We start from the raw sequence: 55,048 nt of genomic DNA, 5'->3' as shown, positions 1-55,048 counted from the left end.
TGAGCCGCCCATTCTACATCGCTTTTCCTCTCCGTCAACACCCTCGTGAAAGCTTTTTTCGAGATTGTTTGAAGCAGGAACCTTCGCAGCAGGACGTCTCGTCGAAGGGGCGAGAATCATAGCGCCCGGCAACCGATCTTGGAAGGGGGTCGCGCAACTTTTTCGCTACTTTGTTTCCTCACGGCGGGCTTTCCATGCCGCACTACACTGGCCTGCAACCTTCCACACCGGATGAGTACGTGATGAAACGATGGCTGACCACGATCCCGTTCCTGCTGGCTGTCTGCTCCTGCAGCGCGAGGACACATGAAGCTGCGACCACGGTTGAACTGGACGGCCATCGGTTCTCGGTCGAACTGGCCACCGACGATGCTAGTCGCCAGCGTGGCCTGATGATGCGCACCACGCTGGCGGCCGATCACGGCATGCTGTTTGCGTTTCCAGCGATCGGCCCGCAGGCCTTCTGGATGAAGAACACGCTCATTCCGCTGGACATCCTGTACTTCGACGAGCAAAAGCGGCTGGTTTCGGTGCAGCAGGATGTACCACCCTGCAAGGCCGATCCCTGCCCGGTCTATCCGAGCGCCGCGCCGGCAATCTACGTGCTGGAACTGCCGGCAGGCACCTCGCAGCGAATGGGCTTCAAGGCGGGCGACGTGCTGAAGATCGACGGCGAGCTAGGTTCGGTGCGCTGAACCGCCGCACGGGGCGTGTCGAGCATGCCGATGCGATAGGGAACCAGATCTTCGGGACGCAGGTTCTCCAGTGCGTCCCAGTCGTCTTCAAAGGGAATGAACTGCTGCATGAGATGTTCCCGCATGGCGCGCCGCGGACCGGGCGCAGGAACATCAGAGCAGGCGGCCCGGCCAGTGCGCTGACGGAATCGGGCCGTTTGCTGGCGGGAATCGGCGCTCAGTCGAGCTCGATCATCTCGAAGTCGTCCTTGGTGGTGCCGCAATCCGGACACGTCCAGGTATCGGGCACGTCTTCCCAACGGGTGCCGGCAGGAATGCCCTCATCGGGCACGCCGATGGCTTCGTCGTAAATGTAACCACACACAACGCACATCCATTTGCGGACGGCGGTCTCGCTGGAACTCTGGCTCATGATCGGATTTCTTCGAATCGCAGGATAATTGCCCATTCTCGCAACTCGACCGCGAATACGAAAGCGCGGGTCGGACGCACCCACCTGACTTGCCGACATGAGGTCGCCACTTGAATACACGCGGAATGCCGACCCGGCGCGGACTGTATGCCATCACGAACGGGCCACGGGCAGACTTGCTCGAAGCCACCGCGCTGGCGCTGGAAGGTGGTGCCCGGATGCTGCAATACCGGGATCTCGGCCGTGACGCGCAACGTCGCCATGCCGAGGCCAGCGCGCTTGCGGCGCTTTGTCGGGCGCACCATGTTCCGCTGATCATCGACCACGACATCGCCCTGGCCATGGAAGTCGGTGCAGACGGCGTGCACCTCGGTCGCGACGACGACGACCCGGCGGCGGTACGCGAGGCCCTGGGGCCGCAGGCGATCATCGGTGTCTCCTGCTACGACTCGCTGCCGCGGGCGGAAGCGGCGGCCCGCGCCGGCGCAAGCTACGTCTCGTTCGGTGCGTTCTTTCCGTCGTCGACCAAGCCGTTGGCGTCACTGGCGCCGATCGACCTGCTGAGGCAAAGCGCCGCGCTGGGCATAGCGCGGGTGGCGATCGGCGGCATCACGCCGGACAATGGGCGGCCACTGGTTGAAGCGGGTGCGGACTACCTGGCCGCCGTGGCGTCGGTGCTTGCCGCCACCGACGTTCGCGCCGCCGCACGACGCTTCGACGACCTGTACTCCTCCGATCGGGAATCCGCATGACGACCAACCACGAACTCTTCCAGCGCGCCCGGCAATTGATGCCCGGCGGCGTGAACTCGCCCGTGCGCGCATTCAAATCCGTGGGCGGCGAACCGTTCTTCACGGAGCGTGCGGATGGCGCGTACCTGTGGGACGTCGAAGGCCATCGCTACATCGACTACGTGGGTTCCTGGGGCCCGATGATCGTCGGCCACAACCATCCGGCGGTGCGCGAGTCGGTGGAACGGGCGATCCGGCACGGCCTGTCGTTCGGCACGCCATGCCCGGCCGAAGTCGTGATGGCCGAAACGATCACGCGCCTGATCCCTTCCATCGACATGGTGCGCATGGTCAACTCCGGCACCGAGGCGACCATGTCGGCGATCCGCCTCGCCCGCGGCGCCACCGGCCGCAGCAAGATCGTGAAGTTCGAAGGCTGCTACCACGGCCATGGCGACAGTTTCCTGGTCAAGGCCGGTTCCGGTGCGCTGACCTTCGGCGTGCCGACCTCGCCGGGCGTGCCCAAGGCCAATGCCGACCTCACGCTGACCCTCCCCTACAACGATCTGGATGCTGCCAGGGCGCTGTTCGCCGAGCAGGGACACGAGATCGCGGGCCTGATCATCGAGCCCGTCGCAGGCAACATGAACTGCATCGCGCCGCTCGACGGTTACCTGCAGGGTCTGCGCGAGCTGTGCACGCAATCCGGTGCGCTGCTGATCTTCGACGAGGTGATGACCGGTTTCCGCGTGGCGCTCGGCGGCGCGCAGGCGCATTACGGCGTGACGCCCGACCTGACCACCTTCGGCAAGATCATCGGCGGCGGCATGCCGGTGGGCGCCTATGGCGGCAAGCGCGAACTGATGGAGCAGATCGCACCGGCCGGGCCGATCTACCAGGCTGGAACGCTGAGCGGAAATCCCGTGGCGATGGCTGCGGGCCTGGCCATGCTCGAGCTGATCCAGGTGCCCGGCTTCCATGACAAGCTGGCCGCACGCACGCGCCTGCTGACCGACGGTTTCCAGTCGGTCGCCGATGGCGAAGGCGTGGCCTTCAGCACCAATCGCGTCGGCGGCATGTTCGGCCTGTTCTTCACCGCGGAGAAAGTGACGACTTACGAGCAGGCCACCGCAGCGGACAGCGCCCTGTTCAACCGCTTCTTCCACGGCATGCTGAAGCGTGGCGTGTACCTCGCCCCTTCCGCGTTCGAGGCCGGCTTCATGTCCAGCGCGCACAGCGACCAGGACATCGCCGACACGCTGGAAGCCGCCCGCGGCGCCCTGCGCGAGGCGAAGGGCTGATTCACCAGCTGCCGGTATTCGGCATCGAGGCCCACGGCTCACGCGGCGGCAACTGGCCTTCCTGCAGCAGCTCGACCGAGATCAGGTCGGGCGAACGCACGAAGGCCATGTGGCCGTCGCGCGGCGGGCGATGGATGGTGTAGCCCATGTCCTGCAGGCGCTGGCAGGTGGCGTAGATGTCATCGACGCGAAACGCGAGATGGCCGAAGTTGCGCGCCGAACCGTAGTCTTCCTGCGAACCCCAGTTGTGGGTCAGCTCGATCTCGGCCTCCGGGCTCTCCGCCGCGGACAGGAACACCAGGGTGAACTTGCCCTCGGGCACTTCCTTGCGGCGCACTTCGCGCAGCCCCAGCCCCTCGCAGTAGAAACGCAGCGACGCATCGAGGTCGCGCACGCGCACCATGCTGTGCAGATATTTCATTGCCGGCTCCGGATGTTCAGGTGTTTCAGCTTGCCGCGAAATCGCTCAAGGCCGCGTGCAGACGGGCCAGGCCATCGGCCAGTTCCTCGTCGGCAATCGTCAGCGGTGGCACGAAGCGCAGCACGTCGGCCCCGGCCTGCAACAGCAGCAGGCCATGCGCCGCGGCATGATCGAGGATCGCCGCCGCCTTGCCCCGATGCGCCTCGGCCAGCACTGCACCGATCATCAGGCCGCGTCCGCGCACTTCGTCGAACAGGTTCAACTCGTGATTGATCCGGGCGAGGCCGGCGCGCAGGTCGTTCGCCTGCCGCTCCACATTGGCCAGCACCGCGGGCGAACCCAGCTTGGCCAGCGCGACGCGGGCGACCGCCGCCGCCATCGGGTTGCCGCCGAAGGTGGTGCCGTGCGCGCCGTACTGCATCACCTCGGCCACCCTGGGGCCGGCCAGCATCGCGCCGATCGGAAATCCGCTGCCCAGCGCCTTGGCCAGGGTCACGATGTCCGGCGTGACGCCGTCATGGGCATGGGCGAAGAGTGAGCCGGTGCGGCCCATGCCGCACTGGATCTCGTCCAGCACCAGCAAGGCGTCGTGCGCATCGCACAATTCGCGGACGCGCCGCAGGAAGCCGGGCGCCGCAGGCAGCACGCCGCCTTCGCCCTGGATCGGCTCCAGCATCACCGCCGTGATGTCGTGGTCGGCGAAGGCTGCCTCCAGCGCATCGACGTCGTTGAACGCGGCGTGCACGAAGCCCGCCGGCAGGGGTTCGTAGCCCTCCTGGTATTTCGGTTGCGCGGTGGCGGTGACGGTAGCCAGCGTGCGTCCGTGGAACGAACCGAAGAACGTGAGGATGTTCCGCCGCTCCGGCGCGCGCCCGTTCGCTGCCGCCCACTTGCGCACCAGCTTGATCGCCGCCTCGTTCGCTTCCGCACCCGAATTGCACAGGAACACCCGCTCGGCGAAGCCGGAGGCTTCCACCAGTTCCGCGGCCAAGCGCAGCGGCGGTTCGGTGTAGAACACGTTGCTGCTGTGCCACAGCTTGTGCGCCTGCGCGGTCAACGCGGCCAGCAGGTCAGGGTCCTGATGGCCGAGCGCATTCACCGCGATGCCGGCGCCGAAGTCCACGTAGTCGCGGCCCTCCGTATCCCACACCCGCGCCCCCTTGCCGTGATCGAGCACCAGTTCGCGCGGCTTGTAGACCGGCAGCCAGTAACGCTTGCCCAGTTCGATCAGGTCGGAGGCTTGTTCGTGCATGTCGTTCTCGAAAAAGTTGATGTCGGTGCGAACCGGGTGAAAAACGCGACGTGGCATCGTGGAGCCTGGCCGCGATCGGCGCCGCGGCGGGGCAGCCGACGCAGCGCGCCACGGGTTCAGTCCAGGAACAGGTCCGGCAGCAGGGGCGCCCCGGGCTGCACGGCGTAGCCGGACAGATCGCTGATCCCGGCCTCGCGCAGGACATCCTCGTCGATCGCGAAATGGCCGGTGTATTCCGTCGAGCGCCGCGTCAGCATGGCGTGGGCCGCATCGGCGACGATCTCGGGCTTACGGCAATGCTCGACCTTCACGCCATCGATCATGCCGATCGCCGCCGTGGCGATCACCGTGCGCGGCCACAGCGCGTTCACTGCAATGCCCATCGGGGCAAACTCCGGGCTCATGCCCAGCACGCACAGGCTCATGCCGTACTTGGCGATGGTGTAGGCGGTATGCGGCGCAAACCATTTCGGATCGAGGTTCGGCGGCGGCGACAGCATCAGCACGTGCGGATTGGCCGCCTGTTTCAGGTACGGCAGGCAACTGCGGGTCACAAGGAAGGTGCCGCGGGTATTGACCTGCTGCATCAGGTCGAAGCGCTTCATCGGCGTCTCGGCGGTGCCGGCCAGCCAGATCGCGCTGGCGTTGTTCACCACGATGTCGATGCCGCCGAAATGTTCGGCGGCCCGTGCGGCGGCCGCGACCACCTGCTCTTCCTCGCGGATGTCCACCTGCAACGCCAGCGCCTTGCCACCGGCCGCCTCGATCTCCGCGGCCGCGGTGTGGATGGTACCCGGCAGTTTCGGGTTGGCCACGTTGCTCTTCGCCGCGATCACGATGTTGGCGCCGTCGCGCGCAGCGCGCAGCGCGATCGCCAGACCGATGCCCCGCGACGCGCCGCTGATGAACAAGGTCTTGCCGGCCAGCGTATCCATGATGTGTCGAATCCTCGAAAGAGAAAGTGCAGGCAGGCAGTCTAGCGGGTGACGACTATGCCTTCTGGAAACGCGGCAGGATGTCGCGCAATTCGGCCAGGCGCAGCAGGGGGTCGGTCAGCTCCAGCATGCATTGCTGCTCGGCGACATCCAGCGGCAGCAGTTCGGCCAGGCGCAGGCCGAGCCAGCTGGCGTCCTCGTAGGCGCCGCGTGGCGCATCGCGCCAGTGAGGCGCCATGGTTTCGATCAGGCGCTCCAGGATGCTCTGCAGCAGAGCGAACTCCACCGGCACTTCCACGGCCGGTTCGTCCGGCCAGATTTCCACTTCGCCGCGCAGCAGGCCGTCCGATCTTGCCCGACTTCGCGCCACCCGAAAGCGCCGGCCGCCGGTGGCCATGATGCCGAGGAGGCCGCTTTCATCGGTGTTGAAGTCATGGATGTGCGCCATCGTGCCGATCGCCGCAGGCACCGCCGGCGCGCCGGTTTCCTGTCCCTGCAGGATCAGGCAGACGCCAAAGCCGGTGCCGTAACGCGTGCACTCGCGCACCAGATCGATGTAGCGCGGCTCGAAGATGCGCAATTGCAGCTTGCCGGCCGGAAACAGCACGGCAGGCAGCGGGAACAGCGGCATCTCGATCAGCGGCGACTGGGACTGGGCAACCATGTCCAGAGTGTAACGACAGCGATGGGCAGGGTCACCGCCGGCCGCTCAGGCCTGGCGCAGGCTTTCCACGAAGCGACGCGGTGCCGCCTCGAAGCCGCCGTTGGACATGAACACGACCTGGTCGCCCGGTCGGGTCTGCCCGCGCAGATGGGCGATCAGTGCATCGACCGTCGCGACCGTGGCACCGCGACCGTCCAGCGCGTCAGTCACCCGGTGCGCATCCCAGGGCAATTCCGGGCGCTGCAGAAAGACCACGGCATCGGCATCGGCAAGCGACGGCGCCAGCGCCTCGGCATGCGCGCCCTGGCGCATCGAATTGGAGCGTGGCTCCAGCGCGACCAGGATGCGCGCCGTTCCCACGCTGGCGCGCAGGCCGGCCAGGGTGGTGGCGATCGCGGTGGGATGATGGGCGAAGTCGTCGTAGACGCGTATGCCGTCCACCTCGCCGACCAGTTCCATCCGGCGCTTGACGCTCTCGAAGCTGGCGAAGGCGGACAACAACGCTTGCGGATCGGCACCCGCGGCAGCCGCCGCGGCCAGCGCCGCCAGCGCGTTCATCACGCTGTGATGGCCGAGCAGGGTCCAGCGTATTTCGCCCAGCCGCACGCCACGATGATGCACGGCAAAGGCCGAGCCATCCGCCTCGATCAGGCTGGCCTGCCAGTCGCCGCGGCCGATGCCGAAGGTTTCTACCGGCGTCCAGCAACCCATCGCCAACACTTCGGCCAGGCGCTCGTCGTGCGCGTTGACGATCAGCCGGCCGTTGCCGGGCACCGTGCGCACCAGATGATGAAACTGGCGCTGGATCGCGGCCACGTCGGGAAAGATGTCCGCATGGTCGTATTCGAGGTTGTTGAGGATGGCGATGCGCGGACGGTAGTGCACGAACTTCGAGCGCTTGTCGAAGAACGCGGTGTCGTATTCGTCCGCCTCAATCACGAAAGGCGCCGCCGCAGGCGGCACAACACTCCCTTCTCCCCTCGGGAGAAGGTGGCGCGCAGCGCCGGATGAGGGTTCGGGGCCCGCGTATGCCTGCTTGCCCCCCAGCCGTGCCGACACCCCGAAATTCCCCGGCACTCCGCCGATCAGGAAACCCGGCGCCAGCCCCGCGCTCTCCAGCAGATGCGCCAGCAGGCTGGTGGTGGTGGTCTTGCCGTGGGTGCCGGCCACCGCCAGCACGTCGCGCCGGGCCAGCACCGTCTCGCCCAGCCACTGCGGGCCGGAGATGTAGTTCAAACGCGCGTCGAGCATGTACTCGACGGCGGGATTGCCGCGCACCATCGCATTGCCGACCACCACCAGATCCGGCGCCGGCTGCAGGTGCTGCGCGGTGTAGCCGCTCATCAGGCCGATACCCAGCGCTTCCAGCTGGGTGCTCATCGGCGGATACACGTTGGCGTCGGAACCTTCGACCGTGTGGCCGAGTTCACGCGCGAGCGCGGCGACGCCACCCATGAAGGTGCCGCAGATACCGAGGATGTGCAGGCGCATGCCGAACGACTCCGTGAAGTCCGCTCCGCCGGAGCGGGAAGTGCTCAGCCGTTCGCGGCAGCGGGCTCGCGGTGCAGGGCCTGTTCGACCCGCGCGGTGACTTCGCCGAGCTCGCCGACGCCATCGACCACCTGCAGCTTGCCGCGGCTGGCGTAGAAATCGGCGACCGGCGCGGTCTGCTCGGCATACACGCCCAGGCGCTTGCGCACGGTGTCGGGATTGTCGTCGGCGCGGGCTTCGGCCTTGAAGCGGATTTCGCAGCGACCGATGATCGCGTCGTTCGGCACGTCCAGCTTGATCACTGCATCCAGCGGCTGGCCGAGCTTGGCCAACAGGTGGTCGAGTGCATCGGCCTGGGCCAGGTTGCGCGGATAGCCGTCGAGGATGAAACCGGCTTTCGCGTCAGGCTGGGCCAGGCGCTCTTCCAGCATGCCGAGCAGGATGTCGTCGGAGACCAGCTGGCCGGCATCCATCACCGCCTTGGCCTTGAGTCCCATCGCGGTACCCGCGGCCACCGCGGCGCGCAGCATGTCGCCGGTCGAGATATGCGGTACGCCCAGCGCCGTCTTCAATCGGGCTGCCTGCGTACCTTTGCCCGAGCCGGGCGCACCAAGTAGGACGAGTCGCATAATGCTCCACAAGTTCGACGTACTGCCGCACACTGCAACAGTCCGTCCGATATCCCGGATATTGTGCGCCAAATTAGCCGCTGCACCCCAAGTCGTCAAACGGCGGCAACCCCCAGGCACGCGCAAGTATCTGTCGCCAAAACCTTTGTTGCCGACCATGCGCAACACTTCATCGCCCGTATCGAGGAACCCATGAGCCCGAGTCGCCGTTCGCCCGTCCCTGCCGGAAACATCCTGTATGCCCAGTCCGGCGGCGTCACCGCCGTCATCAACGCCACCGCGGCGGGGGTGATCGAAGCGGCCCGCGGCAAGGGAGTGAAGGTGTACGCCGCCCGCAACGGCATCCTTGGCGCACTGCGCGAAGAGCTGATCGACACCTCGAAGGAATCGGCCAGCGCGATTGCCATGCTGCGCCACACGCCCGGCGGCGCGTTCGGTTCGTGCCGCTACAAGCTGAAATCGCTGGACGACAACCGCGCCGAGTACGAGCGGCTGATCGAGGTGTTCCGGGCGCACGACATTCGCTGGTTCCTCTACAACGGCGGCAACGACTCGGCCGACACCGCGCTGAAGATCTCGCAGCTGGGCAAGGCCATGGACTACGACATCCGCTGCATCGGCGTGCCGAAGACGGTGGACAACGACCTGGCCGTCACCGACTGCTGTCCCGGTTTCGGCTCGGTGGCGAAGTACACCGCCATCTCCACCCTGGAAGCCAGCCTCGACGTGGCCTCGATGGCCGAGACTTCGACCAAGGTGTTCATCCTCGAAGTGATGGGCCGCCACGCCGGCTGGATCGCTGCCGCCGCTGGCCTGGCCGGCGAGGGCGCCGATGCGCCGCCGCACATCATCCTGTTCCCCGAGAACGCCTTCGACGAGACAGCCTTCCTGGCCAAGGTGAAGGCCACCGTCGAGCGCGTGGGCTGGTGCACCGTGGTCGCCTCCGAAGGCGTGCGCAACGCGGCCGGCCAGTTCCTCGCCGAAGCGGGCACGCGCGACGCGTTCGGCCATGCGCAACTGGGCGGCGTGGCGCCCGTGCTGGCCGCGCTGGTGAAGGAAAAGCTCGGTTACAAATACCACTGGGCGCTGCCCGACTACCTGCAGCGCTCGGCGCGCCACGCCGCGTCGAAGGTCGATGCCGAACAGGCGCATGCCGTGGGCCGGGCCGCCGTGGAATACGCGCTGGCCGGGATGAACGCAGTGATGCCGGTGATCGTGCGCACGTCCGATGCGCCTTACCGCTGGAAGATCGAACCGGCGCCGCTGGCGAAGATCGCCAACCGCGAGAAGAAGATGCCGAAGGGTTTCATCAGCCGCGACGGCTTCGGCATCACCGCCGCCGCACGGCGCTATCTGGCGCCGCTGATCCGGGGCGAGGCGCCCTTGCCCTACGGCAGAGACGGCCTGCCGCGCTACGTGAGCCTGAAGAACGCCGCGGTGCCACGCAAGCTGGCCCCGTTCCAGCGCTGAGCCGGGCGGAGTCTGTGACCTTGTTCGCGATGCTGAGCGCCACCTGAAACCGCCCTGCCGGAATCGGCTGGCGTTCAGCCGCAGCTTCCTACGATCCATCCTGCCCCGGTCGAACGCCGCATTGTCGCGGCCATTGCCGAGGGGAGGAGACCCGAAGATGAAAATCATCGCCCGCCTGTTCGTCGCCGTCGCCCTGCTCAGCGCCGGCAGTTTCGCCGTGGCCGCGCCCGGTCCCGGTGACCATGGCCGTCATGGCCACGACCGCGGCAATGATCGTCATCACGACAGTCGGCGTCATGACGAGCGGCGCTACGACCATCGGCGCTACGACAGCCGCCGCGACTACCGTCGCCACGATGATCGACGCTACGTCAATCGCGGCTACGTCGGCCCGCGCTACTACGGTCATCCGCATCGCTGGGAGCGCGGCCATCGTTACTACGGCCCGACTTACGTCGTGCGCGACTACGGCCACTACCACCTGCGCCACCCGCCACGTGGCTACCACTGGGTACGCGCGGACAATGATTACCTGCTGGTCGCCATCGCCACCGGCGTCATCCTGGACTTGGCGCTGCGCTAAGTCCGCCGCCTGCTGAACCTTCAGGGCCATGCATTCGTGCATGGCCCTTTTCTTTGCCGGACAGCGCTGCGCCGCACAACAGCCCGCGCCGCAACGTCTGCCTATACTCCCCGGGACCGCCCGTTCCGGCGGCCGCATACAACCCATGGGGAGGCTCCGATGCTGCAGCAGTATGGCTGGTGGATCGTTGTTGCATGTGCGTTAGTGGCGGTTTTGTATGGCGCGTTCTCCGCGCGCTGGATCCTGGCGCAATCGCCGGGCAACGAACGGATGCAGGAGATCGCCGCAGCGATCCAGGAAGGCGCCCGCGCCTACCTCAACCGCCAATACACCACCATCGGCCTGGTCGGCGTGGTGCTGCTGCTGTTGATCGGTTTCTTTCTGAGCTGGCCGACCGCGATCGGCTTCCTGCTGGGCGCGCTGCTGTCGGGCGCGGCCGGCTATATCGGCATGAACGTGTCGGTACGCGCCAACGTGCGCACCGCCGAAGCAGCCCGCGGCGGCCTGGGCAAGGCGATGGATGTCGCCTTCCGGGGCGGCGCGATCACCGGCATGCTGGTGGTCGGCCTGGCCCTGCTCGGCGTGGCCGGTTACTGGCTGCTGTTGAACCGCATGGGCATCAGCGGTGAACCCGCCTTGCACGCACTGGTCGGTTTCGCCTTCGGCAGCTCGCTGATCTCGATCTTCGCGCGACTGGGCGGCGGCATCTTCACCAAGGGCGCCGATGTAGGTGCCGACCTGGTCGGCAAGGTCGAGGCCGGCATTCCCGAGGATGACCCGCGCAACCCGGCGGTGATCGCCGACAACGTGGGCGACAACGTGGGCGACTGCGCCGGCATGGCCGCCGACCTGTTCGAGACCTATGCGGTGACGGTGATCGCCACCATGCTGCTGGGCAGCCTGATGATCAGCGAGGTGGGGGCCAACGCAGTGCTGTATCCGCTGTTGCTGGGCGGCGTGTCGATCATCGCCTCGATCATCGGCACCCTGTTCGTCAAGGTGAAACAGGGGGGCTCGATCATGGGCGCGCTGTACAAGGGCGTGGTCGTCTCGGCGGTGCTGGCCGCCGCCGCGTTCTATCCGATCACCATGCAGCTGATGCCGGACTTCAGCCACGGCGCGATGAACCTGTGGGGCTGCACCCTGATCGGGCTGGCCCTGACCGGCGGCATCGTGTGGATCACCGAGTACTACACCGGCACGCAGTACAAACCGGTGCAGCACATCGCGGCGGCCTCCACCACCGGTCACGGCACCAACATCATCGCCGGCCTGGGCGTGTCGATGAAGTCCACCGCGTGGCCGGTGCTGGCCGTATGCGCCGCGATCTGGGGCGCGTTCGCCCTGGGCGGTCTGTACGGCATCGCGGTCGCCGCCACGGCAATGCTGTCGATGGCCGGCATGATCGTGGCGCTGGACGCCTACGGCCCGATCACCGACAACGCCGGCGGCATCGCCGAGATGGCCGACCTGCCACCGGAAGTGCGTGGCGTCACCGATCCGCTGGACGCGGTGGGCAACACCACCAAGGCGGTGACCAAGGGTTATGCGATCGGTTCGGCGGCACTGGCGGCGCTGGTGCTGTTCGCCGACTACACGCACAACCTCAGCCAGCACTTCAGTGGCTCCCTGGTCAGCTTCGACCTGTCGAACCATTACGTGATCATCGGCCTGCTGATCGGCGGCCTGATCCCGTACCTGTTCGGCGCGATGGCGATGGAAGCGGTCGGTCGGGCCGCCGGTGCGGTGGTGGTGGAAGTACGCCGCCAGTTCCGTGACATCCCGGGCATCATGGCCGGCACCGCCAAGCCGGAATACTCGCGCGCGGTGGACATGCTGACCAAGTCCGCCATCCGCGAGATGATCGTGCCGTCGCTGCTGCCGGTGCTGGTGCCGGTGCTGGTGATCTTCGGCTTCAAGTGGCTCGGTGGCCCCGAGGCCGGCGCGCAGGCGCTGGGCGGCGTGCTGATCGGCACCATCGTCACCGGCCTGTTCGTGGCCATCTCGATGACCACCGGCGGCGGCGCGTGGGACAACGCCAAGAAGTACATCGAGGATGGCCACCACGGCGGCAAGGGCTCGGAGGCGCACAAGGCCGCCGTGACCGGCGACACCGTCGGCGATCCGTACAAGGACACCGCCGGCCCGGCGGTCAACCCCTTGATCAAGATCATCAACATCGTGGCACTGCTGATGATCCCCCTGTTGTAATCGAAGCGACTCCCGCACGGCACCTTCGCCCCCTCTCCCGCAACGCGGGAAAGGGGGCGAAGCCGGCGCGGATCAAGACGACAGAATCCCGCCCCCGTGGCGGGATTCCTGTTCCAGCCTGGCACTCCTGACTTTGGTCGGCAGCGGCCGTATGATCGAATGGTCGCGCTTCGACTGACCGTGAGCCGCACTAGCCACGTCCATCCCGCTCTTCGCGCACCTGGGGACACACCATGAAATCACTCTGGTTGATGCTGGCGCTTGGCGTCACACTGACAGGCATGACCGATATCCACGCCCGCGACACCACGCCCCCCGGGGCTGCCCCTGCAGCCGGCCACGACGATCCGTTCCTGTGGCTGGAAGATATCCACGGCAGCCGCGCCATGGATTGGGTGAAGCAGCAGAACGCCACGACGGCGATGCGCTTCGTCGACAACGACGAGTTCACCCGCACCCGCGACAGCATCCTCGAAGTGCTCGACTCCGACGCGCGCATCCCCTACGTCAGCCGGATGGGCAACCATCTCTACAACTTCTGGCGCGACAAGTCGCACCCGCGCGGCATCTGGCGGCGGACCACGCTGACCGAATACCGCAAGGCCGAGCCGGCGTGGGAGGTGCTGCTGGACATCGACGCGCTGAACAAGGCCGAGGACAAGCGCTGGGTGTTCAAGGGCGTGCAATGCCTGAAGCCGGCGTTCGAGCGCTGCCTGGTGTCGCTGTCGCCGGATGGCGGCGACGCCATCGCCGTGCGCGAGTTCGACATACCGCACAAGCGCTTCGTGAAGAACGGTTTCGAGCTGCCGGTGGCAAAGACCCAGGTCGGCTGGATCGACGAGGATTCGGTCTACGTCGGCACCGATTTCGGACCCGGCACGATGACCGAGTCGAGCTACCCGCGCATCGTCAAGCAATGGCAGCGCGGCACGCCGTTGGCAAACGCCGCCGTCGTGTACGAAGGCAAACCGAGCGACCTCGCCATCAGCGCGTACCACGATCGCACACCAGGCTACGAGCGCGACTTCGTATCGATCGCCAGGGACTTCTTCCACAGCGAGCTGTATCAGCGCATCCATGGCAGCCTGGCCCGCGTCGAGGTGCCCGACGATGCCGAGGCCGATGCCCACCAGGCATGGCTGCTGGTACGCACGCGCTCGCCGTGGACCGTGAACGGCACGACCTATCCGGCCGGCGCGCTGCTGGCCACGCAGTTCGACCGCTTCATGGCCGGCAAGCGCGAGTTCACCGTGCTGTTCAAGCCCGATGCGCATACCTCGCTGGACTCCTACGCGTGGACCCGGCACCACCTGATCCTCAACCTGATGGACGACGTGAAGAGCCGCCTCGACGTGCTGACGCCGCCGCAGATGGCCACGCCGGACGGCGACTGGAAGCGCGCGGCGATGCCGGGTGCACCGGCGATGAGCTCGATCAGCGTGGTCGATACCGACCCTGACCACAGCGACGAGTACTGGCTCGACGTCACCGGCTTCCTGACCCCGTCGTCGCTGCAGCGCGGCGTGCTCGACAGCACGCCGGCCGTGACGATCAAGCAGGCGCCGACGTTCTTCGACGCCACGAAGTTCACGGTGAGCCAGCACTTCGTGAAGTCGAAGGACGGCACCAGCGTGCCCTATTTCGAAATCGCCCCGAAGGACCTCAAGCTGGACGGCTCCAACCGCACCCTGCTGTACGGCTACGGCGGTTTCGAAGTCTCGCTGCAGCCCTACTACAGCGGCAGCGTCGGTCGCGCCTGGCTGGAACGTGGCGGCGTCTACGTGATCGCCAACATCCGCGGCGGCGGCGAATACGGCCCGCAATGGCACCAGGCCGCACTGAAGGCCAATCGCCCCCGCGCCTACGAGGATTTCGCGGCGGTGGCCGAAGACCTGATCAAGCGCAAGGTGACCTCGCCGAAGCATCTCGGCGCCGAAGGCGGGAGCAACGGCGGCCTGCTGATGGGCAACATGCTGACGACCTATCCGCAGTTGTTCGGCGCGATCGCCTGCGAAGTTCCGCTGCTGGACATGAAGCGCTATATCCACCTCTCCGCCGGCGCCTCGTGGATGGCCGAGTACGGCAACCCGGACAGCGCCGACTGGAACTTCATCAAGACCTTCTCGCCCTACCAGAACGTGAAGAAGGACGGCCATTACCCACCGGTGCTGTTCTACACCGCCACCAGTGACGATCGCGTCGGCCCGGTGCAGGCACGCAAGATGGCCGCGGAGATGCAGGCACAAGGCCATCCGAACGTGTGGTTCTACGAGAACCTCGAAGGCGGCCACGGCGCAGGCGCAGACAACCAGCAGTCCGCGCACATGCATGCGATGGCGTACGACTTCCTGTGGGATCAGCTGAAGTAAGCAGGTACTGCTACTGCACCCGCTGCACGCGATGATCCGCGCAGCGGGTGCATTTGCGCCTCGGTCGCTCTTCGCTACAGCCTCAACAAGCGCAGATCTGCGAACCTTGCTTGATGCCCGCCACTCATCACATGCCCCGTTCACGCTGCCGGCATGTCTCGCGATGTGCCGAGCAGGCCACGATCAGGCCAAAGACGATCATCGCGCCCAGATTTTCGATCAGCTCCAGCGGCTTGAAGTGAGGGAAGGCTCCGCCGCCAATCGCGGATAAAGGCACGACGACGTAGTTCATCACGACAAATATCACTACTCCATACGCGATGCCGCTGGTTACCCAGCGACGCAGCAAACCGGGCAGTCGGCGCGCTGCGATCACGAAGATCGCCGCGATGATGATCGACATTGCCCACTGCAGCACCAGTCCCAGCAACGCAACGGTGGCATCGCCGGCAAACGCCGAGCGTCCGAGCACACCACCTGCGATAGATTTCAGCACTTTGATCGGGCTGACCCCATAGATCATGGCTGCTGCAGCGATATCGATAGTTCCGGCAACCAAGCCACCGCAAAGGATCGCGGCACGAGAGGTACGCCAAGCGCTGTTCAAGATTGGCATCGACGATCCGGTGATCTCATCCGGTGATCATGATTGGCGCTGTGGATCTTTCACACCAGTACCACTTTTCTCCAATGCGGCGATGCCAATTCACTGGCGATGCGAACACCCCCGGACTTCGCAACGAATTCCGAAAGCGATGCGCCCGTTTTCACATCCGGAACACAACGTTGATATCGCGATCGCCGATGGGCTCGGTTCGTGATCGGCTCAGTCCTCCCTGCATGAGCACCATGCATCGCGCGCGCAATCGCGTCGATGCAGTCCACGCACAAGCATTCGGCAACTGATGGCGCGCGCCATCTTGCCCAACGATGGATCGCTTCGCGAATTTGGCTTTATCGAATTCGCAGGAATTGGTCATTGATCGGTTGCGTGCCGGTGCCTAGCTTTACTCAAGGTTTTTCTAACGAATCTTTGACGAACTTCCCTTTCCCCGGTCTCGCCTGAACGCATCCATCACTCTCCCCAGCTTCAGGCGAGGCTGTTTTTCCGCTCATGGAGTACCCGTCCATGTCGACGATGGCACCCAGCTTCGAGACGCACCAGCCACCACGTTTTGAACATGACAGTCATGTCGCCGGCTTTGGTGGCGAAAGTCTGCCCACGCATCACAATTTTTTCGAGCCGTCGCCTTCCCGACCGATCGTGATGCGAATGGCGCGTGAGTCAAGCACACATGCCGCGTCCGGCGTGGACGACGCGCAGGATCTGGCCAGGCGCATTCAGTTGCTGATCGCGCGCGAAGGTGGCGCCTCTGCGCTGGGGCGACGTTGCGGCTTTTCCGAAGGCGCCGTGCGCAATTGGCGCGATGGCCATAGCGACCCTTCCCGCGCGCGCTGCATCACGTTGGCTCGCGCCCTGAATATCTCGCTGCAGTGGCTGATAACCGGCGAAGGTCCGATGCATCCAGAGCACAACGAACACCACGAAAAAGCCTCGGTCGACTCGGCACATCCATCTGTTGCAACCACGATCACATCAGCCATGTCGCCCGTTACAGGCATCGATGCCCAACGTCTCGCCGCCACGCTGAAATTGCTGCAGTCCTACATCTGCCTGGTCGGCGGCTCGTTGAACGTCGAACAACGCTCCGAACTCGTGGCAGAGCTGTACGGCCTGCTGTGTGCCGCTGGCGAACCGCAGGAGGTCGATCGCCTCATCGCCTTCCACAGCAAGCTCGGCGCACGACTGCGCAACGGGCGCACGACCTCGATCTGACCGCACGAATGCCTTCATCCAAATCGAAGTGAAGTACCGCGTCGTTGTTCTAAAAATCCGGCATCCGCCGTCAATATAGAAGGGGAGTTGCATGAAAAACAGCAAGCACGTTGATACGTATTTTCGCGGCCGCCGACTGACCTGTTCTGCCTTGAGCGTGGCCGTGGCGGCCACGCTCGGCCTTTACGGCATGACGGCGATTGCGCCAGCACATGCGCAGGCCACCACCGGCAGCATCTTCGGTCAGGCACAGCCTGGCGAAACCGTGGTGATCCAGAGCTCGTCAGGCATCAACCGCCAGGTGGTCGTGGATGCAGCGGGACATTACGCGGCGAGTTCGTTGCCACTGGGCAACTACACGGTCGTCCTTCAGCAAAATGGTCAGACGGTCGATTCACGTCCGAACGTCACCCTGCGCGTGGGCGCGGGCACCGAGGTCTCGTTCGGCGGAACTGCCAATGCCCAGAATCTCCAAGGCGTGACCGTCCTCGCCAACGCGCTGCCGTCGATCGACGTGACCGGCGTCGATTCGCGCACGGTCATTACCTCCACTCAACTTGCACGACTGCCACTGGCACGCAGTGCCGAGGCGATCGCCTTGCTCGCGCCTGGCGTGGTGCAAGGCAGCGACACGTTCATGGGCATGGGCATGGGCGCTTCAGCGCCGCACAAGTTCGTCTCGTTCGGCGGTTCGTCGGTGACCGAGAACGCGTACTACATCAACGGTTTCAACACCACCGATCCGATCAGCGGCTTCGGTGGCCTGAGCCTGCCCTACGGCTCCATCGACCAGCAGGAAATTCTCAGCGGTGGCTACGGCGCGGCCTATGGTCGTTCCGACGGCGGCGTGATCAGCCAGGTCGGCAAGCGCGGCACCAATGAGTGGCACTTCGGCGGTCAGGTGCTGTGGAAGCCCAAGACCCTGCAGGGTGACCCGCGCAATATTTACTATGGTCAGGGCAGCCCCAAGGCAGGCCAGTTGTACTGGCGGCGCAAGAGCAGCAAGTCCAGCACGACCACGGTTGATGCCTATGTCGGCGGCCCCCTGATCAAGGACAAGCTGTTCCTGTTCGCCTCGGTGGAGGGCGAGCGCATCCAGGGCACCGGCGCCTCCGGCGGCACACCTTCAGGTGCGATCGGTGAGCCTGCAGGTGTAGGCATCAACACGCCGCCGACCTACAACAACCACAGCCGACTGGACGACCCGAAGTGGTACGCCAAGCTGGACTGGAACATCAACGACAGCAACTTGCTCGAACTCACCGGTGCCTCGAACAAGTCGTCCTACCGCGGCGACCTGTACCAGTACGACTACACCACCGGCCAGCAGGGACCGTTCGACCATCACGACTTTCAAATCAAGGACGGCTCCGACCTGTACCTGGCCAAGTTCACCAGCTACCTCACCGACGACCTCACCCTGTCGGCGTTGTTCGGCAAGATGACCGGCACGCACTACAACGAGCTGCCCGGGTACGACCCGACGCTGATCCCCATCCTTGGCCAAACCTCGCAGAACCCGGCCATCACTGGCAACCAGACTATCGGCAACGCGCAAACGACGAATCCGCTGTTCGACCCGCAGCATGTCACCAAAAACACCAACCTTCGCCTGGATCTGAGCTACAAGCTGGGCAGTCACACACTGACCGCAGGCATCGACAACCAGAACGTGCGCGACATCCACGACGGCCAGTTCCCCGCCGGCCCTGGCTACACGTGGGCGTATGCGTCCGGCGATCCGAATAGCTGGATCGCTGGTGGCCCGGATGCGAATGGGCCCGGCTGGCAGGGCTATCCGTGGGTGCGGCCGCCGGGTCAGTACACCGGCGGCGAGACCGGCTACTACGTCTCCAGACAGATCTTCGCCAACAGCGCCTCGGTGCGGGTGAAACAACAGGCGCAATACATCGAGGACGCCTGGCAGATCACTGATCGCTGGCTGGTCAAACTGGGCCTGCGCAATGACCAGTTCACCAACTACAACGGCGTCGGCACGCCCTACCTGCGGCTCACCAATTCGCAGCTGGCGCCACGGCTGGGCTTCACCTGGGATGTGAACGGCGACTCCAGCTTCAAGGTGTACGGCAACGCCGGCCGCTACTACCTGGCGGTACCGGCCTCGGTGGCGCTGCGCTCGGCCGGCTCCTCTACCTTCACCAACGTGTACTACACCTACACCGGCATCGACCCCAGCACCGGCTACCCCACCGGACTGACCCCCATCGATACCTACCGCGGCCTGGAGCAGCCGATCTCGGCCAACCTCGAATACGGCAACCCGCGCGATCCGAAGACGGCTGCCGCAACCAACATCAAGTCCGAGTACCAGGACGAGCTGATCCTGGGCTTCGACAAGAAGCTCGGCGATGCCTGGGTGTATGGCGCCAAGGCTACCTGGCGCAAGCTCGGCCGCGCCATCGACGACTGGGGCGACACCGGCCGCATCGCCGCCAAGATGGCGGAGCTGGGCATGACCGACTACGACCAGGTCAACGGCATCCAGGGCAGTTACCTGATCAACCCGGGCCTTAACCCGATCCTCCAGATCCCCAAACTGTCCGGTGGCTACTATCAGGTACCGCTGGACTGGAAGAAGGACATGGGCTTCAACACCGAGCTGAAGCGCAAGTACTACGCGCTTGATCTGTACCTGGAGCATCCGTTCGATGGCAAGTGGTACGGCAAGATCGATTACCTGTGGTCGCACAACTTCGGCAACACCGAAGGTCAGGTGCGTTCGGACATTGGCCAGACTGATGTATCAGCGACGGTGGACTGGGATTACACCCAGGTCATGGATTACGCCAACGGCGCGCTTTCCAACGACCGCCGTCACCAGATCAAGGCCTACGGCTACTACCAGCTGACTCCCGAGTGGATGCTGTCGGGCAACGCCGCGATCCTGTCCGGTGCACCCAAGACCTGCCTGGGCTTCTACGGGCCGGACCAGACCAACCCGGGCCTGGGCTATGGCGCGTTCTACCACTTCTGTGGCGGCACGCCGGAGTCGCCCGGCTACAAGCGCGAGGCGTGGACCTATCTGCTCAGCCTGGGTGCCGAGTACCGCCCGGACTGGGCGGGCCACAAGTTGGCCTTCCAGGTGCAGGTCTACAACGTGCTCGATCAGCAGCGCATCACGCAGACCAACGGACGCTACGGCAGCTCGGTGAATGTGCGACCCACCTACAACCTGCCCCTGTCCACGCAGCCGCCGCGCTATGTTCAGTTGGGCATAACCTACGACTACTGAGTCATCGAACCCGCGCCCGGCCGGGATCGGCCGGGCGTCGCGCAGACTGGGCGCCGATGCCACCCCGGCATCGGCGCCGCTTCTCCTTCGGAGCCAACGCCATGAAGAAACTGCTGCTCGTCGTGGGCTTGCTGCTGGGAACCGTGTCGAGTGGCGCCGAGGCGGCGACGACGCCCGTGCAGCCACCGGAATTCGCCGGCATCTCGCAGTGGATCAACTCGCCGCCGCTGACCATGTCCGGCCTGCGCGGCAAAGTCGTGCTTATCGATTTCTGGGCCTACTCCTGCATCAACTGCCTGCGCGCGATGCCGCACACCGAACACCTGTACGAGACATATAGGGATAAGGGCCTGGTAGTCGTGGGCGTGCACTCGCCGGAGTTCGATTTCGAAAAGGGCTCGGCGAACGTCAAGGATGCGGTGACGCGCCTGGGCATCACTTACCCGATAGCAATGGACAGCGACCTCGGCACCTGGAATGCCTGGAAAAATCAGTTCTGGCCAGCCGAGTATCTCGTTGACCAGAACGGCAATCTGATCGGCCATCATTATGGCGAAGGCGATTACCTGAAAATGGAGAATGCCGTACGGCTGTTGCTCGGACTGGATTTGCTGTCGGATCCAGCGGGATCCGCCGACGTTCATCCGCGGGCCACATCGCCGGAGATGTTTTTCGGCACGATGCATTTGAAGAACCTGGCCAGCCCTGAGGGTGGTTCGTCCGGCACCAGACGATTTACCGCACCGGCACGACTTGCACTGGATCGATTCGCCCTGGTCGGCCGCTGGGAGATCACCGAACAGTACGCTCGCCTGGCCGGCGAGTCGGGTGAACTGCAGCTTCGGTTCAACGCCGGCAAGCTGCATATCGTCGCCAGTGCCGATACGCCGGTAACGCTGGAAGTGCTGATCGACGGCAAGCCGCAACCGCCGGTTACCGTGCAGACCAGCCGTCTCTACACGTTGTTTGATAGCGGCGATTACCGTGAGCACACCCTGACTTTGCGCATCCCAAGCTCAGGCCTTCGCGCATACACCTTCACCTTCGGCTGAATGGCGCATCCGACGATCATGGCAACAGGTGCCATCGCGCGCATCCGCTTCGAGTCGTTTACATAGGAAGTCCCCATGAATTGGAGCAAATGGGTTCGACAGACCCACCGATGGCTGTCCATTGCCTTCACTGTGGCCGTTATCGTCAACATCATCGCGGTAGCACGGGGGACATACGCTACCTGGGTGGGTCTCTTGGCGGTAAGCCAGGTCGCCTTGCTCCTTCCCACCGGTCTGTACTTGTTCTTGCTGCCGTATGCCGTCAAGTGGCGCGACAGGCGACGCACCAACAGACAGAACTGAATGCAATGGCTGAAAAGTCGAAGAGCATGGCGCGCACACCCGTCATCTAAAAATGCCGAAAGATGCCTCGCTTCTTTAGCTCTCCACAAGGGTTCACACCATGAAAATCACTGTTGAAACCACTGTCAAAGCTCCCATTGCGAACGTGTGGAGTGCCTATACAACGCCAGACGACATTGAACAGTGGAATACCGTGTGTGATGACTGGCACACAACTAGATGCACTGTCGATTTGCGCGTCGGTGGCACGTTCACATCACGCATGGAGGCCAAAGACGGCAGCATCGGCTTTGATTTCGACGGAACCTATACAAAAATCGTGCTCGGCAAGTTGATTGAGTATTCGTTCGGAGGCCGATTTGGTGCTGTCGAGTTCATGACTGGTACAAATGGCGTGACGGTGCGCGTCACGTTCGATGCCGATTCCGAAAATCCTGTGGTACAGCAGCGTCAGGGCTGGCAAGCGATTCTGGATAATTTTGCCAAGTACGTTGAAGCACGCCAATAGTTTGACTATGTCATCCATAGCCGACTGGCAAGGCGCGGCATTTTGATGCGCTGAAGACCACTATGGACGCGTTCGCCGACGACTCAAGATTTACTCGTGGCGTGAATAGTCGCCTCTTGATACTTACCGGGCTTCCGTCTTAAGCCCGCCAAATTATAACGAGAGTTCGAGAGCATGTTCAAAATCAACACGACACATGCGCTGTTTGCGTATTCAGTAGTTCTTACCATGGCCACGACCGTCGTCGTTTTGACCGGAGCAGCAAAACCAACCAATGCTTCGTTCGATCAGATAACGGTCAAACGCATCAACCTCGTTGAGCCCAATGGCACACTGCGTCTGGTCATCGCGAACAAATCACTGATGCCAGGAAACATTATTAAAGGAAAAGAATACAAAAACAAAAACCGGAATGCGGCTGGATTGGTGTTTTACAACGATGAGGGCTCGGAAAACGGCGGGCTTGTTTTCGGAGGAAAGCGCGATTTGAAGGGCGTTGCACGATCCTTCGGCCATCTCAGCTTTGATCAATATGAGCAGGATCAAATGTTCGCGTTAGATGCGATCGACGATGGAGGCAAGCGTACCTCCATGATGACTTTGGCCGACTTCCCAAGCTACTCCATCGAAAAAATTATCGAGTTTCGGGAGAGCATCAAGGAACTGAAACCCGAGCAGAAAGATGCGGCGTGGGCCAAATTCGAAGCGGAGAACGGCAGCCCACATTTGCGTGTGACACTCGGTCGTCGGAGCGACGATAGTGTCGGCTTCTCACTTTACGACCGCGATGGCCATCCCCGGCTTGTGTTCAAAGTCGGGGCAAACGGGACGCCCTCCATTCAGGCCCTGGACGCCAAAGGCACCGTTACCAGTGACTTGATGCCAAACCACGCGGGTTAACTGCCATATGAAAAATGTTTCGAGTGCAAGGATGTAGACCCGTTCCGACCGGCCTGCACTCATCCGGGTACCGCCGAAGCGCGACAAGGTCGTCGGCATCTCGCGCGGCGCACCGGAAAATTCTGTGGCTGCCGCCCTTGATCGACTTGCTCGAGAAGCGGCGGATTCAACTACGAAGTGCACCCCGGTTGAAGGATGTGTAAAGCACAATTCGCGGCGCATCCAGTGAGCGGGTGTTCTCAAGATCATGATCTCTGCGATTCATCCAAGTCAAAACGATGAGCCTGCGCCAGTGACTGCCATGTCATACCGGTTATGCCCCAACTTTCCGAATGCGCCAGTCCTCAGTTGCCAAACCAGCAGCGAGGCAGCCAGCGGCTACAGGGTCGACACCAGTCAGCCAGCCCGTTACATTCGACGTGAGTCGACCCTCGATACTTGGCGACGCCACCAAACGAGCCTTGACGTGTTCCTCGAACTGGATGGGAACGGCCCGCAGTACGCACAACTGACCCGCGCCATGAAATCCGCCATTCTCGGTGGAAGAATGCCGGCTGGTTCGCGTCTGCCGCCCACACGGATTCTTGCGCGCGAGCTCGAGCTTTCGCGCACCACGGTGCTGGCCGCCTACGAGCAACTGCGCGCAGAGGGCTTCATCGACGCCCGTGTGGGCTCGGGCAGCTATGTAGCCACCTTGCAGCTCACGCCATCGCTGCGGCCAGTCACGAACACGACCGACGCGGCTGCATCGCGCTATGCGGAACGCGCACGACAGTTCCGCGAGCGCCGCATCGCGCGACTGCATTTTGGCCTGCGTTACGACCTCCGCTACGGCGATCCACTGACCAATCCGGCTCTGAACGCCGCATGGGGACGCGAACTGGCGCGTGCGGCCGCCTACTCGCCCTTAACGGTAACAGGCTCCTGGGGCTTGCCCGCGTTGCGCCAGCAAATCTGCGAATACCTGGCGCAACGACGCGGCCTCCAGGCGCAGCCGGACGACATCCTGATCGTCACTGGCACCCAGCAAGCCTATGCGCTGTGCGCGCGCGTGCTGCTCGACGAGGGCGACACGGTGGTGTTGGAAGAGCCGCATTATTTCGGTGCATACCATGCCATGGTCGCGCACGGCGCGAAGCTGTGTCCGGTGCGCACCGATGATGACGGTCTGGTATGCAGCGAGTTGCCCGAGGTGACGCCGAAACTGGTTTGCGTGACTCCCTCACACCAGTTTCCCACCGGTGCGGTGTTGTCACTGCCGCGCCGGCTCGAACTTTTGCGCTACGCCGCAAGGATGCGCTGCTGGATCGTGGAGGACGACTACGACGGCGAGTTTCGCTACGACGCCCATCCGCTGGCCGCATTGCGTTCGCTCGACGAGGGCGATCGGGTGATTTACGCAGGCACCTTTTCCAAGACTTTGTTTGGTGCACTCCGCCTGGGTTACATGGTGCTGCCAGCCGCGTTGCGCGACGATTTCATCACCGCCAAGTACATCAGCGACGTGTCCTCGCCAGGCATCGAGCAGGCCGCATTGGCGCATTACATGCAAAGCGGCGGGTTCGAGCGGCATCTGCGCCACGCCCGGAAAGAGCTGCAAGCGCGGCGCGAGGCCTTGATTACGGGCTTGCATCGCCATGCCGGTGAGCGCGTGCAGGTCGTGCATTCGCCAGCCGGCATGCATGTCGCGGTCTGGTTGAACGGCTACGACCATGCACGCGCCGAGGCGTTGATCGCGTACGCACATGAACGTGGTCTCGGGTTGTATCCGATGGCTCCGCATTATCTGGAGCCACCGCAACGACCTGGCCTCCTGCTCGGTTTCTGCAGCCTCTCCGTGACGGAGCTTCGCGAGGCCATGCGATTGCTCGGCGACTGCATGGACGAACTCGACAAGTTGATTCCTTCCGGCATGGTCAGCCACGGCAACAACGGTTCGTGAAGTAAGCTTGGCGTGCCTTTGACCAACCATACCGCCCATGCATCCACGCACCACGATCACTCCGCAACTGCGCGACTGGATTCTGACCACGACGCGGGACGGCCACAGCGTGACTGAAGTGTTGCGGCTGATGAAGGACAACGGTTACGACCCGCGCCAGAGCCGCAGCATCGTCGCCGAGGTGTTGAAGCTGCCATTGGCGGCGCTGAATGCGCCGGCACCGGGCGCGTCGCCCCGCGGCTTGCGCACGAGACATCCCGAAGCGCCTGAAGTCGATGTCGACGGACATCTCGTCGGCATTTCGCTCAGTGTCGAGCACCCCGCGCTGCGCGTGCTGGAAAACCTGCTCGACGCGGAAGAATGCGACGAGCTGATCGCACTGGCGCAACCCCGGCTCAAGCGCGCGCTGACGGTGGCCAGCGACGGCAGCAACCAGGTCGACCAGCGACGCACCAGCGAGGGGATGTTCTTCACCTTGAACGAGCTGCCGCTGGTGGGCCGGATCGAGCAACGCCTGGCCACCCTGTTGGGCATGCCGGTCAGTCACGGCGAAGGACTGCAGATCCTGCACTACCTGCCCGGCCAGGAATATGAGCCGCACTTCGACTGGTTCGACCCGCAGCAGCCGGGCTACGACACCATCACCGCGGTGGGCGGTCAGCGCGTCGCCAGCGTGGTGATGTATCTGAACACGCCGGCACAGGGCGGCGGCACGGCCTTCCCGGAACTTGGCCTCACCGTCACGGCACGGCGTGGTGTCGCCGTGTACTTCGCCTACGAGGGCGGCGACCAGCAATCCCTGCATGCCGGCCTGCCGGTGCAGCGGGGGGAAAAGTGGATCGCCACCAAATGGCTGCGCGAACGTCCCTACGGGCACTCGCACACGACCTGAACGCCCGGCCCGGGGGCGGCGCGCGTTGCTGCGGCGCAGCAGCGTTTGGCGTATCCTTGCAGACCTTCTTTCCTCAACCTTAGCCTAAGGACTGTCCATGGGTCTGCATCTCGTACCCGCCGGCCGCAACGTGCCGGACGAAATCAACGTCATCATCGAAATCCCCAAGGATGCCGAGCCGGTCAAGTACGAAGTGGACAAGGAAAGCGGCGCGATCTTCGTCGACCGCATCCTCTCCACGCCGATGCGCTACCCGTGCAACTACGGCTACGTGCCGGGCACCCTGGGTGGTGATGGCGACCCGCTGGACGCGCTGGTGATCCTGCCGCTGCCGCTGACCGTGGGCTCGGTGATCCGCTGCCATCCGGTCGGCATGCTGCAGATGTCCGACGAGGCAGGCAGCGACGAGAAGCTGGTGGTGATCCCGTCGCCCAAGGTGTTCCCGGGCTACGCGCACATCAACGACATGAAGGGCGTCTCGCCGCACTGGCTGGAGCGCATCGGCCACTTCTTCGAGCACTACAAGGATCTGGAGAAGGGCAAGTGGGTCAAGATCGAGGGCTGGGCCGGCGCCAGCGAGGCCAAGGCCGAGATCGTCGCGGGTGTCGAGCGGTACAAGGCCAGCAAGGCCTGATCATCTGACGGACCAACGGCGCGCCCGCTTCGCGTGGCGCGCCGTTTTCGTGTCTGCCACCCGCAGGGATCAACCGCGCTTGAGCAGCTCGCGCAGGTCGATCAGGGCCGCGTTCGCCCGCGACACGTAGTTCGCCATCACCAGCGAATGATTGGCGAAGAAGCCGAATGGCGAGCCGTTCAGCACCATCGGGCTGTGCAGCGGACGCTGCGCCTCCTCCAGTTCGCGGATCACCTGCTCCAGGCTCACGTCGGCGTGCTTGGAACGCAGGATCGGGCCGAAGTCCTGCTGGAACGCCTTGAGCTGTTCGAGCAGGGTCGAGGTGTAGCCGCGCGCCTCGTAGAAGTTGTCGTCGATCTTCGTCCACGGCGTCTTCACCAGCCGGCCGCCACCGGGCACAGCCACCGTGCTGGCCGCTGCCGGCTCGTCCGCCGAGGCCACGTCGCCGATGCGGATCTGTCCCACGCTGGCCGACAGCCGCTGCGACAGCGAACCCAGCCGCGACGAGACCAGCTGCAGGTAGTCGGCCAGATTGTCCGCGCGCGCATAGAAGTGCGCGTTGCTGTCGTCGGCATCACCGAGCCGTCCCAGATAGCCGTCCAGATGTCTGATCGCCTTGCGGTACTGGCTCTCCGAACTGGGCAGCAGCCAGCGGTCGTTCGGGCTGTTGAGCAGCGGATCGGCCTCGGCCAGGTCCTTGTCCTCGGTCGACTGCGTCTGCGAGCGGCTGAAGTCGTTGCGCAACGCGCGGACCAGGTCGCGCGAGGCGGTCAGCGAGCCGAATTCCCAGTTGGGCACGTTGTCCATCAGCACGCCGGGCGGCAGCTTGTCGTTGCTGAGGTAGCCGCCGCGCTTGTCCAGCAGCGTGTGCACCGAGGTGATCAGGGTAACCGTGGTGGTGGCGCCGACGCTGACCGGCCGCTTCAGTTCCTGCATCTGCGCCCGGGTCACCGTCACCGGATCGAACAGCGCAGGCTCGCTGTCCCACCACCACATCAGCGCGGCCACGAACAGCAGCACCAGCGCGCACAGCGCCAGGATGGCGCGGCGGATGCCGTGGCGTGGCGGGTTCGAGGTGTCCTGGGTTTGCATCGGGCAACTCCTGCGGGGAATGGGCAAAGCTTACAGGCTCATCGTTCCCACGGCGGATGCGCGCCCAGCCGCTCGGCCAGGAAGTCGACGAAGGCGCGCACCCGCGGCGGCACCAGCCGGCGCTGCGGCATCACCGCGTGGATGCCGGTGGTGGCGATCGCATGGTCCGGCAGCACGACCTGCAGTCGGCCGTCGCGCAGTTGCTGGTGCACGTGCCAGACCGAATGCATCGCGATGCCGAGCCCGGCCACCACCGCGTCGCGCAACAGTTCGCCCTGGTTGGTCTCGAAGCGGCCCTGCACGCGCTGCGCGATCGCATGACCCTTGCGATCGCTGAAATGCCAGGTGTCCTGCCGACCCCGGCTGCCGACCAGCAGCAGGCAATCGTGGTTCAAAAGATCGGCCGGGGTGCGCGGTACGCCGTGGCGCTGCAGGTAGCTCGGCGACGCGCACAGCACGCGCCGGTTGGTCGCCAGCTGGCGCGCCACCAGGCCGGAGTCGTCCAGTGCACCGACCCGGATGCCGAGGTCGAAACCGGAACCGATCAGGTCCACGATCTGGTCGTCGAGATTCACGCTGAGCTTCAGCCGCGGATGCCGGGCCAGGAATTCCGGCAGCAGCGGCGAAATGTACTGGCTGCCGAACGCCGCCGACATGGTCACCCGCAAGGTGCCGCTGACTTCGCTGGCGCCCTGGCGCAGGCCGCCGGTCAGCGCCTCCAGGTCTTCCACCAGCGCGCGGCCCTGCTCGGCCAGTTGCATGCCCTCGGGCGTGGCGTGCAGCCGGCGCGTGGTCCGGTGCAGCAGGCGCACGCCCAGTTCGCGCTCCAGCCGCTTCAGCCGCTGGCTGGCCACCGCCACCGACAGGTCGAGGCTGCGCGCGGCGGCGCTGATCGAACCCAGGTCGAGCACGCGCAGGAACAGGCTGAGGTCGCCGATGCGGTCCATGACTATCAACCATTCATTGATAATGATTAGACATGTTGGTGGTTTTTGCAGAAAAGGCAAATCCTTAGGCTGGCGCATCGTTTCTTCAGGACTGTCGCCATGCGCTCCCCTTCCGTCCGGCCACGCACCCCGCTGGCGCTGTACGCGCTGACCGCGGGCGCGTTCGGCATCGGCACCACCGAATTCGTGATCATGGGCCTGCTGCTGCAGGTCTCCGCCGACCTGCATGTCGGCATCGCCGCCGCCGGCCTGCTGATCTCCGGTTATGCGCTGGGCGTGTTCGTGGGTGCGCCGCTGCTGACTGCGGCCACCAGCCGGCTGCCGCACAAGAGCGCGCTGATCGCGCTGATGATCATCTTCACCCTGGGCAACCTGGCCAGCGCGCTGGCGCCGAGCTACACCGTGCTGATGCTTGCGCGGGTGCTCACCTCGCTGGCCCACGGCACCTTCTTCGGCGTCGGCGCGGTGGTGGCGACCGGGCTGGTGGCGGAGGATCGCAAGGCCTCGGCGATCTCGATCATGTTCACCGGCCTCACCGTGGCGACCCTGCTCGGCGTGCCGGCCGGTGCCTGGCTGGGCCTGCACCATGGCTGGCGCGCCACGTTCTGGGCGGTGACCGCGATCGGCGTGCTGGCCACGATCATCATCGCCACGCTGGTACCGGCCGATCGCGGCGGACACGCGCCGATGAAGTTCGCCGAGGAGCTGAAAGGCATCGCGCATCCCCAGGTGTTGCTCGGCCTGCTGATGACCGTGCTCGGCTTCGCCGGCGTGTTCGCGGTGTTCACCTATATCCAGCCGATCCTGACCCGCATCACCGGCTTTGCCGACAGTGCGGTGTCGCCGATCCTGCTGGTGTTCGGCGGCGGCATGGTGGTCGGCAACCTGCTCGGCGGCCGTCTCGCCGACAGGCGGCTGATGGCGACCCTGCTGGGTTCGCTGGCCGCGCTGGCGATCGTGCTGGGCGCAATGACCTTCGCCCTGCACAGCAAGCCGGCGATGATCGCGTTTGCCGCGGTGTTCGGCATCGCCGGGTTCGCCACCGTGGCGCCGTTGCAACTGCGCGTGCTGCAGAAGGCCAGCGGCGGTGGCGTGCTGGCGTCGAGCTTCAACATCGCCGCGTTCAACCTCGGCAACGCGATCGGCGCGTGGCTGGGCGGCGCGGTGATCAGCCACGGACCGGGCCTGGGCGCGGTGACCTGGGTGGCGGCGACCTTGCCAGTGCTCGGCCTGATCGTGGCGCTGTACAGCATGCGGCTGGATCGCGCCCACGCTTCCCGTGTCGCGCCCCGTGCCGCCGGCCTCGAAGCATCCTGCTGAAACCGCGTTCGCGCCAGCGCAAACTCTTTCCCGTCCCCTGCCCGAAGCCCGGAGATCCCATGAAAGCCGTCGCCCTCACCCGTTATCTGCCAATCGACGATCCGCAATCGCTGGTCGACATCGAACTGCCCCGCCCCGTCGCGGGAGAACACGATCTACTGGTGCGCGTGGAAGCGGTTTCGGTGAATCCAGTCGATACCAAGCTGCGCTCGCCGAAGCCCCAGGTGGAAGCGCAGCCGAAGGTGCTGGGCTATGACGCCGCCGGCACGGTCGAGGCGGTCGGCGCGGCGGTGACCGGCTTCCGGCCGGGCGATCGCGTGTACTACGCCGGTGACGTCACCCGAGCCGGCAGCAACGCGCAGTACCAGCTGGTGGATGCACGGCTGGTCGGCCACGTGCCGCCATCGATCGAACTGGCCGACGCGGCGGCCTTGCCGTTGACCGTGCTCACCGCCTGGGAGCTGCTGTTCCAGCGCATGCCGTTCGACAGCGAGCACGGCGGCGAAGGAAAGTCCCTGTTGATCATCGGTGGCGCCGGCGGAGTAGGCTCCATCGCGATCCAGCTGGCCCGACGCGCCGGCTTCACCGTGATTGCCAGCGCCTCGCGCGCCGAGACCATCGACTGGTGCCGGACGATGGGCGCGCAACACGTGGTCAACCATCGCGAGCCGCTGGTGGCGCAACTGCAGGCGCTCGGTTTCGCGCAGGTCGATGCGGTGCTCAACCTCGCCGACACCGACCGCTACTGGTCCGTCATCGGCGACCTGCTGGCGCCGCAAGGTCACGTGGGGCTGATCGTGGAACCGGTCGGCGCGCTGAAGATCGGCGATCCGTACAAGGCCAAGTCCATCGGCATCCACTGGGAAATGATGTTCGCGCGCGCCCGCTACAAGACGGACGACCAAGCCGAACAAGGCCGCATCCTCGAACGCGTGGCAGCCCTGCTCGCCAGCGGGGAACTGCGCGGCACGCGCACTGCCACCCTGACGCCCATCCATGCCGCCAACCTGCGCGAGGCGCATCGCCAGCTGGAGTCCGGCAGCACGATCGGCAAGCTGGTGCTGGCCGGCTGGTAAAAAAGAAGCAGGGTGGCGGCGGCCACCCTGCTTCCTGTTCTACCTACACTTTGATCGAGGGACTTCCTGGCCGTTCGACAAGGACTATCTCGACGAAACGGGCTTGGCCGGCTCGCCTTTCTTGCCGAAATCCTCCATCAGGGTCTTCATGTCCTCGGCGTGCTCTTCCTCCATCGCCAGGATGCCTTCCAGCATGCGCTTGGTGGTGGTGTCCCGGTCACCCACGTAGTTGATGATTTCCCGATAGCTGTCGATGGCGATGCGTTCGGCGACGAGGTTCTCCTCGATCATCGCCGCCAGTTCCTCCGGCACCACGAACTCGGCATGGCTGCGAGTGGAAAGGCCGTCCGGCGAGAAATCGGGCTTGCCATCGAGCTGGGTGATGCGCTCGGCGATCAGGTCCGCGTGACCTTGTTCCTCGTTGGCGTGTTCGAGGAATTCGGCCGCCACGCTCTTGGCGTTGATGCCGGAGGCAAGGTAATGGTGAGCCTTGTAGCGCAACACGCAGACGAGCTCGGTGGCCAGCGCCTCGTTGAGCAGCTTCAGCACCGTCTGCCGATCCAGCGTGTAGCTGTCGGTGACCGCGCCGCGCTGCATGTGTTCCCGCGCTCGCCGCCGGATCGTCTCGATGTCGGAAAGAAACGGCGTGGATTTCGACTCGGTGGCCATGAAATATCCTTGGGCGTGACTGAAAGCGGTTCAGTCTGGCTCAGCGGACGTTGCGGCGGCGTCAATGCCGCCGCTGGCTCACCTGCTTCTCAGGTCGCCGGACGAATCACGCGGCAGGTAGGCGCGCAGGAACATGTCGACACCAGCCCGGGCGGTGGCTTCGATTTCTGCGGCATAGCTTTCGGGACAATCCGTGCAACCGAACATCTGGCGCATCATCAGGTTGCCCTTGATCAGGCTGAGGAATTGCGTGCAGGCGCGTGGCACGTCGGCGATATCCAGCTGGCCGGCGTCGACCGCCTGCTGCATCAGCCGCTCCATCAGTCCATGCGTGCGCGCGGCACCTTCTTCCCAGATCAGCTTGCCGTAGCGTGGATTGCCCTGACGGCAATCACTGAGGATGGCGCGAAACGTGCCCACGGTCTCCACGTTGCAGTCGAGGTGGGCATGGATCAGCGCCACCCGCAGCAAGGTCTCGCGGATGTCCGCGTGCGGGTCGAAGGCATAGGTTTCTTCCGGCAACAGATCCTCGATGCGCGAACGGATCACTTCGCGGAACAGGTTGTCCTTGTCGCCGAAGTGGCTGTACACCGTCAGCTTGGATACCCCGGCATCGGCGGCGATCGCATCCATGCTGGTGCCGGCGAAGGCATTGCGGATGAACAGCGCCTTCGCCGCGACCAGAATGGCCGCACGCTTCTCCATGTCCTTCGGACGACCGGGACCCTGGGTTCTGATTTGCGCGCTGCTGCTCATGCCTCCACCTTCACAAACGGGGTTCATCGCTTTATTATACGCTCCGGTTCATTTATTTTCCAGAACAGGCACCGGCACCGACTCCAGTGCGAGCGCACGCGCGCATCAAGGTGACGTGCGTCAACCGCTTCCGATGACTTCCGGCACTTCGTGGCCCGCCGCGCAACCGGCAGGCTGTGACCGTCGGAGCGTGTCATTGTGGGAGCGCGCGCTAGCGCTTATCCTTTTTGACCTTTTTCGATCCGCATGGGACACGAGCAGATGGCGATGAATATCGAGCAGGCGCGACTCAACATGGTGGAAAACCAGGTGCGCCCGTGGGAAGTCCTGGACGCCCGCGTGCTGGACGTGATCGCCCGCGTGCGCCGCGAGGATTTCGTCGCCGCCGAACATCGCCAGCTCGCCTTCGCCGACCTGTGCCTGCCGCTGGGCCACAACGAAGTGATGATGAAGCCGGTGGTGGAAGGCCGCGTGCTGCAGGCGCTGGAACTGCAGGGTACCGAGCACGTGCTGGAAATCGGCACCGGCTCGGGGTTCCTCACCGCCTGCCTGGCCGGCTTGTCGGCGCAGGTCACCAGCGTCGACATCCATGCGGACTTCACGGCGGCCGCCGGTCAACGCCTGCAGGCCGCCGGCGTTTCCAACGCTGACCTGATCACCGGCGAAGCCGTGAACCAGTGGCAGCCCGACGGCTTGTTCGACGGGCTGGTGGTGACCGGTGCGGTGCATGCGATACCGCCACGCTGGCTGACCTGGCTCAAGCCCGGTGGTCGCGCCCTGGTGGTCCGCGGTGAATCGCCGGTGCAGCATGCCACCCTGCTCATGCACGAGGGCGCCGGTCGCTACCGCGAAGAGGCCCTGTTCGAAACCGATCTTCCCTACCTGAGTCACGCCGAGCCGCCGCCGCGGTTCGTGTTCTGAGCTCATCCCCGAATCGATACCCACGAGGCAACTCATGCGTTTGAAGCTGCTCACTCTTGCACTGGCCCTGGCCGCCATCTCGCTGCCCAGCCACGGCGAGGACTTGCTGGACGCCTACCGTGAAGCCCGCAACAACGACCCGGTGCTGTCGCAGGCCGACGCCAGCAGGCTGGCGACCGGTGAAGGCGTGACCCAGGCCCGCGCGTCGCTGCTGCCGCAGATCGGCGCCAGCATGAGCCTGAACCAGACCAATGGTGGCGGCCAGATCGGCCACAGCCGCTCGCGCACGATCAACGGCACCTTGAGCCAGAGCGTGCTGGACTTCAGCAAGTACGCCAACCTCAAGGCCGCCCACTCGGCGTCCGAGGCCCAGGACGAGCTGTACGCCTCCGCCGGGCAGCAACTCTACGTGCGCGTGGTCGCCGCCTACTTCGGCGTGCTGACCAGCGAGGATGGCCTCACCTACGCCAAGGCCAACGAGGACGCGTTCCGCCAGCAGTACGAGCAGTCCGACCAGCGCTTCAAGGTCGGCCTTTCGGCGATCACCGACGTCTACCAGGCCAAGGCGTATTACGAAGCGGCGAAGTCGCAGACGATCGCCGCGCAGAACACCCTCAATGATTCCCGCGAGGCGCTGGCCCAGATCACCGGCAAGCCCACCGGCGACCTGAAGAAGCTGCGCGACGACCTGCCGATGCAGCCGCCGTCCCCGGCCGACCAAGACGCCTGGGTCAAGCAGGCGCTGGAAACCAATCCCGACCTGCTCGCCCAGAAGAGCAACGTGGAAACCGCCCAGCACAACATCAGCGCGGCGCGGGCGGCGCATCTGCCCACGATCACCGCCGGCGTGTCCTACGGCAAGGGAGCCGGCTGGTCCGAAGGCAATGCCGCGGCCCGCTATCGCGACCCCGCCTCGACCACGATCGGACTGACCCTCAACGTGCCGATCTTCTCCGGCGGTGCCACGCAGTCACTCGTGCGCCAGTCGATCTACCAGCGCGACGGCGCCGCCGACGCGCTGGAAGCGCAGCGCCGCCAGGTCGTGCGCGACACGCTCAACTACTATCGCTCGGTGATCGCCGGCATCGCCCAGGTCGAATCGGCGAAAGCCTCGGTGGAATCGGGCCGCAAGGCGCTGGAAGCGACCCGCGCCGGGTTCGAGGTCGGCACCCAGACGATGACCAACGTGCTGCTGGCGATCCAGACCCTGACCTCGTCGGAGAGCAGCTACTCGCAGGCGCGGCACCAGTTCATCCTCAACAAGCTGCTGCTCAAGCAGACCGCCGGCACCGCCGACGTGAAGGACATCGAGCAGATCAACGCGTTGCTGCAGTAAACCGCGGCGCCACGTTTCACGGAACGGCCGGGCATGTCCCGGCCGTTCCGTTTCCGGGCGGACGATCCGTCATTCCTGCAGCATGCCGTCGATCAGTTGCATGACCCGCTGCACCGCCCCGCGCTCACGTTCGAACACGCCCTGGGCATCGCGACCCATGCGTTCGCGGCTGGCCGCATCCAGCAACAGCCGCAGCACGTCGGGGCCCAGTTGCGCGGCGCCGGTCACGCGCATCGCGCCACCCTGCTCAATCAGGCTGCGGGTGATCTCGTCGAAATTGAAGGTGTGTGGGCCGACCAGCACCGGCACCGATAGCGCTGCCGGCTCCAGCACGTTGTGGCCACCGATCGGGACCAGGCTGCCGCCGACGAAGGCCACGTCGGAGCCGGCGAAGAACGGCATCAGCTGACCCATCGCGTCGATCACGAAGACCTGGTGCGAGGACGACGGCACGCCTTCGAGACCGCGCGTGGCCACCGTGAAACCCAGGCTGCGCACCGAGTGCTCGACCAGCCGGAACCGTTCGGGATGGCGTGGCGCCAGCAGCAGCAGCGCATCGGGCAGTCGCTTGAGTACCTGCAGGTGCGCCTCCAGCACCGCCTGCTCTTCACCCTCGTGCGTGCTCGCCGCCATCCACACCGGGCGACGCGGCCCCCACTGCTCGCGCATGCCGGCGGCCAGCTCCACCGCGCCATCGGGTATGGGCATGTCGAACTTCATGTTGCCGGTGACCAGCACCTGTTGCGGATCGGCACCGAGCAGGCGATAGCGTGCGGCATCAGTGCGTGACTGCGCGGCGATCAGGGTCACGCAACGCAAGGCGGATCGCAGCAGCCCGCGCAGCGGCCGGTAGCCGCGCAGCGAACGCTCGGACAATCGCGCATTGACGATCATCAGCGGAATGCCGCGGCGGCGACAGGCGAAGTAGAGGTTGGGCCAGATCTCCGTCTCGACGATCAGCGCCAGCCGTGGCCGGATCTTCTTCAGGAAGCGGCTCACCGCGTACGGCAGGTCATACGGCAGATAGACATGAAACACGCTGTCGCCGAACAACTGCTGCACGCGCGCCGTGCCGGTCGGAGTCACCGTGGTGACCACCAGTTGCGCCCTGGGGTAATCGCGTTGCAGTGCCTTGATCAGGGGCTCGGCGGCATTCACCTCGCCCACCGACACCGCGTGCACCCACAGGCTGCCGTTGAAGCCCGGCGTCCTGAAGAACCCGAAGCGCTCCGGCCAGCGCTGGTGGTAAGGCCGCGAACGCACCCCGCGCGCCAGCAGCCGCAGCACCAGCAACGGCGTGACCAGGAACATCGCCAGTGTGTAGAGATAGCGCAATGGCACGACTCGTGGTGTTGACGCGGCAGTATACGAGAGCGGGAACGAGGCCACGCGGGACAGCCGTCCGCGATCCACTACAATGCCCACGATGCCCGGCATGTCCCGTCCCGCCTTCCACCGTTCGCTGCTCGCACCTCGCCACTGGCCGGCGTGGCTGGGCGTGGCCACGATCTGGCTGATCGCACGACTGCCGCAATCCGTGCTGATGTGGTTGGGCCGTCGCCTCGGCGCCCTGGTGCTGCGTATTCCTTCGGCGCGAAAGCGCATCGCCGCGGCCAACATCGCCCTGTGTTTCCCCGAACTCGACGCCGACGCCCGGGCACGCCTGGTCGACGCCAACCTGCGCGACATCGGCCTGATGCTGGTGGAGTTCGCGCTGGGCTGGATGGGCAGCGACCGGCGCATCGCGGCGATCCCCACCCGCATCGAGGGACTGGAGCATCTGGAAGCGGCGCGGGCGCAGGGCCGGGGCGTGCTGCTGGTGGGCGGCCATTTCTCGCATCTGGAGCTGTGCGCGCGACTGGTCTCGCAGCGCATCCGCATCGCCGGCATGTATCGGCGGATGGACTCGGCCGTGTTCGAGTGGGCGGTGCTGCGCGCGCGACTGGATTACGCCGACGCCATGTTCGACAAGGACGACATCCGCGGCACGGTGAAATACCTGCGCAACGGCGGCACCCTCTGGTACGCGCCGGACCAGGACATGCGCAGCAAGGACACCGTGTTTGCGCCGTTCTTCGGCGTGCCGGCGGCCACCATCACCGCCACCCATCACCTGGCGCGAATGTCCGGCGCGAAGGTGATTCCGTTCTTCCATCGCCGCCTGCCCGGCAACCAGGGCTACGTCCTGCGCCTGGGCACTCCGCTCGAAGACTTTCCGGGACCCGCTGCGGAAGCCGACACCGCACGCGTCAATGCCTGCATCGAACAGATGGTGCGCGAGGCGCCCGAGCAGTACCTGTGGGTGCACAAGCGCTTCAAGACCCGGCCGCCGGGCGCGCCTGCGATCTACTGATCGTCGCCGGTTTCCCGCTTCGAACGCCGCTGCTCGAGCTCGTACAGCTTCGCGTACTTCAGGAACGCGTAGAACGCGTGGATGCGGGCGGCGATGAAGCCGGCCCAGCCGGAACGCCAATGACCGCGCAGCAGGTAGTAGCGCAGGAAGGCCACCGTCGGATACGCCACCATGCGCAGTCGCAACCCGCCGACCCGGCGCCTGGCCAGGTCGGGCAGCTGCAGGCTGGAATAGCGATCAGCCTTGCCCACGCGTCCGCTGATGTCGGGCTCGCCGTGGTGATCGATGACAACATCGAGCACCCCGATCGCGCCGTCCACCTGCACCTCTTCGTGCACCTCATGGCGGCTCATGCGGGCATGTTGTCGATCGAACAGGCGCACGTAGTGGTTGAGCCGCGCCCGTCGCGATTGCCAGCGCCAGAACTGCCACTCGCGCCGCCACAACTGGTATCCCGCGCAGGTCGGCGCCAGCAGCGCCTGCTGCAGCGGCGCGATCGACGCTTCGTCCAGCGACTCGTCCGAATCGAGCAGCAGCACCCAGCGATGGCTGGCCAGATCAATCGCCGCCTGTTTTTGTGCGCTGTATCCGGCAAACGGCTGGGCGTGGATGCGCGCACCGTAGCGGGCCGCGATCGCCATGCCGGCGTCGGTGGAACCGGAGTCCAGCACCACGATCTCGTCCACCCAGCTCACGCCGCGCAGGCAAGCATCCAGCGTGGCGGCGCTGTTGAATGTGGTCACCACCACCGACAACGGCTCACGCCCCATCGCGCGTCCCCTGAGGGCGTGCTTCTTCGAGGAGTCCGGCAGGGACGCCGGCAACGAACAAACTGGCACACCACAGACCGAGCAACCAGGCGAACAGCAGCCCCCACCAGGCCGAATAGAAGGCCAGATGGGTGTTCAGCGGAAACAGCATCACGCCCAGGGCCAGGCTCACCGGGAACGCGCGCTCCCGTGCTGCCGCACCCACGCTGCGCCACGCCCGCCATGCCAGCACGACGCCGGCCAGCCACAGCAGCAGGCCGATCGAACCGGTCTCGGTGAGTATCTCGAGCACCAGCTGGTGGGCATGACAGGCACCTTCGCCGACGCCGCAGGCTTCGGTCGATACCACGAAATGATCATTCGCCGGGGCGTACTGCGGATACGCATAACGATAGCCACGCACACCCACGCCGTTGAGCGGATGCGCGGCGAACATCCCGACGCTGGCGTGCCAGATGTCGAGGCGGCCGCTGAGCGCGGCGTCCAGCGACTGGTCGGTACCGTGCAGGGCCAGCAGGGTGCGATCGACGCGGTCATGGAAACGCGTCGAAGTCTTCCAGGCCAGTCCCCCGGCCAGCGCCAGCACCAGCGCCGCCACCACGCAGAAACCGGCAAAGCGCAGCGGCGATTTCGTCTCGCGCCAGGCAAAGCCCAGCGCCACCAGCACGTAGCACAGCCACGCGGCGCGCGCACCGGCCAGCAGGATCGGGCCCAGGATCAGGGCGAAGGCGAGCAGCAGTCCCGGCAAGCCCCAGCGTCGTCGCGCGGTCCACAGCGTAAACGGCGACAGCACCGCCAGGGTTGGTCCCAACTTGAGGTTGTCCGCACCGAAGATGCCGGAGACGCGCTCGGCCTCTGCCTGGCCGCCAAGGCTCCAGCCGGTCAGCGCCTGCACCCAGGCGTCCAGACACCACAGCGCCAATACCCAGGCCACCGCCACATACAGGGCCTGCAGCTTGCTTTCGCGGCGGATCGCAAAACACGCGTACAAACCCAGCGGCGCGTAGCGCAACAGCGCGGCCACCGTGCTCCAGCTCTTGCCCGGCCGGACCGCATCGAGCGCGGAGCACAGCGCCGCCCCGACGTAGGCGGCCAGCAGCCAGAGCAGCAGGCGTGCCCCGGCATGCTGCTGCAAGGCCTGCGGATCGCGGACGAACAGCATGATCACGCCGAGCAGGCACAACACGGTGCCCAGCTCGGAACTGCGCCCGAACGGCAGCAGCGCGATCACCAGCCAGAACGGCAGCAGTGGCGAGCGCAACGCGCCCTTGAGTGAGGTGCCGAACGAATTCATGCGTGGGCCGGATGACTGCGATCCCGCATTGTAGGCGAGCCGCCGCAGCCAATCCGCACGCCCGCGGCGGCCTGATCAGGACGCGGCGATTTCGTCGTACAGGGCGAGCGTGGCCTGCTGCATGTCGCCCAGGCGATAGCTCTGCAGCGGCGAGATCGGCGGTGCCACCCGCAGCAATTCGGCCGCGCGCTCCACCAGCCGCTCGCGGTCACCGGGAGGCACCCGGCCGGCGGGGTACAACTCGGCCAGCAATTCGCCGACGCCGCCATGGGCGTAGCCCAGCACCGGCCGGCACAGCGACAGCGCCTCGACCACGGTGCGGCCGAACGATTCGGGCCGGTTCGACAGCTGCAGCACCAGCGCGGAAATCGCGTAGATGTCGCGCACGTCGTCGCGCGGTGGGCTCAGCACCACCTGCGAAGTCACCCCGCGCAGGCGGATCAGTTCCTGCAGCTCGGCCACGTAGGCCTCGCGGCCGGGTTCGATCACGCCCAGCAACAACAGGCGCGCCTCGATCCCCCGTCGCTTCAGGTCGGCCAGCAGCTCGATCGCGTCATGGTGCCCTTTCAGGCGCGTGCCACGACCCGGCAGGGTCAGCAGGGGTGCGCCGGTCAGCGCGGGAAACTCGGCAAGAAAGGCCTTCTGCCAGGCGTCATCGGGCCGGTGGCCATAGGGAAACGCCTGCGGATCGATGCCCCGCGGAATCACCTTGACCCGGCCCGGCTCCAGCCAGCGGTAGTGGCTCAGCACGTAGTCGCGCAAGGTCTGCGACACCGCCACCACGCGCTCGCCGCGCAGCAGGATCGCGCTGTAGCGCCCCGGCGAATTGAGCCCGTGCACGGTGGTGATGAAATGCGGCCGCGGCGTCATGCCCTTCAGCGCCCACCAGCCCATCCAGGCCGGCAGCCGCGACCGGGCGTGCACGATGTCCGGCTTGAGCTCGCGCAGCACGCGCCGCAAGGCACCCAGACGACCCAGCGTGGACAGCGACTTGCGGCCGATGTCCAGCGTGATGTGCTCGCTGCCCTCGGCCTTCAATTGCTCGACCAGCCTGCCGCCCGCCGAGATCACCACCGAGCGGTGGCCAGCCTGCACCAGCGCACGGGCAATCTCCAGCGCTGACCGCTCGGCGCCACCGGAGTGCAGCGCAGGGATCAACTGGACCACGGTCAGCAGCTTGGCGGGCACGGCAATGCTGGACATGAGCTCGGGGCTGGCGGCTTTCATTCCATGAAGGCAAGCAAGAACAATGCCGCCGAAGGGTGTGACTGGCCCGAAAGCTCAGTCCTGCAGCACGTAACAGGCGCCACAGTAGGCACAGGTTGACTCGCCGCCATCATCGACGATCGGCAGGTAGACCTTCGGATGCGAATTCCACAGTTCCATGCCGGGCATGGGACAGGACAGCGGCAGGTCTGCGCGCGTCACTTCATAACGATTTTCGGCATTTGCCGGCACCATCGGCGCCGCCGCAGAGCGGGGGGATGACATCAGTGAACTCCAGACTGGACATCAGGCCGCAAATGGTAGCAGGCTGCAGCCTTCTGTCGGGGGACAGCAGGGGTACCCAAGGAAGCCGGACGCAGCTCCCAGCCGTGAGGCTGCGGTGGCGGTCCTCATCACGTGAGCACTCATCCACGACCCGGCGTTTCGTGCCGGGCCCACTGCAACGAGTTCGGGAGCTGACCATGGATTCAGGAAAGATCATTGCACGCGTCAAGGCCATACTGACCACGCCGAAGACCGAGTGGCCCGTGGCCGCCGCCGAACCGGCCACGGTGAACAGCCTGTTTACTGGCTACATCCTCATCCTCGCCGCCCTGCCCGCGGTGGCCGCCTTCATCAAGGGCAGCCTGATCGGCACCAGCGCATTCGGCATCACCGTGCGCGACTCGATCGGTGGCGGCATCACCCGCATGGTGCTGGGCTACCTGCTGTCGCTGGTCGTGGTCTACCTGATGGCGCTGATCATCAACGCGCTGGCCCCCACCTTCGGCGGCCAGAAGGACATGGTGCAGGCCCTCAAGACCGTGGCCTATGCGTGGACCGCCAGCTGGATTGCGGGCATCGCCGTGATCGTTCCCTGGCTGGGCTGGCTGGTTGCGCTCGCCGGCGCGATCTATGGCGTGTACCTGCTCTACCTCGGCCTGCCGCAGACGATGAAATGTCCGACCGAAAAATCGGCCGGCTACACCGCGGTCAGCGTGATCATCGCCTTCGTGCTGAGCTGGATCGTGGGCGCCATCGTGATCGGCGTGGTCGGCACCGCCGCGTTCACCGGCGCGGCAATGGGCGGCATGCATGTTACCGGCAGCAACGGCGACAGCGTCACCATCGACGGCAACAGCGCGATGGGGCAGCTGGCCGCGATGGGCAAGCGCGCCGAACAGGCCAGCAAGGACATGGAAGCTGCGCAGAAATCCGGCGACAGCGCCGCGCAATCCGCCGCGATGGGCAAGATGATGGGCGCGATGGCCGGCACCGACGGCAACGTCGAAGCGCTGGCACCGGACCAGATCAAGGCCTTCCTGCCCGACAGCCTGGGCAACCTCAAGCGCAGCAGCCTGTCGGCCCAGCGCAACAAGGCGATGGGCATGCAGATCTCCGAAGCCAGCGCCGACTATTCCGCCGACAACGGCCAGCACCTCACGCTGGAAGTCTCCGATACCGGCGGCGCCAAGGGGCTGATGTCGCTGGCCAGCGCGATGGCGCCGGAGGAGGAAAAGCAGACCGAGCACGGCTACGAGAAGACTTACAGCGCCGGCGGCAACCTGGTCCACGAGGCATGGGATACGCAGTCGAAATACGGCGAGTACAGCGTGGTGGTCGGCAAGCGCTTCACCGTGAAGGCCACCGGCAATGTCGACGGCATCGACCAGCTGAAGCAGGCGGTCGGCAGCGTCGACCTGTCCCGGCTGGAATCGCTGAAGGACGCCGGGGTCAAGGCGAACTGACCCGGCCGGTCCGGGCACGAAAAAGCCGCGCCGTCACCGGCGCGGCTTTTTTTGTGTTCGCGCAGACTTACTTCTTCTTCGGCACCGAACCTTCGGTGGTGATGCGGATGCTGAGCTCGTCGCTGACGTTCGGCACATAGGCGCCGACGCCGAAGTCCGAACGCTTGATGCTGGCGGTGGCGTCGAAGCCGATCGACGGCGCCTTGCTCATCGGATGCGGGCCGATCTTGTTCAGCGTCGCATCCAGCACCACGGGCCTGGTTACGCCGTGCACGGTGAGGTTGCCGGTCACCTTGAACTTGTTGCCGCCCAGCGGCTGCACCGCCGTGCTCTTGAAAGTCACCACCGGGTACTTGTCGGCATCGAGGAAGTCCGGCTTCTTCAGGTGCTCGTCCAGCGCCGCCACGTGGGTGTCGAGGCGGGCCAGCGGCAGGGTCACTTCCACGCTGGAATTGGCCGGGTGCTGTTCGTCGAACACCACGGTGCCCTCGCCCAGGCCGAGGTCGGCGGTGGGGTTGGAGTAGCCGAAGTGGTTCCAGCTGAACAGGACCATGGTGTGGCTCGGGTCGAGCTGGTAGGTGACCGGGGCGGCCTGGACCGACACGGCGGCGCCGAGCAGGCCGGCGAAAGCGAGGCATTTCAGTGCACGCATGGGTAAGCTCCTGTGAATGGTGGGAAGTGTGGTTCAGGCGAACGTGCAGGCTTCGTCGAACGCCAGGCGGGGGCGACGCCCGAACAGGTTGCGGCTGGCCTCGGAAAGCTACCCGCGCATCGCTATCCTGTGGCGGGGCGCGCCCGAAGTGACGCTATCCTGCCAGTGTATAGGCGGCTGCAGGCGAACGGTCCACCCATGGGAAGAACGTAGAGTGGTCATTCGGGAAACAGTGACGGAGCCTGCAGCCTCATGCTGAACCTGCATGGCGAATGCTGGGTGATCACCGACACGGCCGCCGGCAACCAGCGGCAGGCGCTGGCGCTGACGGAGTATCTGGGCATGCCCATGCGTCACCTGGTGCTGCAGCCGCGGGCGCCGTGGTCATGGCTGGCGCCGAAACTGGAACTTGGCGGACGGCTGGCCCTGCCCGGCCGCCAGCGCCGCCTGTTCGCACCGCCCTGGCCGAACGTGGCGATCGGCTGCGGCCGCGCGGCCGCCCTGTTCACCCGCATGTTGCGCCGCCTGTCCGACGGACAGTGCTACACCGTGCAGATCCTGGACCCGCGGATCGATCCCGCCCACTGGGACACGGTCATCGCGCCCCGTCACGACCGGCTCGACGGCCCCAACGTGCTGAGGCCGCTCGGCTCGCTGAATCCGGTCGACGACGAATGGCTGGCCGACGGCCGCGATGCCTGCCCCGGCTTTGCCGACTTGCCGCAGCCGCGCGTCGGCGTCCTGCTCGGCGGCTCGCGCCAGGGCATCACGCTGGACGGCGACTATGCGCGCCAGCTGTCGACGCGACTGCTCGAACGCCAGCATGGCGAAGGCGGCAGCCTGCTGGTGCTCGGTTCGCGGCGCACCTCGCCCGTGCTGGTCGAAGTGTTCCGCCGCAGCCTGCGCGACGTGCCCGGCCTGGTCTGGGCCGGACCCGACGACGGCCGCAACCCCTATCCGGGCGTGCTCGGCTGGGCCGACCGGCTGGTGGTCACTCCCGATTCGGTGAACATGCTTTCGGAAGCCTGCGCCGTGGGCTGCCCGGTCCAGACTTTCGTGGCCGCGCCGTTGCCGGCGAAGATCGGGCGTTTCCATCACGCCCTGCGCGAGGCCGGGCGGCTGCACGACCTGGACGGCCCGGCCGCTCGTCCACCGCCGCCACTGCGCGAGACCGCAGCGATCGCCGCCGATTTGCGCCAGCACATCGCCGCCCGACAACGCGACGCATCGACGGCATGACATCAGGCCGGGCCGGCGACGCCGCCCGAAAGGAAGCGCACACACATGGACACCGTGAAGCACCCCGAGAGTTGGACTGCTGCCTGGATCGTCACCGCCGTCTACATCGCCATCGGCTTCGTGCTGGCGGTCGTGTTGCCCGACACCGTCGTCGCCGAGGCATGGATTCCCTTCGACACCCGCCTTGCCCGCTCGCTGGCCGCCGCTTCCACCGACCCGCATCGCGTGCGGCTGTACTGGGCGTGGATGCCGATGCTGTTTCCCTGCGCACTGGCCGCGTTGGCGGCAACTGCACCGGTCAGGCTGAATTCGCGCGCCGCCGACAAGGAGGGCTCGATCCTCATCCTGGTCATCGGCTTCCTGCTGTTCGGCTACGTCGGCACGCCCGGGATCGTGTACCTGGTGCTGAGCATGGACGTGACGTCCGCTTCGTCGTCGCATCGAATGGACCGGATGATCCTCGGCATGAGCCGCGGCCGGCTGGGCCTGTTCTGGGGCGGCAGCTGGCTGACCACGGCAACGCTGATGCTGGCCTGGCTTTCCTACGTCGCCATTCCCGTCAGCTACTTCAAGCTGCTGAAACTCCACCGCGACAATCGCGCCTGAGCGGAAAGCTCAAAAGGCGAACCCCAGTGCGTCGGTGACCTCGCGGACACTGCCGCACAGCTGCGCCAGTTCCGCGTCGCGAAGGGCGATGCGCGAGCGCAGATCGAGGGTGCAGGCCAGGGCGCGCTGCAGCAGGTCGGCGTGGGCCACGGCGAGGATCGCGGCCTGGTTGTTGTCGAGCAGGCCGGCGCCGCGGCAGGCCTCGATCAGGCCCGCGTTGGCGGTGACCCCCAGCAGTGACGGCTGCTGCGCCGCATGCGCCAGCACCAGCCCCTGCAAGGCGAACTCGATATCGAGCAGGCCGCCGTGGCCCTGCTTCAGGTCGAACTGGCGCTCGTCGGAGCGGTCGCGTTCGGCACGCCAGCGCTGGCGCATGCTGCCGACCTCGGCCAGCACGGTGGCGCGTTCGCGCGGCACCGCCAGGATGCTGCGTCGTACCTCGGCCAGCTGCGCGTTGAGCGCCGCGTCGCCGGCCATCGGCCGCGCGCGCAGCAGCGCCTGGTGTTCCCAGGTCCACGCACGACTCTGCTGATAGGCCACGAACGCATCCAGGCTGCTGACCAGCAGGCCCTTGGAGCCGTCCGGACGCAGCCGCGTGTCGACTTCGTACAAACGCCCGCCGCGGGTCAGCACGGTGAGCCAGTTCATCGCCCGCTGGGCCAGCCGCTGGTACCAGCGCGAACCTTCGATCGGCCGCGCGCCGTCGCTCATCGCCTGGGCGCGGCGGCCGTCGTAGACGAACACCAGGTCCAGATCCGAAGCGAAACCCAGCTCCTCGCCGCCGAGGCTGCCGTAGCCCAGCACCGAGAAGCCCGAACCTTCGCCGGGCAGCCGGCCGTGCTGCGCCACCAGCTCGCGCTCGGCCAGGGCCAGCACCGCGCCCACCACCGACTCGGCCAGCGCGGCGAGCCGGCGCGCGGTGGCCACCGCGTCGGCGCGGCCGTCGTTGAACGCCAGACCCAGCCGGAAGGCGGTCGACGCCTTGAACTCGTTGACCCGTTCCAGTTCCGCCTCGGCCTCGCGTTCCTCCAGGGTGCCCAGCACGCGGACGATCTCGGCGGCGATGTCGGCACGCTTGAACGGCAGTTGGTCGATGCGCGGATCGAGCACGTCGTCCAGCAGCAGCGGTTGCGCGATCACCCGTTCGGCCAGGAAGGCACTGTCGGCGAACAGCCGCACCAGCCGGCGCCGCGCGGCCGGCTGCTCCTCCAGCAGGGCCAGGTAGGACGAGCGCCGCGCCACCGCCTGCATCAGGCGGACCAGCCGCAACAGACTGGCCACCGGCGCCTTGCTGGCGCGGGCGGCCTCGAACAGCTGGGGCATCAGGTGATCGAGTCGTTCGCGCGAACGGGGCGACATCGCGCGCACCGAAGCCGCCTGCGGCAGCTTCAGCAAGGCGTCGGCCAGTTCGCCGCCGGGCACGAAGCCGGAGTTTTCGAGCACGCCGGCGTCCAGCGACTCGTCGCAGGCGTGTTGCCACAGTTGCAGGTCGGCGACCGGCACGCTGGCGGCGCGGCCGCCCTGCGGCATCAGGACCGCGGCGAACTCCTCGCTGACGATGGCCCGCTGCGCCACCAGCGCCGCCTGCAGGCTGTCCCAGTCCGGATGGTCCAGGCTCAGTGCCAGGCGCTCGCGACTGAGGGCATCGGGCGGGATGTCATGGGTCTGCGCATCGCGCAGCATCTGCACCCGGTTCTCCACGCGCCGCAGCAGCACGTAGGCCTGGCGCAGCGCACGCGCACGCGCGGCGGGAATGTGGCCGCGCGCCTCGCACGCGGTCAGCGCCGGCAGCAGGCCGCGCACGCGCAGGCTCGGCTCGCGGCCGCCGCGGATCAGCTGGGTCAGCTGCACGATGAACTCGATCTCTCGGATGCCACCGGGGCCCAGTTTCAGATTGTCGGCCAGATCCTTGCGCGCCACTTCCGCATCGATCAGCGACTTCATCTCGCGCAGGCCGGCGAACGCGGTGTAGTCGAGGTATTTGCGGTAGACGAACGGTCGCAGCAATTCCTGCAACTGCTTGCCGGCGGCACGATCGCCGGCGACCGGGCGCGCCTTGATCCACGCGTAGCGTTCCCAGTCGCGGCCTTCGCTCTGGTAGTACTGCTCCATCGCGGCGAACGACAAGGCCAGCCGGCCGGCGTTGCCGAACGGGCGCAGGCGCATGTCGACCCGGGCGCAGATGCCGTCCATGGTCGGCTCGTTGAGCAGGCGCACCAGCTGGCGGCCCAGCCGCACGAAGTACTCGCTGTTGTCGAGCGGCCGCGCGCCGTCGGTGTGGCCGCCGTGCGGGTAGGCGAACACCAGGTCGATGTCCGAGGAGAAATTCAGCTCCGACCCGCCCAGCTTGCCGAAGCCGATCACCAGCAGGCGTTGCAACGCGCCCTCGGGGTTGCGGCTGTGGCCGTAGCGCGCGGCCAGCATCCGCTCGGACCAGCCCAGTGCCAGTTCCAGCAGCACCTCGTACAACACGCTGGTCGCCGACAGGGTTTCCGGCAGCTCGTCCAGCCCGTTGGCATCGCGGAACACCAGCCGCAATGCCTCGGCGTGGCGGAAGCGGCGCAGCGCGACCATGCACCCGGCCTCGTCCTCCGGCAGCTTCAGCGCCTCGACGCGCGCACTGGCATCACTGCCCGAGCGCAGGCGCTCCAGCCCGGCCGGTGCCAGCAATTGCGGCTGGCGACACCAGGTGTCGAAGGCGAAATCGCTGGCCAGCAGGGTACGCCGGATGCGCTCGGCCACGCCGGCGTCGTCGTGCAGCGGCACGCCGGCCGCGCGGCAGCGACTGGCGAGTTCGCCATAACGGTCATCGATCAGTGCGCGCAGTGCGGGGCTTGCCGGATGGGTCATCCGGGCATTGTGCCGCATGGCGGGCGGCTGCCGGCAGCTGAGCACCGCTTGAACAAGCCCTCGACAAGCCGGACACTCGCCGGCCACGCCTACTCCTTGTTCATCTGGCCGCCATTACATTGGCGCGTCCAGACCATGACAGCAAACGCAGGACTGCCATGCCGCCACTTGCTTCCCCGCCCGTTTCCCGTTGGCGAGCGATCGCTTCCCGGGTCGCGCTGCTGTTGCTGCTGGCCGTGGCCTTCGTGCTGCTGACCGGGTGGGTGGACGGTGGCGTCGGCGTGACCCCTCTGCGCATCTTCGACCAGGCACGTTACCCGCTGGCCAACGCCTTGCCGGGCCTGCTGCTGGCAGCGCTGCTGCTGGCGATCAGCCGGCGCGCATGGCTTTCGTTCGCGCTGGCGTTCCTGTTGCAGGGCCTGCTGTACGCGGTGAACGTGCTCAAGGTGGCCAACCTCGGCACGCCGCTGTTGCCGGACGACTTCCGCATCGTGGGGCAGTTGCACAAGGGTGGCATGCACCTGCTGTCGGGCTATCTGCCGCACAGCGCGTGGCCGTACCTCGGCCTGCTCGCCGCGGTGATCGCGATCGTGGTGGCGTGGCGACTGGAACCGCCGCTGTTCGAACGCCGCCCGCGGTTGCCGCGCGCGCTCGGTGGCGGCGTGGCGGCACTGGCACTGCTCACGATGCTGGTCGGCCTGCAGGCGTGGACGAAGATCTACAACGCGAAGACCTTGTGGCTGGAGCCGTGGTCGGCCATTTCCACCACCACCCATTCCGGCCTGATCAGCTCGCTGATGCTGTTCCACCTGCAATACGGCAAGGGTGCGCACAAGCCGGATCCGATCACGGCCAGCCGTCTGATCAACCAGTCCGCGCCGGCACTGCTGCAGTCCATGCAGGCGGCGACACCGGCGGCGGCCGACCTGCCGGACGTGGTGGTGGTGCAAAGCGAGTCGTTCTTCGACCCGACCATCATGCGCGGCTACGAGCACAGCAACTTCGCGCCCAATCTGCGCCGGCTGGCTGCGCACGGCATCAGTGGCAAACTGCACGTGCCCACTTTTGGTGGCGGCACCATCCGCACCGAGTTCGAATTCCTCACCGGCCTGTCGCTGCGCTATTTCGACAACCTGCAGTTCCCCTATCTGCAGATGAGTCACCAGGCACTGCCGGGACTGGTCCGCACGCTGAGCCGGCACGGCTATTCGACGCTGGCACTGCACGGCAACGACCCGGCGTTCTGGAACCGCACTACCGCGTTCAAGGCGATCGGCTTCGATCACTTCGTGTCGCAGTCGTCGTTCCCACCCGGCGCGCCCAACGACGGCAAGTACATGGCCGACAGCGCGATGACCGACGAGATCATGACCCAGCTGAAGGATCAGGGCCCACCGCAGTTCATCTTCGCCATCAGCATCGAGGCGCACGGCCCGTACGACGTCGAGCCCACCCATGTCGCCGAGCGCGACGCGATCCCGGTGCCCGCCGGCATCACCGGCCGCGACAAGCTGGAGCTGCAGAACTACCTGTATCACCTCAAGCATGCCGATGCCGAGCTGGGACGCCTGGTGAAGCTGCTGGCGGCACGCGAGCGTCCCAGCGTGGTGTTGTTCTACGGCGATCACCTGCCAGCGTTGAGCAACAGCTACCAGATCACCGGCTTCGTCGACGGCGGCGACATGCTGAGCCAGGCCGGCGTGTGGCTGCTGGTCGATCCGAAGCACCCGGGCAAGCGCAGCACGGCCGACACCGCCTCCTGGCTGCTGCCCGGCAAACTGCTGGCGCACATCGGCATCCACGACGATCCGTACTTCGCGCTGACCGAACTGGTCGGCCCACAGCTGGCCTCGCTCACCGAGGCGCCCGGCGCACCGCCATTGCCCGAGGGCGACGACCTGCAACAACTCGACAAGGCCATGGCCAGCGTCGAACAGCTGCGCATGAGCAACAAGCTGGACAGCCTGCTGCCGCAGCCCGCACCGGCGCCCGCGCCTGGCCAGATCGTCCACAACGCCGCACCACCGGCACCACGGCCGGCATCCTCCGCGCAGTGACGCGAACAGTGGCGCCTTTGCCCCGGACTCGCCGTTCAGCGAGCTGTCCGACGACTGAAGAGCGCGACCCGGTATTCACGCGGCAGTCGGGCGAGGCCGCCTAGCGTCGGTGTGGCCGTCGGCGCGTGCCATGCGCTTGCGGCGGCATTCCCCACCTGGAGGTCACCCTCATGCGCAAGACCATGCTTTCCGCCCTCATCATCGGTGCCAGCGTATTCACTGCTTCCGCCTTCGCCCAGGCCAGCCTCGGCGGTGCCGCTCACATTGGCGCCGGCGCCCACGTCGGCGCAGCCGCACCAAGCGCCATGCACGCCGTTGGCCAGACCACCGCGCAGACGGAGCAGACCCTGCACCGCACCGGTTCCCACGCGAAGCACCGGACCCGCAAGGCCGCTGACCGGACCCGCTCGACCGTCAATGACCACGCCAACGCCAATGCCAACGCGAATGCGAATGGCACGATCGGAGCGGGCGCCGGCGACTCGCATGCGGGCGCCAACGCCAACGTCGCTACCGGTGCCGGTCTCGATACAGCCGCCACCGCAGGCAGGGCTGGTGAGATGGGCCGGGGCGTGGGCGGCGACGTGCGCGATACCGCGCATTCGGCGATCCAGTCCACCGACCGCGCGGCCGGCTCGGTCGGCGACGCGGTACAGGGCGTCAACGCCAGCGGCAACGCCGCCGCCAGCGGCAGTGTCCACGCCCACGGGCACTGAGTTCACTGCCACCAACCCGGCAGATATCGCCGGGATTCCGGCGCCACAAAAAAGAAAACCCCGCCGAGGCGGGGTTTTCTTTTGTCGTGCCTTGAGCGGGGAACTCAGAAGTCCATGCCGCCCATGCCACCCATGCCGCCGCCCATGCCACCGCCGTGGCTGTGGCCTTCGTCCTTCTTCGGCAGCTCGGCAACGATCGCCTCGGTGGTGATCGCCAGGCCGGCCACCGACGCGGCGTGCTGCAGGGCCGAACGGGTGACCTTGGTCGGGTCCAGGATGCCCATGGCAACCATGTCGCCGTACTCGCCGCTGGCGGCGTTGTAGCCGAAGTTGCCGGTGCCTTCCTTGACCTTGTTCAACACCACCGACGGTTCTTCGCCGGCGTTGGCGACGATCGCGCGCAGCGGCGCTTCCAGCGCGCGGCGGGTGATCGCGATGCCCAGGTCCTGGTCGGTGTTGTCGCCCTTCAGGCCTTCGACCGCCTTCAGCGCGCGGATCAGCGCCACGCCACCACCGGGGACCACGCCTTCCTCGACCGCTGCACGGGTGGCGTGCAGGGCGTCTTCGACGCGGGCCTTCTTTTCCTTCATCTCGACTTCGGTAGCCGCACCGACCTTGATCACGGCCACGCCGCCGGCCAGCTTGGCCACGCGTTCCTGCAGCTTCTCGCGGTCGTAGTCGGAGGAGGTCTCCTCGATCTGCGCCTTGATCTGGCCGATGCGCGACTGGATCTTCTCGGCCTCGCCCGCGCCGTCGATGATCGTGGTGTTTTCCTTGGTGATGACGATGCGCTTGGCGCGACCCAGATCGTTGATCGTGGTCTTCTCCAGCGACAGGCCCACTTCCTCGGATACGACCTGGCCGTTGGTCAGCACCGCGATGTCTTCCAGGATCGCCTTGCGACGGTCACCGAAGCCCGGCGCCTTGACGGCGGCGACCTTGACGATGCCGCGGATGGTGTTGACCACCAGCGTAGCCAGTGCCTCGCCTTCCACTTCCTCGGCGACGATCAGCAACGGCTTGCCGGCCTTGGCGACGGCTTCCAGCACCGGCAGCAGCTCGCGCACGTTCGACACTTTCTTGTCGTGGATAAGGATGTACGGGTCGTCCAGCTCGACCTGCTGGCTCTGCTGGTTGTTGATGAAGTACGGCGACAGGTAGCCACGGTCGAACTGCATGCCCTCGACCACGTCGAGCTCGTTCTCCAGGCCCGAGCCTTCCTCGACCGTGATCACGCCTTCCTTGCCGACCTTCTTCATCGCGGTGGCGATGATGTCGCCGATGTTGGTGTCGGAGTTGGCGGAGATCGTGCCGACCTGGGCGATTTCCTTGTCATTCGCGGTCGGGTTGGAGAGCTTCTTCAGCTCGCCCACGGCGGCCACGACGGCCTTGTCGATGCCGCGCTTCAGGTCCATCGGGTTGATGCCCGCGGCGACGGCCTTGAGGCCTTCCTGGATGAACGCCTGTGCCAGCACGGTGGCGGTGGTGGTGCCGTCACCGGCGACGTCGGAGGTCTTGGAAGCGGCTTCCTTGACGATCTGCGCGCCGAGGTTCTCGTACTTGTCGGCCAGCTCGATCTCCTTGGCAACGGACACGCCGTCCTTGGTGATCGTGGGGGCGCCGAAGCTCTTCTCGAGCACGACGTTGCGGCCCTTCGGGCCCAGGGTGACCTTGACGGCATTGGCGAGCGTGTTCACGCCCTTGAGGATGCGCGAGCGGGCGTCTTCGCCGAAACGGACTTCTTTAGCGGCCATAAAATTTTTCCTTGAAAAATTTTGAATAAGTAAGGGGAAACGTCACGAAAGAGCTGCAAGAAGGAGCCAAGGGCGACCGGGAGCGCGGCTTTCGCGCTACACCACCAGGCTCCAGTTCAATCAGCCCTCGATAACGGCCACGATGTCGTCTTCCTTCAGGAACACGAGCTCTTCGCCGTCGATCTTGATTTCCTGGCCGGCGTACTTGCCGAACAGCACCACGTCGCCGGCCTTGAGCGACATCGGACGGACCTTGCCGTCGGCCATGATCAGGCCGGTACCGGCGGCGACGACCTTGCCGCGGGTCGGCTTTTCGGTGGCGCTGTCGGGGATCACGATGCCGCCGGCGGAGACGCGCTCTTCTTCGAGGCGCTTGACGATGACGCGGTCATGCAGGGGACGCAGTGTGCTCATGGAGGACTCCAGCTGGTTCAAACAGTTGATGGACAAGGACTTGCAGAGCCCGGACGGCAGCTCTGTTAGCACTCGATGGTAATGAGTGCCAATTCTACGCAGATAGCATCCCGCAGCAAGAGTGTTCGTACGCGGGGATGGACAGCACATTGGGCGAACCCGGCAGCGTTTCAAGGGCGCGGCGGTGAATCACCTCGCGCAAGCTCGGCTACGCTGCCGGCATGACCATGACCGATCCCGCCACCGTCCTGCTCTGCCATTGCAGCTGCCCCGACCAGGCCTGCGCCCGCCAACTGGCCGAAACGCTGGTTGGCGAACGGCTGGCCGCCTGCGTCAACCAGCTGCCGGGCGTGCAATCGACCTATCGCTGGCAGGGTGCCGTCACCACCGACAGCGAGGTGCTGCTGCTGATCAAGACCACCGCCGGTCGTTTCGAGGCGCTGAAGGCGCGGCTGCTGCAACTGCACCCTTACGAACTGCCGGAACTGGTCGCGGTGCCCGTGACCCACGGTCACGACGCCTATCTGGACTGGGTGCGTGCCAACGTCGCAGGGGGATTCGCGGCGACTGGGCCATAATGGTCATCCACCCGCGCGGCGCGCGGGCCGCACTGTTCCCGGAGTCGTGATGCGATCAATGCTTGCCGGCCGGATGGCCGTTCGCCTGCTGATCGGGCTGAGTCTGCTGTTTGCCATGTTGCCCGCGTTCGCCCAGGACACGGCCGAACTGCTGCCGGTGACCGAGGCCTACAAGCTCAGCGCCGATGCCGGCACGCCCGGCGTGCTGAAGCTGCACTGGACGATCGCGCCGGACTATTACCTCTACCGCGGCCGCATGAAGTTCAAGGGTGGCGATGGCGTCAGCCTGGGCACAGCGCAGTTGCCCGACGGCGAGAAACATCACGACGAATACCTCGGTGACGTGGAGACCTATCACCACGGCGTCGACGCCAGCATTCCGTACACCGTGGCCGCCGGCACCGATCGCCTGCGGATCAGCGTGCAATACCAGGGCTGCCACGAAGTCGATCCGAAGATCTGCTACCCGCCGCATACCGAGAAGCTCGACTTGCCGCTGCCCGCCGATGGCGCCGCCGCGGCGGCCCCCGTCGCCGGCTCGCTGGGCGCCGCGCTCGGCCAGCTCGGCAGCAACAGGATCGAGGCCGTGGCGGGCACGGTCGGCGCGCCGCTGCCCGCCGAACAGGCCTTCCGTTTCGAGGCGCTGGCGCAGAACCCGCACCAGTTGCTGCTGCGCTGGACGATGCCCAGGGGTTACTACCTGTATCGCGACCAGACCACGCTGAAACTCGAAAACGCCGGCGGCCTCGCCCTGAAACCCGCGTGGCCGGCCGGTACCGCGCACCACGACGAGCACTACGGCGACGTCACCGTGTATTTCGACCAGGTCGAGCTGCCGGTGGCGGTCGAGGGCGACCTCGGCGACGCCAGAGCGCTGACCCTGCTGGCCAGTTTCCAGGGTTGCCAGGACGGCGGCCTGTGCTATCCGCTGATGACCCGCCGCGTGAACCTCGATCTTGGCAGTGGCGCCACCGTCACCGGCCAGACCACCGAAACCCCGCCGGAACTGCCACCGGGCAATGCTGATTCGGTTCCGGCTGACTCGGTTCCGGCTGACTCGGTTCCGGCCGACTCGGTTCCGGCCGGCCCGGCCCCGCTGCAAGTGAGCCTGATCGCTGCCCTGTTGCTGGCGCTGGGCGGCGGCCTGGTGCTGAACCTGATGCCGTGCGTGCTGCCGGTGTTGTCGATCAAGGCCGTCAGCGTGCTGGAAAGCGCGGAAAGCCACGCCGCGGCGCGCCGTCACGCACTGTTCTATACCGCTGGCGTGCTGTGCAGTTTCGCGGCACTCGGCCTGGGCATCCTGGCCCTGCGCGCGGCGGGGCATGCGCTGGGCTGGGGCTCGCAACTGCAACAACCCCTGGTGGTCGGCGTGCTCGCCTGCCTGATGCTGGCGGTCGGCTTGTCGATGTCCGGCGTGGTGCAGTTCGGCGCCTCGCTGGGCAATACCGGCGCCAGCCTTGCCGCGCGCTCCGGTCCGGCCGGCGACTTTTTCACCGGCGTGCTGGCCGTGGTGGTGGCCAGCCCGTGCACCGCGCCGTTCATGGGCAGCGCGCTGGCCTATGCCTTCGCCGCACCGATGGTTTCGGCCCTGCTGGTGTTCCTGATGCTGGGCGTCGGCCTGGCGCTGCCGTTCCTGGCGGTGGGCTTCGTCCCGGCGCTGGGCCGTCTGCTGCCACGGCCGGGACGCTGGATGGAAACGCTGAAGCAGGTGCTGGCCTTCCCGATGTACCTCACCGCCGCGTGGCTGGTCTGGGTGCTGGCCAATCAGCGCGGCGCCGACGCTGTCGGCCTGGTGCTGGTGGCGATGGTGCTGCTGGCGATGACCCTGTGGTGGTTCGAGCGCAGCCGCTCGCGCGGCGCGATCAGCAAGCTCGCGGTGGTGGTGCTGGCCATCGCCACCGTGGTGCCGATGGCCCTGCTCGCCCACGTGCCGCCGCCGTCGGCCAGCGCGGCGATCGAGGAAGGCGTGGTCGCCTACAGTCCGGAAAAACTGGCCAGCCTGCGCACCGCCGGCACGCCGGTGTTCGTCGACATGACCGCCGACTGGTGCGTCACCTGCAAGGCGAACGAGCACACCGTGCTGGACACCGACGCCTTCCGCGCCCTGCTCAAGCGCACCGGCGCGGTCTACATGAAAGGTGACTGGACCGACGTCAACCCGACCATCAGCGCCTTCCTGCAGCAATACAACTCGCCCGGCGTGCCGTTG

The 55,048-nt window shown here is 65.9% G+C and carries 49 protein-coding genes (1 of these 49 cut by a window edge); 28 read left to right on the top strand and 21 right to left on the bottom strand.

Annotated features, from left to right (window positions below; all coding sequences use genetic code 11):
* Positions 1-242 precede the first annotated feature (242 nt).
* A complete protein-coding gene (locus ASD82_RS12050; protein ID WP_056718065.1) occupies positions 243-695 on the top strand; it encodes a DUF192 domain-containing protein in 453 nt (150 codons plus the stop codon).
* Between the two features lie 217 nt (positions 696-912).
* On the opposite strand, the gene ASD82_RS12045 is transcribed toward ASD82_RS12050, so the two are convergent.
* Complete coding sequence (locus ASD82_RS12045; protein ID WP_040672978.1) at positions 913-1,107, bottom strand: rubredoxin; 195 nt, start codon at positions 1,105-1,107, stop codon at positions 913-915.
* Between the two features lie 125 nt (positions 1,108-1,232).
* Between ASD82_RS12045 and thiE the strand changes: the two genes are divergently transcribed.
* Both thiE and hemL read left to right on the top strand, forming a co-directional pair.
* Positions 1,233-1,859, top strand: coding sequence for a thiamine phosphate synthase (gene thiE, locus ASD82_RS12040; protein ID WP_056718064.1), 627 nt, complete (start codon positions 1,233-1,235; stop codon positions 1,857-1,859).
* Entirely contained in the window at positions 1,856-3,139 is a 1,284-nt protein-coding gene (gene hemL, locus ASD82_RS12035; RefSeq protein WP_056718063.1) for a glutamate-1-semialdehyde 2,1-aminomutase, read from the top strand. The genes thiE and hemL overlap by 4 nt, the downstream gene beginning before the upstream one ends.
* Position 3,140: 1 nt before the next feature.
* On the opposite strand, the gene ASD82_RS12030 is transcribed toward hemL, so the two are convergent.
* The 6 genes from ASD82_RS12030 to ASD82_RS12005 form a co-directional block, all read right to left on the bottom strand.
* Entirely contained in the window at positions 3,141-3,560 is a 420-nt protein-coding gene (locus ASD82_RS12030; protein ID WP_007806537.1) for a lactoylglutathione lyase, read from the bottom strand.
* A gap of 25 nt (positions 3,561-3,585) precedes the next feature.
* Entirely contained in the window at positions 3,586-4,812 is a 1,227-nt protein-coding gene (locus ASD82_RS12025; RefSeq protein ID WP_056718072.1) for an acetylornithine/succinyldiaminopimelate transaminase, read from the bottom strand.
* A gap of 116 nt (positions 4,813-4,928) precedes the next feature.
* A complete protein-coding gene (locus ASD82_RS12020; protein WP_007806540.1) occupies positions 4,929-5,747 on the bottom strand; it encodes an NAD(P)-dependent oxidoreductase in 819 nt (272 codons plus the stop codon).
* Between the two features lie 55 nt (positions 5,748-5,802).
* Positions 5,803-6,411 carry an LON peptidase substrate-binding domain-containing protein gene (locus ASD82_RS12015; RefSeq protein WP_056718062.1) on the bottom strand — a complete coding sequence of 203 codons (609 nt, stop codon included), beginning with the start codon at positions 6,409-6,411 and terminating at the stop codon, positions 5,803-5,805.
* A gap of 45 nt (positions 6,412-6,456) precedes the next feature.
* The gene (mpl, locus tag ASD82_RS12010; RefSeq protein ID WP_056718061.1) at positions 6,457-7,902 is read right to left on the bottom strand and encodes a UDP-N-acetylmuramate:L-alanyl-gamma-D-glutamyl-meso-diaminopimelate ligase; all 1,446 of its coding nucleotides are present in this window, start codon (positions 7,900-7,902) and stop codon (positions 6,457-6,459) included.
* A 44-nt stretch (positions 7,903-7,946) separates the two neighbouring features.
* A complete protein-coding gene (locus tag ASD82_RS12005; RefSeq protein ID WP_056718060.1) occupies positions 7,947-8,531 on the bottom strand; it encodes an adenylate kinase in 585 nt (194 codons plus the stop codon).
* A gap of 192 nt (positions 8,532-8,723) precedes the next feature.
* On the opposite strand from ASD82_RS12005, the gene ASD82_RS12000 reads away from it, so the two are divergent.
* From ASD82_RS12000 to ASD82_RS11985, 4 genes are all read left to right on the top strand, one after another.
* Positions 8,724-10,001: a 6-phosphofructokinase gene (locus ASD82_RS12000; protein WP_056718059.1), complete on the top strand. Its 1,278-nt coding sequence runs from the start codon at positions 8,724-8,726 to the stop codon at positions 9,999-10,001.
* 157 nt (positions 10,002-10,158) lie between these two features.
* Complete coding sequence (locus ASD82_RS11995; RefSeq protein ID WP_056718058.1) at positions 10,159-10,584, top strand: RcnB family protein; 426 nt, start codon at positions 10,159-10,161, stop codon at positions 10,582-10,584.
* A 159-nt stretch (positions 10,585-10,743) separates the two neighbouring features.
* Entirely contained in the window at positions 10,744-12,795 is a 2,052-nt protein-coding gene (locus tag ASD82_RS11990) for a sodium-translocating pyrophosphatase (protein WP_056718057.1), read from the top strand.
* Positions 12,796-13,028: 233 nt separating this feature from the next.
* Positions 13,029-15,164 (top strand): prolyl oligopeptidase family serine peptidase, encoded by a 2,136-nt coding sequence (locus ASD82_RS11985; protein ID WP_056718056.1) that lies wholly within the window; start codon positions 13,029-13,031, stop codon positions 15,162-15,164.
* A gap of 127 nt (positions 15,165-15,291) precedes the next feature.
* Here the strand turns inward: ASD82_RS11985 and ASD82_RS11980 are convergent, their stop codons facing one another.
* Entirely contained in the window at positions 15,292-15,780 is a 489-nt protein-coding gene (locus ASD82_RS11980; protein ID WP_056718055.1) for a hypothetical protein, read from the bottom strand.
* 513 nt (positions 15,781-16,293) lie between these two features.
* On the opposite strand from ASD82_RS11980, the gene ASD82_RS11975 reads away from it, so the two are divergent.
* From ASD82_RS11975 to ppa, 9 genes are all read left to right on the top strand, one after another.
* Positions 16,294-17,001 carry a transcriptional regulator gene (locus ASD82_RS11975; RefSeq protein WP_056718054.1) on the top strand — a complete coding sequence of 236 codons (708 nt, stop codon included), beginning with the start codon at positions 16,294-16,296 and terminating at the stop codon, positions 16,999-17,001.
* Positions 17,002-17,092: 91 nt separating this feature from the next.
* Positions 17,093-20,254: a TonB-dependent receptor gene (locus ASD82_RS11970; RefSeq protein ID WP_056718053.1), complete on the top strand. Its 3,162-nt coding sequence runs from the start codon at positions 17,093-17,095 to the stop codon at positions 20,252-20,254.
* A gap of 101 nt (positions 20,255-20,355) precedes the next feature.
* Positions 20,356-21,306, top strand: a complete 951-nt coding sequence (locus ASD82_RS11965) for a thioredoxin family protein (protein WP_056718052.1) — start codon at positions 20,356-20,358, stop codon at positions 21,304-21,306.
* A gap of 75 nt (positions 21,307-21,381) precedes the next feature.
* A complete protein-coding gene (locus ASD82_RS18115; protein ID WP_056718051.1) occupies positions 21,382-21,609 on the top strand; it encodes a hypothetical protein in 228 nt (75 codons plus the stop codon).
* Between the two features lie 100 nt (positions 21,610-21,709).
* Positions 21,710-22,117 carry an SRPBCC domain-containing protein gene (locus ASD82_RS11955; RefSeq protein ID WP_056718050.1) on the top strand — a complete coding sequence of 136 codons (408 nt, stop codon included), beginning with the start codon at positions 21,710-21,712 and terminating at the stop codon, positions 22,115-22,117.
* Positions 22,118-22,291: 174 nt separating this feature from the next.
* Positions 22,292-23,017 (top strand): hypothetical protein, encoded by a 726-nt coding sequence (locus ASD82_RS17770; protein ID WP_157599255.1) that lies wholly within the window; start codon positions 22,292-22,294, stop codon positions 23,015-23,017.
* A 466-nt stretch (positions 23,018-23,483) separates the two neighbouring features.
* Complete coding sequence (locus ASD82_RS11945) at positions 23,484-24,959, top strand: PLP-dependent aminotransferase family protein (RefSeq protein ID WP_235580696.1); 1,476 nt, start codon at positions 23,484-23,486, stop codon at positions 24,957-24,959.
* A 37-nt stretch (positions 24,960-24,996) separates the two neighbouring features.
* On the top strand, positions 24,997-25,851 hold the full coding sequence (locus ASD82_RS11940; protein ID WP_056718048.1) for a 2OG-Fe(II) oxygenase: 855 nt from the start codon (positions 24,997-24,999) through the stop codon (positions 25,849-25,851).
* Between the two features lie 97 nt (positions 25,852-25,948).
* Positions 25,949-26,485 carry an inorganic diphosphatase gene (ppa, locus tag ASD82_RS11935; protein ID WP_056718047.1) on the top strand — a complete coding sequence of 179 codons (537 nt, stop codon included), beginning with the start codon at positions 25,949-25,951 and terminating at the stop codon, positions 26,483-26,485.
* Between the two features lie 69 nt (positions 26,486-26,554).
* On the opposite strand, the gene ASD82_RS11930 is transcribed toward ppa, so the two are convergent.
* Positions 26,555-27,577, bottom strand: a complete 1,023-nt coding sequence (locus ASD82_RS11930) for a DUF2333 family protein (RefSeq protein ID WP_056718046.1) — start codon at positions 27,575-27,577, stop codon at positions 26,555-26,557.
* Between the two features lie 38 nt (positions 27,578-27,615).
* The gene (locus ASD82_RS11925) at positions 27,616-28,524 is read right to left on the bottom strand and encodes a LysR family transcriptional regulator (protein WP_056718045.1); all 909 of its coding nucleotides are present in this window, start codon (positions 28,522-28,524) and stop codon (positions 27,616-27,618) included.
* Between the two features lie 99 nt (positions 28,525-28,623).
* Here ASD82_RS11925 and ASD82_RS11920 point away from each other — a divergent pair, with 99 nt between their 5' ends.
* The gene (locus ASD82_RS11920; protein WP_056718044.1) at positions 28,624-29,844 is read left to right on the top strand and encodes an MFS transporter; all 1,221 of its coding nucleotides are present in this window, start codon (positions 28,624-28,626) and stop codon (positions 29,842-29,844) included.
* A 59-nt stretch (positions 29,845-29,903) separates the two neighbouring features.
* Positions 29,904-30,920, top strand: coding sequence for a zinc-binding alcohol dehydrogenase family protein (locus ASD82_RS11915; protein WP_056718043.1), 1,017 nt, complete (start codon positions 29,904-29,906; stop codon positions 30,918-30,920).
* Between the two features lie 84 nt (positions 30,921-31,004).
* Here the strand turns inward: ASD82_RS11915 and ASD82_RS11910 are convergent, their stop codons facing one another.
* Together ASD82_RS11910 and ASD82_RS11905 are read right to left on the bottom strand one after the other, a co-directional pair.
* Positions 31,005-31,589, bottom strand: coding sequence for a ferritin-like domain-containing protein (locus tag ASD82_RS11910; RefSeq protein WP_056718042.1), 585 nt, complete (start codon positions 31,587-31,589; stop codon positions 31,005-31,007).
* 78 nt (positions 31,590-31,667) lie between these two features.
* Positions 31,668-32,345 carry a TetR/AcrR family transcriptional regulator gene (locus ASD82_RS11905; protein WP_056718041.1) on the bottom strand — a complete coding sequence of 226 codons (678 nt, stop codon included), beginning with the start codon at positions 32,343-32,345 and terminating at the stop codon, positions 31,668-31,670.
* Positions 32,346-32,606: 261 nt separating this feature from the next.
* Here ASD82_RS11905 and ASD82_RS11900 point away from each other — a divergent pair, with 261 nt between their 5' ends.
* Complete coding sequence (locus tag ASD82_RS11900; protein ID WP_056718070.1) at positions 32,607-33,266, top strand: protein-L-isoaspartate O-methyltransferase; 660 nt, start codon at positions 32,607-32,609, stop codon at positions 33,264-33,266.
* A gap of 34 nt (positions 33,267-33,300) precedes the next feature.
* A complete protein-coding gene (locus tag ASD82_RS11895) occupies positions 33,301-34,602 on the top strand; it encodes a TolC family outer membrane protein (RefSeq protein ID WP_056718040.1) in 1,302 nt (433 codons plus the stop codon).
* A gap of 69 nt (positions 34,603-34,671) precedes the next feature.
* Here ASD82_RS11895 and waaA read toward each other — a convergent pair whose 3' ends face one another.
* Positions 34,672-35,913, bottom strand: coding sequence for a lipid IV(A) 3-deoxy-D-manno-octulosonic acid transferase (gene waaA, locus ASD82_RS11890; RefSeq protein WP_235580697.1), 1,242 nt, complete (start codon positions 35,911-35,913; stop codon positions 34,672-34,674).
* Positions 35,914-36,037: 124 nt separating this feature from the next.
* Here waaA and lpxL point away from each other — a divergent pair, with 124 nt between their 5' ends.
* Positions 36,038-36,955, top strand: a complete 918-nt coding sequence (gene lpxL, locus ASD82_RS11885) for an LpxL/LpxP family Kdo(2)-lipid IV(A) lauroyl/palmitoleoyl acyltransferase (RefSeq protein ID WP_235580695.1) — start codon at positions 36,038-36,040, stop codon at positions 36,953-36,955.
* Here lpxL and ASD82_RS11880 read toward each other — a convergent pair.
* The 4 genes from ASD82_RS11880 to ASD82_RS11865 form a co-directional block, all read right to left on the bottom strand.
* Complete coding sequence (locus tag ASD82_RS11880; protein WP_056718037.1) at positions 36,949-37,725, bottom strand: glycosyltransferase family 2 protein; 777 nt, start codon at positions 37,723-37,725, stop codon at positions 36,949-36,951. The two genes, lpxL and ASD82_RS11880, sit on opposite strands and share 7 nt — an antisense overlap.
* Positions 37,715-39,019 carry an O-antigen ligase family protein gene (locus ASD82_RS11875; protein ID WP_056718036.1) on the bottom strand — a complete coding sequence of 435 codons (1,305 nt, stop codon included), beginning with the start codon at positions 39,017-39,019 and terminating at the stop codon, positions 37,715-37,717. The genes ASD82_RS11880 and ASD82_RS11875 overlap by 11 nt, the downstream gene beginning before the upstream one ends.
* Positions 39,020-39,094: 75 nt before the next feature.
* Entirely contained in the window at positions 39,095-40,222 is a 1,128-nt protein-coding gene (locus ASD82_RS11870) for a glycosyltransferase (RefSeq protein WP_056718069.1), read from the bottom strand.
* A gap of 78 nt (positions 40,223-40,300) precedes the next feature.
* Positions 40,301-40,510, bottom strand: coding sequence for a zinc-finger domain-containing protein (locus ASD82_RS11865; RefSeq protein ID WP_056718035.1), 210 nt, complete (start codon positions 40,508-40,510; stop codon positions 40,301-40,303).
* Between the two features lie 197 nt (positions 40,511-40,707).
* On the opposite strand from ASD82_RS11865, the gene ASD82_RS11860 reads away from it, so the two are divergent.
* Complete coding sequence (locus tag ASD82_RS11860; RefSeq protein ID WP_056718034.1) at positions 40,708-41,973, top strand: Yip1 family protein; 1,266 nt, start codon at positions 40,708-40,710, stop codon at positions 41,971-41,973.
* Positions 41,974-42,040: 67 nt separating this feature from the next.
* Here ASD82_RS11860 and ASD82_RS11855 read toward each other — a convergent pair whose 3' ends face one another.
* Positions 42,041-42,625 (bottom strand): YceI family protein, encoded by a 585-nt coding sequence (locus tag ASD82_RS11855; protein WP_056718033.1) that lies wholly within the window; start codon positions 42,623-42,625, stop codon positions 42,041-42,043.
* Positions 42,626-42,877: 252 nt separating this feature from the next.
* Here ASD82_RS11855 and ASD82_RS11850 point away from each other — a divergent pair, with 252 nt between their 5' ends.
* Positions 42,878-43,864 (top strand): mitochondrial fission ELM1 family protein, encoded by a 987-nt coding sequence (locus tag ASD82_RS11850; protein ID WP_056718032.1) that lies wholly within the window; start codon positions 42,878-42,880, stop codon positions 43,862-43,864.
* A gap of 45 nt (positions 43,865-43,909) precedes the next feature.
* Complete coding sequence (locus ASD82_RS11845) at positions 43,910-44,470, top strand: hypothetical protein (RefSeq protein WP_056718031.1); 561 nt, start codon at positions 43,910-43,912, stop codon at positions 44,468-44,470.
* Positions 44,471-44,479: 9 nt separating this feature from the next.
* Here the strand turns inward: ASD82_RS11845 and glnE are convergent, their stop codons facing one another.
* Complete coding sequence (glnE, locus tag ASD82_RS11840; protein ID WP_056718030.1) at positions 44,480-47,320, bottom strand: bifunctional [glutamate--ammonia ligase]-adenylyl-L-tyrosine phosphorylase/[glutamate--ammonia-ligase] adenylyltransferase; 2,841 nt, start codon at positions 47,318-47,320, stop codon at positions 44,480-44,482.
* A gap of 158 nt (positions 47,321-47,478) precedes the next feature.
* Between glnE and ASD82_RS11835 the strand changes: the two genes are divergently transcribed.
* Both ASD82_RS11835 and ASD82_RS11830 read left to right on the top strand, forming a co-directional pair.
* The gene (locus tag ASD82_RS11835; protein ID WP_056718029.1) at positions 47,479-49,377 is read left to right on the top strand and encodes an LTA synthase family protein; all 1,899 of its coding nucleotides are present in this window, start codon (positions 47,479-47,481) and stop codon (positions 49,375-49,377) included.
* Between the two features lie 170 nt (positions 49,378-49,547).
* Complete coding sequence (locus ASD82_RS11830; RefSeq protein WP_056718028.1) at positions 49,548-50,093, top strand: hypothetical protein; 546 nt, start codon at positions 49,548-49,550, stop codon at positions 50,091-50,093.
* 104 nt (positions 50,094-50,197) lie between these two features.
* Here the strand turns inward: ASD82_RS11830 and groL are convergent, their stop codons facing one another.
* Together groL and ASD82_RS11820 are read right to left on the bottom strand one after the other, a co-directional pair.
* Complete coding sequence (groL, locus tag ASD82_RS11825; RefSeq protein ID WP_056718027.1) at positions 50,198-51,847, bottom strand: chaperonin GroEL; 1,650 nt, start codon at positions 51,845-51,847, stop codon at positions 50,198-50,200.
* 120 nt (positions 51,848-51,967) lie between these two features.
* Positions 51,968-52,261, bottom strand: a complete 294-nt coding sequence (locus ASD82_RS11820; RefSeq protein ID WP_007806603.1) for a co-chaperone GroES — start codon at positions 52,259-52,261, stop codon at positions 51,968-51,970.
* Between the two features lie 221 nt (positions 52,262-52,482).
* Between ASD82_RS11820 and cutA the strand changes: the two genes are divergently transcribed.
* Complete coding sequence (gene cutA, locus ASD82_RS11815) at positions 52,483-52,839, top strand: divalent-cation tolerance protein CutA (protein ID WP_056718026.1); 357 nt, start codon at positions 52,483-52,485, stop codon at positions 52,837-52,839.
* 49 nt (positions 52,840-52,888) lie between these two features.
* On the top strand, positions 52,889-55,048 hold the 5' portion of the coding sequence (locus ASD82_RS11810; RefSeq protein WP_056718025.1) for a protein-disulfide reductase DsbD. The gene runs 99 nt beyond the window's last position; 2,160 of the gene's 2,259 nt are visible here — the first part of the coding sequence; the start codon lies at positions 52,889-52,891; its stop codon lies off the right edge, out of view.

This window comes from Rhodanobacter sp. Root179, assembly GCF_001428465.1.
Classification (GTDB): Bacteria; Pseudomonadota; Gammaproteobacteria; order Xanthomonadales; family Rhodanobacteraceae; genus Rhodanobacter.
This window is presented reverse-complemented; position numbering and strand designations above follow the sequence as displayed.

Excerpts from the sequence above, each read along its gene's own strand:
- ASD82_RS11910 (WP_056718042.1), bottom strand. The coding sequence starts at position 31,589 with ATGGCCACCGAGTCGAAATCCACGCCGTTTCTTTCCGACATCGAGACG.
- ASD82_RS12020 (WP_007806540.1), bottom strand. The coding sequence starts at position 5,747 with ATGGATACGCTGGCCGGCAAGACCTTGTTCATCAGCGGCGCGTCGCGG.
- mpl (WP_056718061.1), bottom strand. The coding sequence starts at position 7,902 with ATGCGCCTGCACATCCTCGGTATCTGCGGCACCTTCATGGGTGGCGTC.
- ASD82_RS11820 (WP_007806603.1), bottom strand. The coding sequence starts at position 52,261 with ATGAGCACACTGCGTCCCCTGCATGACCGCGTCATCGTCAAGCGCCTC.
- groL (WP_056718027.1), bottom strand. The coding sequence starts at position 51,847 with ATGGCCGCTAAAGAAGTCCGTTTCGGCGAAGACGCCCGCTCGCGCATC.
- ASD82_RS11985 (WP_056718056.1), top strand. The coding sequence starts at position 13,029 with ATGAAATCACTCTGGTTGATGCTGGCGCTTGGCGTCACACTGACAGGC.
- ASD82_RS11965 (WP_056718052.1), top strand. The coding sequence starts at position 20,356 with ATGAAGAAACTGCTGCTCGTCGTGGGCTTGCTGCTGGGAACCGTGTCG.
- ASD82_RS11875 (WP_056718036.1), bottom strand. The coding sequence starts at position 39,019 with ATGAATTCGTTCGGCACCTCACTCAAGGGCGCGTTGCGCTCGCCACTG.
- ASD82_RS11940 (WP_056718048.1), top strand. The coding sequence starts at position 24,997 with ATGCATCCACGCACCACGATCACTCCGCAACTGCGCGACTGGATTCTG.
- hemL (WP_056718063.1), top strand. The coding sequence starts at position 1,856 with ATGACGACCAACCACGAACTCTTCCAGCGCGCCCGGCAATTGATGCCC.
- ASD82_RS11870 (WP_056718069.1), bottom strand. The coding sequence starts at position 40,222 with ATGTCCAGCATTGCCGTGCCCGCCAAGCTGCTGACCGTGGTCCAGTTG.
- cutA (WP_056718026.1), top strand. The coding sequence starts at position 52,483 with ATGACCATGACCGATCCCGCCACCGTCCTGCTCTGCCATTGCAGCTGC.
- ASD82_RS11830 (WP_056718028.1), top strand. The coding sequence starts at position 49,548 with ATGCGCAAGACCATGCTTTCCGCCCTCATCATCGGTGCCAGCGTATTC.
- ASD82_RS11855 (WP_056718033.1), bottom strand. The coding sequence starts at position 42,625 with ATGCGTGCACTGAAATGCCTCGCTTTCGCCGGCCTGCTCGGCGCCGCC.
- ASD82_RS12030 (WP_007806537.1), bottom strand. The coding sequence starts at position 3,560 with ATGAAATATCTGCACAGCATGGTGCGCGTGCGCGACCTCGATGCGTCG.
- ASD82_RS12005 (WP_056718060.1), bottom strand. The coding sequence starts at position 8,531 with ATGCGACTCGTCCTACTTGGTGCGCCCGGCTCGGGCAAAGGTACGCAG.
- ASD82_RS11895 (WP_056718040.1), top strand. The coding sequence starts at position 33,301 with ATGCGTTTGAAGCTGCTCACTCTTGCACTGGCCCTGGCCGCCATCTCG.
- ASD82_RS11850 (WP_056718032.1), top strand. The coding sequence starts at position 42,878 with ATGCTGAACCTGCATGGCGAATGCTGGGTGATCACCGACACGGCCGCC.
- ASD82_RS12015 (WP_056718062.1), bottom strand. The coding sequence starts at position 6,411 with ATGGTTGCCCAGTCCCAGTCGCCGCTGATCGAGATGCCGCTGTTCCCG.
- ppa (WP_056718047.1), top strand. The coding sequence starts at position 25,949 with ATGGGTCTGCATCTCGTACCCGCCGGCCGCAACGTGCCGGACGAAATC.
- ASD82_RS11980 (WP_056718055.1), bottom strand. The coding sequence starts at position 15,780 with ATGCCAATCTTGAACAGCGCTTGGCGTACCTCTCGTGCCGCGATCCTT.
- lpxL (WP_235580695.1), top strand. The coding sequence starts at position 36,038 with ATGTCCCGTCCCGCCTTCCACCGTTCGCTGCTCGCACCTCGCCACTGG.
- ASD82_RS12050 (WP_056718065.1), top strand. The coding sequence starts at position 243 with ATGAAACGATGGCTGACCACGATCCCGTTCCTGCTGGCTGTCTGCTCC.
- ASD82_RS11955 (WP_056718050.1), top strand. The coding sequence starts at position 21,710 with ATGAAAATCACTGTTGAAACCACTGTCAAAGCTCCCATTGCGAACGTG.
- ASD82_RS11995 (WP_056718058.1), top strand. The coding sequence starts at position 10,159 with ATGAAAATCATCGCCCGCCTGTTCGTCGCCGTCGCCCTGCTCAGCGCC.
- glnE (WP_056718030.1), bottom strand. The coding sequence starts at position 47,320 with ATGACCCATCCGGCAAGCCCCGCACTGCGCGCACTGATCGATGACCGT.
- ASD82_RS11915 (WP_056718043.1), top strand. The coding sequence starts at position 29,904 with ATGAAAGCCGTCGCCCTCACCCGTTATCTGCCAATCGACGATCCGCAA.
- ASD82_RS11925 (WP_056718045.1), bottom strand. The coding sequence starts at position 28,524 with ATGGACCGCATCGGCGACCTCAGCCTGTTCCTGCGCGTGCTCGACCTG.
- ASD82_RS11975 (WP_056718054.1), top strand. The coding sequence starts at position 16,294 with ATGTCGACGATGGCACCCAGCTTCGAGACGCACCAGCCACCACGTTTT.
- ASD82_RS12025 (WP_056718072.1), bottom strand. The coding sequence starts at position 4,812 with ATGCACGAACAAGCCTCCGACCTGATCGAACTGGGCAAGCGTTACTGG.
- ASD82_RS11835 (WP_056718029.1), top strand. The coding sequence starts at position 47,479 with ATGCCGCCACTTGCTTCCCCGCCCGTTTCCCGTTGGCGAGCGATCGCT.
- ASD82_RS11880 (WP_056718037.1), bottom strand. The coding sequence starts at position 37,725 with ATGGGGCGTGAGCCGTTGTCGGTGGTGGTGACCACATTCAACAGCGCC.
- ASD82_RS11920 (WP_056718044.1), top strand. The coding sequence starts at position 28,624 with ATGCGCTCCCCTTCCGTCCGGCCACGCACCCCGCTGGCGCTGTACGCG.
- ASD82_RS12045 (WP_040672978.1), bottom strand. The coding sequence starts at position 1,107 with ATGAGCCAGAGTTCCAGCGAGACCGCCGTCCGCAAATGGATGTGCGTT.
- ASD82_RS11990 (WP_056718057.1), top strand. The coding sequence starts at position 10,744 with ATGCTGCAGCAGTATGGCTGGTGGATCGTTGTTGCATGTGCGTTAGTG.
- waaA (WP_235580697.1), bottom strand. The coding sequence starts at position 35,913 with ATGTTCCTGGTCACGCCGTTGCTGGTGCTGCGGCTGCTGGCGCGCGGG.
- ASD82_RS11905 (WP_056718041.1), bottom strand. The coding sequence starts at position 32,345 with ATGAGCAGCAGCGCGCAAATCAGAACCCAGGGTCCCGGTCGTCCGAAG.
- ASD82_RS17770 (WP_157599255.1), top strand. The coding sequence starts at position 22,292 with ATGTTCAAAATCAACACGACACATGCGCTGTTTGCGTATTCAGTAGTT.
- ASD82_RS18115 (WP_056718051.1), top strand. The coding sequence starts at position 21,382 with ATGAATTGGAGCAAATGGGTTCGACAGACCCACCGATGGCTGTCCATT.
- ASD82_RS11860 (WP_056718034.1), top strand. The coding sequence starts at position 40,708 with ATGGATTCAGGAAAGATCATTGCACGCGTCAAGGCCATACTGACCACG.
- thiE (WP_056718064.1), top strand. The coding sequence starts at position 1,233 with ATGCCGACCCGGCGCGGACTGTATGCCATCACGAACGGGCCACGGGCA.
- ASD82_RS11970 (WP_056718053.1), top strand. The coding sequence starts at position 17,093 with ATGAAAAACAGCAAGCACGTTGATACGTATTTTCGCGGCCGCCGACTG.
- ASD82_RS11865 (WP_056718035.1), bottom strand. The coding sequence starts at position 40,510 with ATGTCATCCCCCCGCTCTGCGGCGGCGCCGATGGTGCCGGCAAATGCC.
- ASD82_RS11845 (WP_056718031.1), top strand. The coding sequence starts at position 43,910 with ATGGACACCGTGAAGCACCCCGAGAGTTGGACTGCTGCCTGGATCGTC.
- ASD82_RS12000 (WP_056718059.1), top strand. The coding sequence starts at position 8,724 with ATGAGCCCGAGTCGCCGTTCGCCCGTCCCTGCCGGAAACATCCTGTAT.
- ASD82_RS11900 (WP_056718070.1), top strand. The coding sequence starts at position 32,607 with ATGGCGATGAATATCGAGCAGGCGCGACTCAACATGGTGGAAAACCAG.
- ASD82_RS11930 (WP_056718046.1), bottom strand. The coding sequence starts at position 27,577 with ATGCAAACCCAGGACACCTCGAACCCGCCACGCCACGGCATCCGCCGC.